This window comes from Streptomyces sp. NPDC007205 (genome assembly GCF_040634095.1).
Taxonomy (GTDB): Bacteria; Actinomycetota; Actinomycetes; order Streptomycetales; family Streptomycetaceae; genus Streptomyces.
In genome coordinates this window covers 111,850-168,905 of record NZ_JBEYEW010000015.1, presented here as the reverse complement: position 1 = coordinate 168,905, position 57,056 = coordinate 111,850, and the positions used below count along the sequence as shown (strand labels likewise).

The 57,056-nt window shown below is 69.7% G+C and carries 48 protein-coding genes and 4 pseudogenes (1 of these 52 running past the window's edge); 29 read left to right on the top strand and 23 right to left on the bottom strand.

Annotated features, from left to right (window positions below):
- Positions 1 to 434: 434 nt before the first annotated feature.
- The 3 genes from ABZ624_RS24770 to ABZ624_RS24760 all read left to right on the top strand — a co-directional run bounded on the left by ABZ624_RS24770 (position 435) and on the right by ABZ624_RS24760 (position 5,616).
- Positions 435 to 602, top strand: a complete 168-nt coding sequence (locus tag ABZ624_RS24770; protein ID WP_360092958.1) for a hypothetical protein — start codon at positions 435 to 437, stop codon at positions 600 to 602.
- A gap of 109 nt (positions 603 to 711) precedes the next feature.
- Positions 712 to 1,173, top strand: coding sequence for a pyridoxamine 5'-phosphate oxidase family protein (locus ABZ624_RS24765; RefSeq protein ID WP_360092865.1), 462 nt, complete (start codon positions 712 to 714; stop codon positions 1,171 to 1,173).
- A 177-nt stretch (positions 1,174 to 1,350) separates the two neighbouring features.
- Positions 1,351 to 5,616, top strand: a complete 4,266-nt coding sequence (locus tag ABZ624_RS24760) for a CHAT domain-containing protein (protein WP_360092862.1) — start codon at positions 1,351 to 1,353, stop codon at positions 5,614 to 5,616.
- A gap of 22 nt (positions 5,617 to 5,638) precedes the next feature.
- Here ABZ624_RS24760 and ABZ624_RS24755 read toward each other — a convergent pair whose 3' ends face one another.
- The 3 genes from ABZ624_RS24755 to ABZ624_RS24745 are packed head-to-tail and all read right to left on the bottom strand — an operon-like array spanning position 5,639 to position 7,881.
- Complete coding sequence (locus tag ABZ624_RS24755) at positions 5,639 to 6,484, bottom strand: CHAT domain-containing protein (protein ID WP_360092859.1); 846 nt, start codon at positions 6,482 to 6,484, stop codon at positions 5,639 to 5,641.
- 22 nt (positions 6,485 to 6,506) lie between these two features.
- Entirely contained in the window at positions 6,507 to 7,448 is a 942-nt protein-coding gene (locus ABZ624_RS24750) for a hypothetical protein (RefSeq protein ID WP_360092856.1), read from the bottom strand.
- A gap of 13 nt (positions 7,449 to 7,461) precedes the next feature.
- Positions 7,462 to 7,881, bottom strand: a complete 420-nt coding sequence (locus ABZ624_RS24745) for a hypothetical protein (RefSeq protein ID WP_360092853.1) — start codon at positions 7,879 to 7,881, stop codon at positions 7,462 to 7,464.
- 217 nt (positions 7,882 to 8,098) lie between these two features.
- Here ABZ624_RS24745 and ABZ624_RS24740 point away from each other — a divergent pair, with 217 nt between their 5' ends.
- On the top strand, positions 8,099 to 8,974 hold the full coding sequence (locus ABZ624_RS24740; RefSeq protein WP_360092850.1) for a PhzF family phenazine biosynthesis isomerase: 876 nt from the start codon (positions 8,099 to 8,101) through the stop codon (positions 8,972 to 8,974).
- A gap of 24 nt (positions 8,975 to 8,998) precedes the next feature.
- On the opposite strand, the pseudogene ABZ624_RS24735 reads toward ABZ624_RS24740, so the two are convergent.
- A pseudogene (locus tag ABZ624_RS24735) lies at positions 8,999 to 9,385 on the bottom strand (IS5/IS1182 family transposase); the annotation flags it as partial.
- Between the two features lie 123 nt (positions 9,386 to 9,508).
- On the opposite strand from ABZ624_RS24735, the gene ABZ624_RS24730 reads away from it, so the two are divergent.
- From ABZ624_RS24730 to ABZ624_RS24720, 3 genes are all read left to right on the top strand, one after another.
- Positions 9,509 to 10,330, top strand: a complete 822-nt coding sequence (locus ABZ624_RS24730) for an intradiol ring-cleavage dioxygenase (RefSeq protein WP_360092847.1) — start codon at positions 9,509 to 9,511, stop codon at positions 10,328 to 10,330.
- Between the two features lie 207 nt (positions 10,331 to 10,537).
- Positions 10,538 to 12,952, top strand: a complete 2,415-nt coding sequence (locus ABZ624_RS24725) for a LuxR C-terminal-related transcriptional regulator (protein ID WP_360092845.1) — start codon at positions 10,538 to 10,540, stop codon at positions 12,950 to 12,952.
- A 95-nt stretch (positions 12,953 to 13,047) separates the two neighbouring features.
- Complete coding sequence (locus tag ABZ624_RS24720; protein ID WP_360092842.1) at positions 13,048 to 13,425, top strand: nuclear transport factor 2 family protein; 378 nt, start codon at positions 13,048 to 13,050, stop codon at positions 13,423 to 13,425.
- On the opposite strand, the gene ABZ624_RS24715 is transcribed toward ABZ624_RS24720, so the two are convergent.
- The 3 genes from ABZ624_RS24715 to ABZ624_RS24705 all read right to left on the bottom strand — a co-directional run bounded on the left by ABZ624_RS24715 (position 13,334) and on the right by ABZ624_RS24705 (position 15,619).
- Complete coding sequence (locus tag ABZ624_RS24715) at positions 13,334 to 13,723, bottom strand: transposase (RefSeq protein ID WP_360092955.1); 390 nt, start codon at positions 13,721 to 13,723, stop codon at positions 13,334 to 13,336. The two genes, ABZ624_RS24720 and ABZ624_RS24715, sit on opposite strands and share 92 nt — an antisense overlap.
- Before the next feature lie 535 nt (positions 13,724 to 14,258).
- Positions 14,259 to 15,080 carry a hypothetical protein gene (locus tag ABZ624_RS24710; protein WP_360092839.1) on the bottom strand — a complete coding sequence of 274 codons (822 nt, stop codon included), beginning with the start codon at positions 15,078 to 15,080 and terminating at the stop codon, positions 14,259 to 14,261.
- A gap of 35 nt (positions 15,081 to 15,115) precedes the next feature.
- Entirely contained in the window at positions 15,116 to 15,619 is a 504-nt protein-coding gene (locus ABZ624_RS24705; protein ID WP_360092836.1) for an alpha/beta fold hydrolase, read from the bottom strand.
- A gap of 342 nt (positions 15,620 to 15,961) precedes the next feature.
- On the opposite strand from ABZ624_RS24705, the gene ABZ624_RS24700 reads away from it, so the two are divergent.
- From ABZ624_RS24700 to ABZ624_RS24690, 3 genes are all read left to right on the top strand, one after another.
- Entirely contained in the window at positions 15,962 to 16,084 is a 123-nt protein-coding gene (locus ABZ624_RS24700) for a hypothetical protein (protein WP_360092833.1), read from the top strand.
- Positions 16,085 to 16,210: 126 nt separating this feature from the next.
- Positions 16,211 to 16,492, top strand: coding sequence for a hypothetical protein (locus ABZ624_RS24695; protein ID WP_360092830.1), 282 nt, complete (start codon positions 16,211 to 16,213; stop codon positions 16,490 to 16,492).
- Positions 16,493 to 16,818: 326 nt separating this feature from the next.
- Positions 16,819 to 19,239: a SpoIIE family protein phosphatase gene (locus ABZ624_RS24690; protein WP_360092952.1), complete on the top strand. Its 2,421-nt coding sequence runs from the start codon at positions 16,819 to 16,821 to the stop codon at positions 19,237 to 19,239.
- A 34-nt stretch (positions 19,240 to 19,273) separates the two neighbouring features.
- Here ABZ624_RS24690 and ABZ624_RS24685 read toward each other — a convergent pair whose 3' ends face one another.
- From ABZ624_RS24685 to ABZ624_RS24675, 3 genes are all read right to left on the bottom strand, one after another.
- Positions 19,274 to 20,890 carry a cation acetate symporter gene (locus tag ABZ624_RS24685; protein WP_360092827.1) on the bottom strand — a complete coding sequence of 539 codons (1,617 nt, stop codon included), beginning with the start codon at positions 20,888 to 20,890 and terminating at the stop codon, positions 19,274 to 19,276.
- Positions 20,887 to 21,285, bottom strand: coding sequence for a DUF485 domain-containing protein (locus ABZ624_RS24680; RefSeq protein ID WP_360092824.1), 399 nt, complete (start codon positions 21,283 to 21,285; stop codon positions 20,887 to 20,889). Before ABZ624_RS24680 ends, ABZ624_RS24685 begins: the two co-directional genes overlap by 4 nt.
- 168 nt (positions 21,286 to 21,453) lie before the next feature.
- Positions 21,454 to 22,506 (bottom strand): alcohol dehydrogenase catalytic domain-containing protein, encoded by a 1,053-nt coding sequence (locus ABZ624_RS24675; protein WP_360092821.1) that lies wholly within the window; start codon positions 22,504 to 22,506, stop codon positions 21,454 to 21,456.
- 90 nt (positions 22,507 to 22,596) lie between these two features.
- On the opposite strand from ABZ624_RS24675, the gene ABZ624_RS24670 reads away from it, so the two are divergent.
- Both ABZ624_RS24670 and ABZ624_RS24665 read left to right on the top strand, forming a co-directional pair.
- Positions 22,597 to 23,301: a helix-turn-helix domain-containing protein gene (locus ABZ624_RS24670; protein WP_360092818.1), complete on the top strand. Its 705-nt coding sequence runs from the start codon at positions 22,597 to 22,599 to the stop codon at positions 23,299 to 23,301.
- A gap of 129 nt (positions 23,302 to 23,430) precedes the next feature.
- Positions 23,431 to 24,438 carry an NADP-dependent oxidoreductase gene (locus ABZ624_RS24665; protein WP_360092815.1) on the top strand — a complete coding sequence of 336 codons (1,008 nt, stop codon included), beginning with the start codon at positions 23,431 to 23,433 and terminating at the stop codon, positions 24,436 to 24,438.
- A 258-nt stretch (positions 24,439 to 24,696) separates the two neighbouring features.
- Here the strand turns inward: ABZ624_RS24665 and ABZ624_RS24660 are convergent, their stop codons facing one another.
- Genes ABZ624_RS24660 through ABZ624_RS24640 form a run of 5 tightly spaced genes read right to left on the bottom strand, consistent with a single transcriptional unit; the run spans position 24,697 to position 30,134 of the window.
- On the bottom strand, positions 24,697 to 25,716 hold the full coding sequence (locus ABZ624_RS24660) for a histidinol-phosphate transaminase (RefSeq protein WP_360092812.1): 1,020 nt from the start codon (positions 25,714 to 25,716) through the stop codon (positions 24,697 to 24,699).
- A gap of 3 nt (positions 25,717 to 25,719) precedes the next feature.
- Entirely contained in the window at positions 25,720 to 26,739 is a 1,020-nt protein-coding gene (locus tag ABZ624_RS24655) for a 3-oxoacyl-[acyl-carrier-protein] synthase III C-terminal domain-containing protein (RefSeq protein ID WP_360092809.1), read from the bottom strand.
- Positions 26,736 to 27,389, bottom strand: a complete 654-nt coding sequence (locus ABZ624_RS24650) for an SRPBCC family protein (protein ID WP_360092806.1) — start codon at positions 27,387 to 27,389, stop codon at positions 26,736 to 26,738. Before ABZ624_RS24650 ends, ABZ624_RS24655 begins: the two co-directional genes overlap by 4 nt.
- A complete protein-coding gene (locus tag ABZ624_RS24645; RefSeq protein ID WP_360092803.1) occupies positions 27,361 to 29,121 on the bottom strand; it encodes a thiamine pyrophosphate-binding protein in 1,761 nt (586 codons plus the stop codon). The genes ABZ624_RS24650 and ABZ624_RS24645 overlap by 29 nt, the downstream gene beginning before the upstream one ends.
- Entirely contained in the window at positions 29,118 to 30,134 is a 1,017-nt protein-coding gene (locus tag ABZ624_RS24640) for a GlxA family transcriptional regulator (protein WP_360092800.1), read from the bottom strand. Before ABZ624_RS24640 ends, ABZ624_RS24645 begins: the two co-directional genes overlap by 4 nt.
- 1,736 nt (positions 30,135 to 31,870) lie before the next feature.
- Between ABZ624_RS24640 and ABZ624_RS24635 the strand changes: the two genes are divergently transcribed.
- From ABZ624_RS24635 to ABZ624_RS24590, 10 genes and pseudogenes are all read left to right on the top strand, one after another.
- Positions 31,871 to 33,169, top strand: coding sequence for a glycoside hydrolase family 15 protein (locus ABZ624_RS24635; RefSeq protein ID WP_360092949.1), 1,299 nt, complete (start codon positions 31,871 to 31,873; stop codon positions 33,167 to 33,169).
- 76 nt (positions 33,170 to 33,245) lie between these two features.
- Positions 33,246 to 35,171 carry a GMC family oxidoreductase gene (locus tag ABZ624_RS24630; protein ID WP_360092797.1) on the top strand — a complete coding sequence of 642 codons (1,926 nt, stop codon included), beginning with the start codon at positions 33,246 to 33,248 and terminating at the stop codon, positions 35,169 to 35,171.
- The gene (locus ABZ624_RS24625) at positions 35,168 to 36,274 is read left to right on the top strand and encodes a ferritin-like protein (protein ID WP_360092794.1); all 1,107 of its coding nucleotides are present in this window, start codon (positions 35,168 to 35,170) and stop codon (positions 36,272 to 36,274) included. The genes ABZ624_RS24630 and ABZ624_RS24625 overlap by 4 nt, the downstream gene beginning before the upstream one ends.
- Positions 36,271 to 36,780: a hypothetical protein gene (locus ABZ624_RS24620; protein ID WP_360092791.1), complete on the top strand. Its 510-nt coding sequence runs from the start codon at positions 36,271 to 36,273 to the stop codon at positions 36,778 to 36,780. Before ABZ624_RS24625 ends, ABZ624_RS24620 begins: the two co-directional genes overlap by 4 nt.
- Entirely contained in the window at positions 36,777 to 37,691 is a 915-nt protein-coding gene (gene iolE / locus ABZ624_RS24615) for a myo-inosose-2 dehydratase (protein WP_360092788.1), read from the top strand. The genes ABZ624_RS24620 and iolE overlap by 4 nt, the downstream gene beginning before the upstream one ends.
- Positions 37,692 to 37,710: 19 nt before the next feature.
- On the top strand, positions 37,711 to 38,745 hold the full coding sequence (locus ABZ624_RS24610; protein ID WP_360092785.1) for a sugar phosphate isomerase/epimerase family protein: 1,035 nt from the start codon (positions 37,711 to 37,713) through the stop codon (positions 38,743 to 38,745).
- Between the two features lie 5 nt (positions 38,746 to 38,750).
- Positions 38,751 to 39,566, top strand: a complete 816-nt coding sequence (locus tag ABZ624_RS24605) for an MBL fold metallo-hydrolase (protein WP_360092782.1) — start codon at positions 38,751 to 38,753, stop codon at positions 39,564 to 39,566.
- 19 nt (positions 39,567 to 39,585) lie between these two features.
- Positions 39,586 to 41,241 carry a thiamine pyrophosphate-dependent enzyme gene (locus ABZ624_RS24600; RefSeq protein WP_360092779.1) on the top strand — a complete coding sequence of 552 codons (1,656 nt, stop codon included), beginning with the start codon at positions 39,586 to 39,588 and terminating at the stop codon, positions 41,239 to 41,241.
- Between the two features lie 24 nt (positions 41,242 to 41,265).
- A complete protein-coding gene (locus tag ABZ624_RS24595; protein ID WP_360092776.1) occupies positions 41,266 to 41,574 on the top strand; it encodes an EthD family reductase in 309 nt (102 codons plus the stop codon).
- Between the two features lie 215 nt (positions 41,575 to 41,789).
- A pseudogene (locus tag ABZ624_RS24590) lies at positions 41,790 to 42,596 on the top strand (M4 family metallopeptidase); the annotation flags it as partial.
- 57 nt (positions 42,597 to 42,653) lie between these two features.
- On the opposite strand, the gene ABZ624_RS24585 reads toward ABZ624_RS24590, so the two are convergent.
- The 3 genes from ABZ624_RS24585 to ABZ624_RS24575 are packed head-to-tail and all read right to left on the bottom strand — an operon-like array spanning position 42,654 to position 47,406.
- Entirely contained in the window at positions 42,654 to 44,015 is a 1,362-nt protein-coding gene (locus ABZ624_RS24585) for an MFS transporter (protein ID WP_360092773.1), read from the bottom strand.
- An 8-nt stretch (positions 44,016 to 44,023) separates the two neighbouring features.
- Positions 44,024 to 46,036, bottom strand: coding sequence for a PEP/pyruvate-binding domain-containing protein (locus tag ABZ624_RS24580; RefSeq protein ID WP_360092770.1), 2,013 nt, complete (start codon positions 46,034 to 46,036; stop codon positions 44,024 to 44,026).
- A complete protein-coding gene (locus tag ABZ624_RS24575; RefSeq protein WP_360092767.1) occupies positions 46,033 to 47,406 on the bottom strand; it encodes an ATP-grasp domain-containing protein in 1,374 nt (457 codons plus the stop codon). The genes ABZ624_RS24580 and ABZ624_RS24575 overlap by 4 nt, the downstream gene beginning before the upstream one ends.
- Positions 47,407 to 47,965: 559 nt before the next feature.
- On the opposite strand from ABZ624_RS24575, the pseudogene ABZ624_RS24570 reads away from it, so the two are divergent.
- A pseudogene (locus tag ABZ624_RS24570) lies at positions 47,966 to 48,196 on the top strand (helix-turn-helix transcriptional regulator); the annotation flags it as partial.
- Positions 48,197 to 48,520: 324 nt separating this feature from the next.
- On the opposite strand, the gene ABZ624_RS24565 reads toward ABZ624_RS24570, so the two are convergent.
- Positions 48,521 to 48,931, bottom strand: coding sequence for a cupin domain-containing protein (locus tag ABZ624_RS24565; RefSeq protein WP_360092764.1), 411 nt, complete (start codon positions 48,929 to 48,931; stop codon positions 48,521 to 48,523).
- 71 nt (positions 48,932 to 49,002) lie between these two features.
- Positions 49,003 to 50,019: a zinc-dependent alcohol dehydrogenase family protein gene (locus ABZ624_RS24560; protein ID WP_360092761.1), complete on the bottom strand. Its 1,017-nt coding sequence runs from the start codon at positions 50,017 to 50,019 to the stop codon at positions 49,003 to 49,005.
- A 180-nt stretch (positions 50,020 to 50,199) separates the two neighbouring features.
- Here ABZ624_RS24560 and ABZ624_RS24555 point away from each other — a divergent pair, with 180 nt between their 5' ends.
- A complete protein-coding gene (locus tag ABZ624_RS24555; RefSeq protein WP_360092758.1) occupies positions 50,200 to 51,087 on the top strand; it encodes a helix-turn-helix transcriptional regulator in 888 nt (295 codons plus the stop codon).
- A gap of 266 nt (positions 51,088 to 51,353) precedes the next feature.
- On the opposite strand, the gene ABZ624_RS24550 is transcribed toward ABZ624_RS24555, so the two are convergent.
- Positions 51,354 to 51,650 (bottom strand): helix-turn-helix domain-containing protein, encoded by a 297-nt coding sequence (locus tag ABZ624_RS24550; protein WP_360092755.1) that lies wholly within the window; start codon positions 51,648 to 51,650, stop codon positions 51,354 to 51,356.
- An 83-nt stretch (positions 51,651 to 51,733) separates the two neighbouring features.
- Here ABZ624_RS24550 and ABZ624_RS24545 point away from each other — a divergent pair, with 83 nt between their 5' ends.
- The 3 genes and pseudogenes from ABZ624_RS24545 to ABZ624_RS24535 form a co-directional block, all read left to right on the top strand.
- Entirely contained in the window at positions 51,734 to 52,099 is a 366-nt protein-coding gene (locus tag ABZ624_RS24545; protein WP_360092752.1) for a hypothetical protein, read from the top strand.
- Positions 52,100 to 52,519: 420 nt separating this feature from the next.
- Positions 52,520 to 53,176, top strand: coding sequence for a hypothetical protein (locus ABZ624_RS24540; protein ID WP_360092749.1), 657 nt, complete (start codon positions 52,520 to 52,522; stop codon positions 53,174 to 53,176).
- Positions 53,125 to 53,808 (top strand): annotated as a pseudogene (locus ABZ624_RS24535) (cytochrome P450); the annotation flags it as partial. The gene ABZ624_RS24540 and the pseudogene ABZ624_RS24535, both read left to right, overlap by 52 nt.
- A 169-nt stretch (positions 53,809 to 53,977) precedes the next feature.
- Here ABZ624_RS24535 and ABZ624_RS24530 read toward each other — a convergent pair.
- Positions 53,978 to 54,646, bottom strand: coding sequence for a TetR/AcrR family transcriptional regulator (locus tag ABZ624_RS24530; RefSeq protein ID WP_360092746.1), 669 nt, complete (start codon positions 54,644 to 54,646; stop codon positions 53,978 to 53,980).
- Between the two features lie 101 nt (positions 54,647 to 54,747).
- On the opposite strand from ABZ624_RS24530, the gene ABZ624_RS24525 reads away from it, so the two are divergent.
- Together ABZ624_RS24525 and ABZ624_RS24520 are read left to right on the top strand one after the other, a co-directional pair.
- The gene (locus ABZ624_RS24525; protein WP_360092743.1) at positions 54,748 to 55,332 is read left to right on the top strand and encodes a cysteine hydrolase family protein; all 585 of its coding nucleotides are present in this window, start codon (positions 54,748 to 54,750) and stop codon (positions 55,330 to 55,332) included.
- 193 nt (positions 55,333 to 55,525) lie between these two features.
- On the top strand, positions 55,526 to 55,804 hold the full coding sequence (locus tag ABZ624_RS24520) for a hypothetical protein (RefSeq protein WP_360092740.1): 279 nt from the start codon (positions 55,526 to 55,528) through the stop codon (positions 55,802 to 55,804).
- A gap of 86 nt (positions 55,805 to 55,890) precedes the next feature.
- Here the strand turns inward: ABZ624_RS24520 and ABZ624_RS24515 are convergent, their stop codons facing one another.
- Positions 55,891 to 57,056: the 3' portion of a WD40 repeat domain-containing protein gene (locus tag ABZ624_RS24515; protein WP_360092738.1), read on the bottom strand. It continues 94 nt past the right edge of the window; 1,166 of the gene's 1,260 nt are visible here — the last part of the coding sequence; its start codon lies off the right edge, out of view; it ends in the stop codon at positions 55,891 to 55,893.

The window sequence follows — 57,056 nt, the reverse complement described above, 5'->3', positions numbered from 1 at the left end:
GTTCCTGCTTTTGCCCGTCATAAGAAGTGCCTTCGTCATAAGAAGTACCTTCATTCGTCACGGAACGCGTCGAAGTTTCTGCCCACTCGGCATCCGGAATGTGAGGGTTGAACGGGAGTGCGGGTGGTACGCGTTCCGGTCATCGCGGTCGCTGACGCGCGCCGCGTGGACGGCGCCCGGCAGGCCGTCACCGGCCGTCTCGATACCGACGGCGTCTTTGCCCGCCGCAACCGCTACGTCACCGACTGGGACGACTCCGGACAGGCCCGGTGGGTCAAGTCCATCGGCGCCGACCTCTTCCGTGGCCACGGCCGCCTCGACGGCCCTCGACGCGTCACCGGCACCCGTGATGACGGCACACGCCAGACCCTCACCGCCCGGCATGCGGTGGCCATCGCCACCGGCATCGGCCGAATCTCCCCGGCGTCCCGGGCATCCAGGAGACCCGGCACTGGACCAACCGGCACGGCACCGACTCCAGCACCGTGCCCACCCGGCTCGCCGTCATCGGGGGCGGCGGGGCCGGCGTCGAGATGGCCAGCCTGGTGAGCGAGTCGTGCCCACCCCAAGAGCGGTCAGAACCCTTCCGCTGGCCGCTCTGAGCACCGAAGTTGGTCGCCCCGAGCCAAAAGCTGAGGGGTTGATCGGTCGCTGGGAGTAGGTCCTGCGCCTCAGGCGCGCTTCGCGCCTGCTTGGCTAGGGTCGGTCCTCATGGAGACCACAGGAACCGTTCGTCGCCAGACGGCGGAGCGTATGCGCGACGCTCTGGCGCGGCTCGTTTCCGAGCGGGATGTATGGGTGTCGACGGCTCACCCTGATCACGGGCCGCACCAGGTGCCGCTGTGGTTCTTGTGGGACGGGCGAGCCGTGTGGATGTGCACCAGCGCGACTTCCGTGACTGCGCGAAACGTCCGCAAAGAGCCGCGCGTTCGCCTGTCGCTGCCGGACACCTTCGACGTGGTGCTCCTCCAGGGTGAGGCGGAGTGCTTCCCGGACCAGAAGGTGCCCGGAGGCGCAGCGGAGGCGTTCGCCGACAAGTTCGGCTGGGATCCACGCGCGGAACAGGGTTCCTTTCTGTATGTACGCGTGGTCCCGAGGACTGTGCACGCTTGGCGCGGCGAGCCAGAACTACGCGGGAGAGTCATCATGCGCGACGGGATGTGGCTGGAATAATGGCCGTCCCTCGCCGACGCGCCTCCCTTGGATCACGATCTACAGCTGGAGTACTGGAAGCGGGGAGAGGGATGGGTGTGGGCCGACCGCTTAGGGCCTTTGCTTCGACCTCCAACCCCCGACACTGAGTAACGCAAAGCCCTCAACGCTGAGCGACGGCACCTGTACGGTGAGTGGATGCCTCTTCGTCGCCGTCCCGAGGCCGCACGCAGCGGGAAACCGGTCGATTCAGCCCGGGACGAGCTGGGCGACGCGGTGTGGAAACTGACGTTCGCCCGAGGCTGGGAAGACGTCCGGCGCGCGCTCGACGAACACCCGGAGCTGCTGAGTGACACGGGTGTGGAGCTCTTCGAGTATCTGGCCGAACGGCTGCGGGAGGACGGAGAACCCACCGGGAGCCGTCTCTACAACCAGTACCTCGACCTTCTGGTGCTGGCCCGCCACATCGGCGTCGAGGCCGCGATCGCAGAGATGAGCGGCGACGACCTCTCGCCCGAACTGCGGGCCGCCCTTGCCTCCTTGTCCCAGGCGCCGACGGCCGCCTGCGACCCGCCGGGGCATGTCGCGCGCATCCGGCGTGCCCTGGAGTCGGCCTCCCCGGACAGCGCGCCGAACGTGTGGCGCTCGCTGCAGGGAATGCTCGGCGACGCCCTGCTCGGCGACCGGACGGGCGATCGCGCCCAGAACGTCGAGGACGCGCTCGACGCGCTCGGGGCATCCCTGTCCCGGCAGTCGAGGACCGCCCGGCCGATCCTGTGGGCCTTCACGATGAACGACCTGGCGAGGGCGCACATGGAGCGGGTGCGGGGCAACGCGGAGGAGAACGCCTCGCACGCGCGCGCCGCCTTCCGGCAGGCCGTCGAGATCTTCACCGACGACGCGGGGCCGCGGATCATCGCGGTGGAGACGGAGCGGACCCTCCTGCTGCTGGCGACCGGCACGCACGCCGAGCTGCGCCGCGCGATCGACATCCTCCGCAGCCTGCTCAACCATCTGCACGGCATCTTCCCGGTCGACAGCGTGGTCGACCTTCCCCGGCTGGCGCGATGCGTCCACGAGGTACGTCTGTCGCAGGCAGACGAGGCAGACGAGGCAGACGAGGCAGACGAGGCAGACGAGGCAGACGAGGCAGACGAGGCAGACGAGGCAGACGAAGCAGACGAAGCAGACGAGGCAAACGAGGACGTCAAGGACGTCAAGGACGTCAAGGACGTCAAGGACGTCAAGGACGTCAAGGACGTCAAGGAGGACACGGCACGGTCCACCGACGTGTCCTCGCCTCAGCGGGGAGAGGCCCTCGCCCTGCTCGGCAGCGCCTTGTGGAGCTACCACGACCGCGTCCGGGATCCGCGAGCCCGGGCCCGGGCCATGGACGCGCTTCGGCAGGCCGCCGCTGTGCTCCCGCCCGACTCCCCCCTTCTCGCCGACTGTCTGACCACGCTCGCCGAGGGCCTCTACCAGCAACACGTGGAGAGCGGTGACCGAGGAGACCTGGACGAGGCGATCGCACTGGCCGACCGGGCCACATCACTCCTCCCGAGCGACTCACCGCTACGCCCGGCGTTCCTCCTGCGGCTGAGCAACTACCAGCGGGCTCGGTACGTCGCCGACGACGACCCGCGTGACCTGGAGGCCGGCCTGGAGGCACTGCGGTCGGCCGAGGAGCTGACCCCGCCCGACGCCGCCGGCCGGCTCACGGTGCTGTGCAAACTGTCCGCGGCGCTGTCCGTACGGTACGAACGACTGCGCGACCTCGCCGACCTGGACGGCGCGATCGCCCGTGGCCGCGAGGCGCTCGGGTACACACCGGACCCGTCCCCGGTCCGCGCCGCCGTGCTCCGAGACCTGTCCTCCGCGTTGCAGAGGCGTCACGTGCACACCAGTCGGCCGGCCGATCTCGACCACGCCATCGAGGCCGCCCGGCAGGCCCTGGCCCTCACCCCCGCCACGGCACCGGATCGCGCGGTGTCCCTGTTGGGGTTGGGTCACGCGCTGAACGCCCGCTACGACCTGACACAGCGGCCTGACGACCTCACCGACAGCGTCACGCTCATCGAGCAGGCCGTGGCGCTCTGCCCGCCCGGGACGGCCTTCCGGGAGGCCGCGTTGAGCACGCTCAGCATGGTCCTGCGCGACCGCTATTTCCGCGACGGCGACCTTGCCGACCTCGCCCGGTCCGTGGAACTGGCCCGCGCCGCACTCGCCCTGTCACCACCCGGCGCTACTGGCCGATGGGTGCACCTGACGGGTCTCGGTGTCGCGCTGCGCCACCTGTACACCCGTAGCGGTGCGCTGTCCGACCTGGACGAGGCGATCGCGCAGTGGAGGGAGGCGCTCGAGGACGACTTGCCCGACGAGTCTCTCCTGCCAGTGGCTCTCGGCGGTCTCGCCGTCGCGCTCTTCGACCGTCATCGGCACACCGGTGACGGTGCACACCTCCAGGAAGCGATCGTGATGGCGCGCAAGGCACTGGACCTCGTCCCACCGTCGTCGGCGTCCTACCCCAATGCCACCAACCTCCTGGCTCACGCGCTGCTGGACAGCTTCCTGAGCGGGGGCGACCCCACCGATCTCGACGAGGCCGAGACACTGTTGCGCGGCGGCATCGAGGCGGACCAGGGCAGCGTGCACAGCCGGGTGTTCCTGCCCAGCTGTCTGGCGAGTGTGCTGACCTGCCGTTACGAGATCGACGCGGTGGGCCACGCGGCCGACCTGGACGAGGCGCGAGCGCTGTTCCGCCGGGCCGTGACCGCCGGGCTGGTCATCTGCCCGGACCTCGCCCGCGCCGACAGCGTGTCGTGGGGTGGGTGGGCCGTACGGCGGGAGTCCTGGAGCGAGGCGGCGGAAGCGTACGGCTACGGCTTGCGGGCGATGGAGCAGTTGTTCCGGGCGCAGCTCACCCGCACGACGAAGGAGTCACGGCTGCGTGACGCGCAAGGACTGGCTGTGGCCGCCGCGCACGCGCTGGCGAGGTCCGGCGACGCGACCGGGGCGGCGGTGGCGCTCGAACGCGGCCGGGCCCTGCTCCTCTCCGAGGCGCTCGAACGTGGCCGGGCCAGTTTGGAACAGCTCAGCGCCGCCGGTCGAGCGGACCTCGTCGAGCGCTACCGGCGTGGCAGCGCGGCCCTGGCAGCACTCGAACACCAGGCGCTCGATTCGGCGGCCGGGTCCGGCCCGGTGCCGGGACACCCGGTGCCGGCTCACGACCCCGGTCTCACCGACGCACTGCGGGCCGCCCGGGCCGACCTGGAGGCCGTCATCACCGCGATCCGGCGGGTCGACGGCTACGAGAGGTTCCTCGACCCGCCGCGCTTCGACGACATCCGGGCGGCCGCGACGACCCCGCTCGTCTACCTGGCGGCGGCGGAACGGACCGGATTCGCCCTGCTCGTCACCGGTGACCACGTCCAGGTGTGCTGGTTGCCGTCGCTGACCGAGAAGTCGCTGCGCGCGCGGGTGGAGACGTATCTGAGGGCGTACGGTGCGCGATCGAGCTGTCCCACCGGTTGGGAGAGCTGTGTGGACGAGGTCACGCGATGGCTCTGGGACGCGGTCATGGAACCCGTCGTCGCGGCCCTGGCGCCCGCCGGCCGAGCGGCGCTGGTGCCTGCGGGCCTGCTCGGCGTGCTCCCGCTGCACGCCGCCTGGCGCGAGGACGCCTCGGCACCGACCGGGCGCCGGTACGCACTCGACGATCTGCTGCTGACCTGCGTTCCCAACGCGCGCACCCGTATCGCCGCGGCGCAGCGGGCCACCACTGCCGGCCAGGAGGGACTGCTCGCGGTGGACGACCCCCATCCGGTGTCCGCGCGGCCCCTGCCGGCCGCCGGCCGCGAGGTGCGGGAGGCCCTGGGTCACTTCACCCGTACCTGCCGTCTTGGCGGTGGCTGGGCCACCCTGGCGGCGGTCCGGGACGCGCTCGGCGACTACCCGGTACTCCACTTCGCCTGCCACGGTTTCGCCGAGATCGACCAGCCCCTGGCCAGTGGGCTCCTGCTCGCCGGCGACGAGCCGCTGACCCTTCGCGACCTGCTGAAGGGCAGACCGCTCGACGCCCGGCTGGCCGTCCTGTCGGCCTGCGAGACGGCCGTGCCCGGCACTGATCTGCCCGACGAGGTCGTCAGCTTGCCCACCGGGCTGCTCCAGGCCGGTGCGGCGGGTGTCGTCGGCTCGCTGTGGGCGGTCTCCGACGCCAGCACGATGGCACTGATGGCCCGCTTCTACGCCTTGTGGCGCTCGGACGGGCTGGATCCGCCGGAAGCGCTGCGGCGGGCGCAGCAGTGGGTCCGCGACACGCCGAACGGCGCCAAGCGCGACCTCTGCTCCGGCATCGGGGAACTGAGCGGCGGTCATGTGCCGGCTACGGCCAAGCCCCTGTGGGAGCGGGCACGGGCGCATCGTTCCCCGTCCTGCTGGGCCGCGTTCGTGTACGTGGGCGAGTGAGCCGGGCCGCGGCGCACACTGTTCACATGCCGGTGTAGGTGAAGGCGGCCCAGTGGGCGGGGCCGGTGTGGGGCTGGGCCTTCTGCCACAAGCGGCGGTGCAGTGCGGGCATCCCCGGCCTCGTCACCTCCGGGATGTCCGGGAAGCGTTGCGCCTTGTCGCCGTTCGTGCTGTCGCGCACCCAGATCTGCGCCCGACGCAGCGCCTGGGCGGGCTGCAGTCCCTCCTGGCGCCAGTTCTGGTAGAAGCAGGCCACGAGGAGGGTGGTGGTGATGTCGGGTACGCGCCACAGGCTGCCGACCACCCCCGCCGCACCGGCCTCGCTCAGACCGGCCGGCAGTCCGACGGCCTGCCGCCACAGCGCCACCACCTCGTCGAGCGCGAGTCCTTCCGGGTCGGTGTCCGTCACCAGACGGGAGAACAGCAGACGGGCCAGTCCGTCCAGGGCAGCGGTGCGCGCCTGCGGGGAGACGCGGTCGGCTTCGTAGGGCACCAGCTCCAGGACGCGCCGCCATGCCTCCTCGGCATGTGCCCGTTCGGTCCCGCCACCGCCGCCCTCGAAGGCAGCGGTGGCGGCGAGGGCGATCTCCCAGGTGTCGGTGACTCCCACGGGGTGCCCCCGGATTTCCCCGAAGGTCTCGGCCACGCCGACGACACGGCAGCGGTACAGCAGCCGCGCGTGGAAGGAGAAGACGTCGGCGGTCTGCCGGTCCTGGGCGTCGGCCGCCCGCTCCTCCCGCTCCCGCAGCAGGTCCATGCTCGCGTCGCCGGTCAACTCGCCGTGTCGGCGGATCAGTTGCGCCACCTCGTCGAGGGTGTCCGCGCCGATGAGGGCGGCGAGCCGGTCGGCCGGGCCGTGCTCCGTCATCGTCCTGGGGTCCTCCTGACCTCTAGTGTGTCGGCGGGTTCGGGGGCTCGGTACCGGTGAACGTCGGACTCGTCCCGTCGAGTCCACGCAGGAGGTACGCCGTGATCCTGCGTCCCGTGACGCGCTCCTCGGCGGGATTGGCCGGCAGTGGCCAGCGCAACTGGGCGTACAGCGCGCCCCGGTGCAGGTCGAAGGAGGCTTCCAGCAGGTCGGCGAAGACCTCGGCCCTGGCGGGAACCCATACGAACGCCGCGGAGAGGGCGACGACGAGCCCGGCGGGCAGGGCCCACGGCGTCCACGGGGTGAAGGCCAGGAAGAGCAGTCCCCACACACAGGCGCCGACTGAGGTGTCCAAGGACCGGCGGGCGGCGGTCAGTTCTGCCCGTGCGATGTCTGGGAGCAGCAGCCACAGACAGGGCCAGACCACCACCGCGTCCAGACCGTACTTGTCGATGGGGCGGGTCTCGGCGGCCCGCAGGACGTTGCCGACCCGCGTGGGCAGCATGCGCGGCCCGGTCGGCAGGCGCCGCAGGCGTTTGTCGACGGACGCGTGGCGTTCCCGCTGTTCGCGTGTCGCGCTGCCGTCGTGGACCGCCCCGGCGAGGGCCTGGAACTCGTCCCCCGCAGCGCGCGCCCCGCGCGACGCTCGCTGGACCAGCCGTCGGCGGACCGGCCGCAGCGGCGCGGGCCAATAGCCCTCCAGCAGGGCGAGGACGGGCCCCGTCAGCCGGTCGACGACGACTCCGGAGGCGCCGACGGCGCAGAGCAGGGCGAGCAGCACCACCGCCTGCCCACCGGCGGGTTGCCGTCCGAGCCAGTGTGCGGGTGCCTCCCACGCGTGGGGCCCGCCTCGGGCGAGTGTCCAGGCGAGCAGCCCGCCCAGCCAGAACACCAGGGCCGGCAACGCGACCGCGGCCCATCGCTCGGCGAGCTTGCCGCCCACCCCCGACCAGAACGCCCCCATGCTCAGTGCGCCTTCAACTCGCCACCAGCCTGACTCCCGGATGATCGGGACACCCGGGAATCTCCTGCCCTACCGACGTGCGCCACCACGCGTAGGCGCCGTCCTCGGGACAGAGGTACCGCTGGGCGTCCACGGGATCGCCGCCGTGCGGATTGGCCAGCGGGGAATATCCCCTCTTGTCCCCCGAGCGCACCGCTCTGTGCTGAAGGTCCGGAGGCAGATGCCGCTCGTCCTCCAGCACGGACGCCGCCCATGCGAGCGTCGCCGGCGATTCGCCGAGCAGTTCCAGGACGGCCTCGTCGACGTCCACGCCGTCCCGTGCACGGTCGAGCAGCGCGACGATCCGCTGGTCGAACCGCGACGCGTCCTCTCCGACCAGGCCCGGAAGATATGGCCGGATGGCCCGTGCCACGTCGAGGACTACGTCATCCATCCTTGCCCCCCGCTCTCCTCGTGATGCCTTCGTCGACAGGCTGCCAGAGGGGCACCGGCATGTCGTACCGAACACGACAATGCCGCCGGATCGGGTGGGACCGCCGGCTTGCCACCCGCTTCGCATCAGCGGCCGGATCGTGGGCGACGAACTGCTGCAGCTCCTGTGGTCCGGCTGCCCTGCGAAATACCGGCGGGCCGGCCCTTGTTGCCGCAGCATGACGACGAATGCGCCGCGGCCCGGGGTGCTGCGATACACCGCCTTCTCCAGCGTCCCCGACGGCGGAAACCCCGCCGGCGTTGTTCTGGACGCCACAGCCCTGGACGACAGCGACATGCTGGCCATCGCCGCCGACCTCGGATACTCGGAGTCCGCGTTCCTGACCGCGCCCCCGGAGGGCCTCGGCGGCCAGGAGGGGCGGGCGTACAGCATCCGCTACTTCAGCCCCAAGGCGGAGGTGCCGTTCTGCGGGCACGCCACCATCGCGACCGCCGTCGCGCTCGCCGAGCGGACGGGCCCAGGGAAGCTGGTGTTCGCGACGCGCGTCGGCACCGTGCCGGTGGAGGTGGCCGAGGAGGGCGGGACGGTCAGGGCCACACTCACCAGTGTCGAGCCGCACATCGCGGAGATCGCCGACGCCGACCTCACGGAGGCGCTCGCCGCGCTCGGCTGGCCGGCCGCCGATCTCGACCCGGGCTTCCCGCCCCGGGTCGCGTTCGCCGGCGCCCGCCATCTCGTTCTCGCGGCTGCGACGCGCGAGCGTCTCGCGGATCTCGCGTACGACTTCGCGCGCCTCGAAGCCCTGATGCACCGGTTGGACCTGACCACGCTCCAGCTGGTGTGGCGGGAGTCGGCCACCGTCTTCCACGTCCGTGACCCGTTCCCCGTCGGCGGCGTCGTCGAGGACCCGGCGACCGGCGCCGCGGCCGCCGCGTTCGGGGCGTACGCCCGTGAACTCGGCCTGGTCCCCGAGGACGCCGTCCTCACCCTGCACCAGGGCGAGGACCTGGGCCGCCCTGGCGAGCTCACGGTCACGCTGCGCACGGGTGACCCGCGCGTCCGTGTCAGCGGCACAGGAACGCGCATCAGCTGAGAGCCCGCGTAGGTAAGCAGGCGCTCAGGGGCGTCGCTCCGAGTGGTCGTCCCAGCCGTGGGTGGCCCAGGCCCTTCGGATCAAGCTGCGGCCGCTGATGACCGTGTCGGCGAAGTCAAGAAGGCGTTGACGACGCTCGCGCGGCGCTCGTGGCAGCGGGTGAGGCGGTGGCACACGTTCTGCCAGGCGTGCGAGCGCTCGACATGCCGCTGCCGGCTCGCCTGGATCTGCGCCTTCATGCCCTTGTACGCGAGGCGACCGCGCTGGTTGCGGGCGGTGAGTTCGGTGCGGCGTCCTGTCCGAGTCGTAGCCGGCGTCCAAGTGCACAGTGATGTCGTCGGGCAGCGACCCGAGGTCGTCCAGCAGGTCCAGGGTGGGTGCGAGCAGCGGCGATTCGTGGTGGTTCGCGCCGCCAGGACCGTATGCGGCGACCGTACCGCGCGCACGCGGCGCCGGTGGAGGGTTTCGTAACGCGGTTGCCTGGTGGGTCGTCCGTGCGATCCCGCATGACGGCACGGGCGCCATGCTCACACCATGACTGACACCCCCCACCACAACGCCACGGAGCCGCAGCGCGGCTCCGAGCCGTCCGACGTTCCCGCAGGCGCCACCCGCAGGTCCGTCATAGCCACCCTGGGCGGCGCCACCCTCGGCGTGGCCGCCCTGGGTGTCGCCGCCACGCAGGCGACCGCCGCCGAGCCCCGATCCGCCGCCACCCGGCCCCGGCCCGCCGCCCCGCCGGCCGTCGCCTGCGTCCTCACGCCCGAGCAGACCGAGGGGCCGTACTACCTGGACCTGGAGACGGTCCGCAAGAACATCACCGAGGGCAAGGCCGGCGTCCCGCTGACCCTCCGCGTGACGGTGGTCGACGCAGCGACCTGCGCCCCGCTGCCCCAGACGGCGGTCGACATCTGGCACTGCGACGCGCTCGGGGTCTACTCCGGTTATGTCGCCGGAGGTTCCACCCCGGACACCACCTTCCTGCGCGGCGTGCAGCTGACCGACTCCGCCGGTGTCGCGGAGTTCACCACGATCTACCCCGGCTGGTACGTCGGCCGGGCCCTCCACATCCACGTCAAGACGCATGAGGGAGGCACCGTGTCCAGCGGGACCTACCACGGCGGTCACGTGTCCCACACGGGGCAGCTCTACTTCCCGGAGGCGTACAACACCAGGGTCGCCGCTCTGTCCCCATACCGGAACAACACGGCCACCCGCACGCTCAACGCGCGTGACGGCATCTACCGCAACGGCGGCTCCTCGACCCTGCTGACCCTCGCCCAGACAGGCAGTGACCTCGGCAAGGGCGTGACCGCAACCGTCGTACTCGGCATCGATCCCGCCGCCACACCCTGACGTACCCGGATGCCTGCGGTGGCCGGCCCCGCAACGGTGTCGGCCACACGCGCGTGCCGACGGCCGCTCCGCTCCTGCCGAAGCCGACCGGCGCGGTCTTCGTGGAGACACATGGCTGAAGGCGATCGTTTCGCCCCGGGGCGGTGCGGCGAGGAATCGGGGATGAGCCGGAGTCGAACATGTGAAGTGTGCGGCGCAGCGCTGATCGTGAGGCGGCACGGGGGCCGGCCGGCTCGATACTGTTCCAACGCCTGCCGGCAGCGGGCGCTGCGGCGACGGGCGGCTTCGAACCTCACGGCGCCGGTCCCGACGGCCGGTGGGAGTGGCCTGCCGCCGGCGCTCGACTCCTTCGTCGGCCGGCAGCATGAACTGTCGTGCCTGCGCACCCTGCTGAGGAGTTCGCGCCTCCTCACGCTGACCGGTGCGGGCGGGGTGGGCAAGACCCGCCTGGCGCTGGAGTTCGCCAAGGGACTACCGAAGCGCTTCGCGCGAGTCGACCTCCTGGAACTCGCCTCCCTCCAGGACGGTGCGCTGCTGACGCAGTCCCTGGCCGCCGCGCTGGGGATGGGCGAACGAGCGGGCCGGACCGGCGTCGACGTTCTGGTCAGGGCGATCGGTGGCACCTGTCGGGTGCTGATTCTGGACAACTGCGAGCATCTGGCCGAGCCGTGCGCCCGGCTGGCGGCGACCCTGCTGGGCCGCTGCCCCGGCCTGCGGATCCTGGCCACCAGCCGGGAGGCCTTGAGGGTCCCCGGAGAGACCGTGTTCCGGGTCGGCGAGCTGTCCCTGCCACCGGCCGACGCCGGAGACGATGTGACCGCCCTCCTGCAGTCCGATGCCGTACGGCTCTTCGTGGACCGCGCCGCGAGCAACTCCCCGGGGTTCACGCTCCATCGAGGCAACGGCCATCAGGTGGCCGAGATCTGTCGGCGCCTGGACGGTCTGACGCTCGCCGTCGAGCTCGCGGCCCGTCACGTCGGTGCCTTCTCGCTGAGCGACATCCTGGCAGGGCTGGACGACCAGTTCTCCCAGCTGGACCTGCTGTCCGGGGGAAGCAGAACCGGACCTCCACGCCACAGCGGGCTCGCCGCAGCGGTCGACTGGAGCCTTCGGTTGCTGGACCCGGCCGAGCAGGCGGTCTTCCGGCGTCTTTCGGTCCTCGTCGGCGGGTTCGACGTGGCCGCCGCACAGACGGTCTGCGCCGGTGACGGCATAGGCCGGCGGCAGGTCTTCCGCATCCTGTGCGCCCTGGAGGCGAAGTCACTCGTCGTACGTCTGCCGGGGGAGACGGCGCCCACACGCTTCAGGCAGTTGAGTGCCATCCGTGTCTGCGCCCTGGACCGTCTGCGCGTATCCGGCGAGCTGCACGCCACCCTGCGCCGGGCCCTCGCGTGGCTGACCGAGCTGGCCGACCGGGGCCTCGGGGACGTGTTCGCCGACCAGGCCGGCAGCCCGCTGGCGGCGGAACGGGACAATCTCGCCTCGCTGCTGGCCTGCAGCGCCGGCCACGGCGACGCCGTACGGGCGCGGCTGACACTGGAGCTGGCGCGTGTGCACTACCAGCAGGAGCAGCCGTCGGCCGCCCGTGCGCTGCTCACCGGACTGCTGCGGGAGCCCGGCGACCTGGCGCTGGCTGGGCAGGTGGCAGCGCTCGCCGCACGTGTGGCCTGCCAGCAGGCCGATCTCGATGAGGCGCTGCGCCTGGGTGAGCAGGCGGTGCGGAGCGAACGGATGCGCCGTGACGCCGCCGGACTGGCCAACGCCCTGGACGCCCGGGCGGCGGCGCGGCTGTGCCGTGGCGAGTTCGCCGAGGCCGTGGCGGATCTACGGGAGTGCCTGGAGGTCGTCGCTTCCCCTGGCAGGTCGCAGGACGCCGCCTGGTGCACCCATCACCTGGCCTGGGCGTTGCTCCAGGCCGGCGCGGAGCTGGAGGCCGACGAGCTGATGACACGGTGTCTGCCCGTTCTGCGGGAACAAGCGCCGTGGCCTCGGACCGCGGCCGCGCTGCACACCGCGGGGGCCGTACGGCTGGCCTTGGGGCAACTGCGCAGCGCGGAGAGCTTGTTCGCCGAGGTATTGCGGATCGTTCCGGGGGCCAGTTTCCACGCCCTCTACCCTGTGGAGGGCCTCGCGCTCGTGGCCGCGGAGAGCGGCGACATGCAGCGTGCGCTGCGGCTGTACGAGGCGAGCGTGCAGGCGCGGCGCCGTCTGGACACCGAGCCCGAGGCTCCCTGGCGGCACAGGATGGAACAAGCGGCGGCGCGTGCCCGGACACGGCTGTCGGCAGCGGCGCGGGAGGCTGCCGTCGCAGGTGCCCGCGGGTTGTGTGGAGAGCGGCTGGTCGCGTACGCGCTCGGGGCAGGGAGCGGCGACCACCGAACGAGGCGTGATGTGCGGGCCGGCGCCGGGCGGTTGCAGCTGACCGCAAGGGAGTCCGCGGTGGCCGAACTCGTCGCCGAAGGGATGACCAACCGACAGATCGCGGACCAGCTCGGCCTTTCGATCCATACGGTCGCCACGCACCTGGACAAGATCCGCGACAAGCTCGGCCTGCGCTCCCGCACGCAGATCGCCCTGTGGGCAGTCGCACGGACCGAGGGTGGGTACGCAGCCCGGCGGTGAGCACCGGGCCTGGCCAAGGCGTTGCCGGTGCGCACCGCTGTGAGGAACCGGCGCCGGCCGAGTGGGCCGTCCCGGTCCCGGGGCATAATGCGCCCATGGATCACGCGACCGCGCGGCAGTTCGTCGACTCCTGGGTGACGGCGTGGAACGCGCACCGACTGGACGCCGTGCTGTCGCACTACGCCGAGGACGTTTTGTTCCGGTCTCCAGTGGCCGCGCAACTGCTCGGTGGTGACGGGGTCATCCGTGGCAAGGACGCACTGCGCGCCTACTGGACGGAGGGCCTGCGGCGTATTCCTGACCTGCGGTTCGAGGTACTGGGCAGCTACGTCGGCGTGAACTGCCTGGTCATCAACTACCGCAACCAGAAGGGCGGCCTGGTCAACGAGGTGCTGATCTTCGACGGCCCGCTGGTTGTCGAGGGATACGGCACCTACCTTGGCGAGGACACCAACCCGGCCGGAGCCCGCTGACCTGGGGTGAAACCCTCCTTGAGCAGGCGCGCACCGGACGATTTCCACGTCGATGCCGGGCCGTGCGGCATACGTGGTATCGAGGCTGGGGCCGGCATCCGATGGGTCCGTTGCAGGGCGGGGCCACGGGCTGTTTCTGGAGCGGGCGGGCGGTCACCTTCGCCCGGACGGCCAGCACGTAGCCGATTTTGCGGTCGGAGAGCGCGGACCGCAGGTGTGCATTGGTGCCGTAGGCGGCGCCGGCCACGACGACCGGCGGCCTCATGCCCCGGTCGGCCGGCGTCGAGCGATAGCTCATCGAGCCCGCGGGGACGGCCGCACCGCGGCTGACTTGGTGGGTGCGCCGCCGCCGGATGGTCTCAAGGAGGGGCCGGGTCAGCAGCGCTTCGAGAGCCCTGTGCCGGGTGGACGCCGGCATGGTCCTCTCCCTGTCCCACGAACACTGTTTGACTCAATGCTCCGTGGGGCGGGGGCCGTTCGGCGGTGCCAACAGTTGCCCGCGGTGGGCCGGACGGGATTGGCGTGGCCAGGGGGTAAGTGCCGGCCGAGGCCGGCGCGTTCGTGCCGGAGCCGTTCGCGTTCGGCGACGACGGGCTTCCACGCGGAGCCGCAGCTCGCTGCCGGCCCGCGGCGAGGCCTTCGCTGCCGTCGTCGCCACCGTGTTGATCCCGAAGGGCAGATGGTGCCGGCAGATCCGCTCCGCCAGTTCGGGAGCGCCGAGTTCGTGGCACGGTGGGCTGAGGAGACGGGTGCGTCCTGCGCACGCCGGCGCCGAGCGCCGTGCCCCTGGATCCGACGCTCTCGCTCGAGCTGCGGCGCAGGTGGGAAACGGGTCAGCCGAACTGGAGAAGGCCGGCTTCGACGACGGCGCGGCCGAAGGGGCGCGCGAGTTCGGCGAGACGCTCGCAGTCGGCGTCACCCAGGGCGGCGTAGGCGGGAAGGGCCAGGCGGTCGGTGCGGTCCTCGATGTGCCGGCGCAGCCGTACCCCCTCCGGGCTGAGGGCATCGCCGTCGAGGAGACCCCGCTTGCGCAGGTGTTCCTCGGTCCCGGCCCACTCCTCGTCGGGCCAAGCGCGGCTCGCCTTGAGGAAGTCGACGGGAATCTCACCGGTGGCGGCGTGCAGAACCAGCGCCTCCAGGCCTCCGACGCCCTCGCTCAGCAGGCACGCGACATGGCCGTCCCCACGGAACTCCCGGAGCAGCGTCTGCGCGTGCCACAGCTGCAGCACCGGCTCCTCCGGCCAGGGGAGTGCGGCATGGGCGGCGAACAGCGGACGGCCCTGCGCTTGTGCGCAGGCCGCCTCGGCGGCCCGGCGGGTCAGAGCCAGCACCTCTTCCAAGGCGGGCAGTTCGTGGATTCCCGCCCGCCGCAGGGCTTCGCCAGCCGCGGCGTACCGCGCGTCCAGCACCTGCTGCGGCGTCGCCGCGTCCCAGGCCCCGTCGACCGCCTCCCGTACGAAAGCGGGGTTGAAGTTGTAGAAGGTCGAGATGACCAGCTCGGCGGATGCTCTGCCGAAAGCGGCGCTCCGGGAGGCGAAGTACCCGGTGCGTCCGCTCAGTCCGAGGTCCGCGTATCGTCGCCTTCCCTCGGGGACGAAGTAGATCATGGCGTGTACGGGTTCGAGGCGGCGCCAGGCCGCGCGCGCTGTCTTCACGGGTCACCTCTTCGGAGAGTCGACGAACGGGGTATTCACTTGGGGCTCAGGACTCGCGGCGCTGAACTGGTACCGGGCCGGCCGCCCCGACGGCGCCTGTAGTGGGAGCATTCGCGCTGATCCTGGTCGGTGCGCAGGGTGGTGGCCAGAGCGCCGGGGTGAGGGGTCGAGACAACGGTCAGGGTGCGTAGTCGGCCGAGGTGGGCGTGAGCGGTCCACCAGGCCACCGCGCCTGCCCAGTCATGGCCGACCAGGTCGAACGCCGCCCAGCCCAGTTTCTCGGTGATCGCGACCACGTCGTCGACGAGGAGGCCGATGCGATAGTCCTCGGGCCGCTGGGGGCGGGCGCCCGGCGAGTACCCACGCTGGTTCGGTGCGACCACCCGGTAGCCGTGCGCGGCCGGCGCCACGATCTGCCGTTGCCACACCAGCCCCGTCTGCGGGAAGCCGTGCAGCAGCAGCACCGGGCGACCCATGGGCGGAGCCGACACCAGCGCGTCGAACACGCCCGCGACGGTGGAGATGCTCAGCGCGGTCACCCCCGGCCTCCTCATACCGACTGGTCGGTAGCCTTCAGGTGGCAGGGCGGGGTGTCAAGAGTGCGAGCGCGTGGCGTGCGTCTATGTGAACTTGACGTCGGATTCAACTATGCCGGACAGGGGTGCAGCCGGCCTGTTCGAGGTGGCCTGAACTCGGCATACCAGCCAGGTAACAGGGACGACCGCGAGAGAGAGGCAGGCGGCATTGTCGATCGACGAGAACATGCTCGTGCTGCTCGGCGATCTACGGGCCGCCGGCCGTCCAGTTGCGCTGGTGTCCAACACCGGCGCATTTACGCGATCGCCTGTGAACGCCTCGGTCTCGATCCCGAGGAAGCAGTCATGATCGACGATCTGCAGCAGAACCTCGACGGAGCGGCCAGGATCGGAATCGGGGGCGTACTGCACACCAGTGCCGCCGGCACCCGCCGCCAACTTGGCGAGCGCTTCGGAATCACCGCCTGACCGTGTAGGAGGCACCGCCCGTGGCGCCCCTCTCGCGCCTTCGCGAGCCGCCCACGACGAAGCGAGGAGCGCGTGCGCGGGCCGCTCTGGTGAAGGCCGCGCGCAAGGTGTGAGCAGGTCGCACAGGTGGTGCCGGAGTTCCGTGAATTCCGGAGCCGGCGCGCTGACGCCTTCGTCCGCCGCAATGCCCGCGGCATCGCGGACCTGCAGGCGCGGGGTGTCGCCGACCGTGAGGTCGATCCGATGATGGCCTCCCGTGCGCTGTCGGGCATGGTCAGCGTGATGGCCTACAACGCCTTCGTGCTCGGCCAACGGCAAGAGCAAGGCGATGCGGTGGGCTTCGAGGAACTCGTGTCCACGGTCACCCGGCTCTGGGCGAACGCCCTGCGGTTCCCCGGCCACCGCTGACCGGGCGGCTCGACCCGGGCGAATCCTGCCGGCCTGGTGTACTGCGCGGACGTCGTCGGGCCGACGCCGGGCGTGAGCCGTTGTCCCCGCCATGGGTGGGGCGTCTCAGCGGGGCGTCCACGCGGACCGTGAGCGCCCCTCTCCTTTCGGCGTCATGAGCAGGCCGTCGCGTCTGTGGTCACTCCCCGCCGGCCACGCCGCGCCACGCGACGGGTGAGACCGCGGCCCACCGGGCTCTATGGGCTTACATGGCATCAGCAGGCCAGCGTGCATGGGGGAGCGCCGAGCGACCGAGTGCAAGGTGGTGTACAGCGGTGGAGAAGCGCATGCAGGAGTTCAGCAAGAGCCACGACGATCCGTTCGCCCCGCACCTCGCCGCCCTGGCGGTGTTCGACGACCGGGGAACCGTGGTCGGATGGAACCGGCGGGCTCAGGAGCTGCTCGGCCATCCGGCGGCAGCCGTGATCGGTCGTCCGGCATCCGAGGTCCTCGTCGATCCTTGTGATCTGCCGGCTGTCAGGGAGGCCGTGGCGAGCTGCCGGAGAGCCGACGGCTGGTTCGGGGTGCTGAACGTGCGGCACCGCGACGGGCGGCTCGTGGAGATGGGGCTCAGGGCCCATCCGCTCTCACGCGGCGACGGGATCCGCGAGTGGCTCCTTGCCGGGGCACCCACGGCTGACGTCCTGGAGTGGCAGAGGGACCGCGCCGTACTCGACGGGTTGTACCGCCGGTGCCCCATCGGCCTGGTCGTCCACGGCCCCGACCTGAGGCTTCTCCGGGTCAACCGGGCCATCGAACGCTTCACCGGCGTTCGGGAAGCGGAGTTTCGGGGGCTGCCCACCGGCTGTTTCCTCCTCCCCGACGACGCACGCAGGGCCGTGGACCGTGTGCGCCAGGTGATGGAGACCGGAAGGCCGATGGTCTACTCCGAGCAGTTCGTTCGCCTGGAGTGGGATCCGGCACGAGAGCGGGTCGCGATGGTCTCGTCCTTCCCGATGGAGGATCCCTCCGGCCGCATCCTGGGGGTGGCCGAGATGATCGAGGACATCACCGAACGCCGTCGGGCCCAGCGTCGGCTGGCGCTCCTCGACCAGGCCGGCAGCCGTATCGGAACCACCCTCGACGTGGCAGAGACTGCCCGGGAACTCGCCGAGGTGATGGTCCCACACCTCGCCGACCATGCGTCGGTGGACCTGCTGCAGCCGGTGACGCGCGGTGAGGAGCCGGCGCAGGGCCTGACAGGGCCGGTGGTGCGTGTGGGGGCCTGCAGCGTCGGTGCCCAGCAAGCCGGCCCTCCCCACCCCCAGGGCGAGCCGGTGGAGTTCGCGCCCGACACACCCCAGGGCAGATGCCTGACCGAAGGGCGGCCCGTCCTGGAACCGGTTCTCCCGCCCGACTGGTTCTCGATGGACACCCGCCAGGGGACCCACGCTCCGGACCTGAGCGCCCACTCGCTGATCGTGGTACCTGTTGCCGCGCGTGGCCTCGTGCTGGGCGTGATGACCCTGTGGCGTTCGCGTCGCCCGGATCCGTTCGAGGCGGACGATCTCACTCTCGCCCAGGAACTCGCCTCGCGTGCCGCCGTGTCCATCGACTACGCCAGGCGCTTCACCCAGCAGCAACAGACCGCGTTCACCCTGCAGAGCAGCCTTCTGCCCAGGGCGGTTCCGGACCAGTCGGCCGTCGAGGTGGCCCTGCGGTACCTGCCGGCCAGCGCGGCCCCAGGCCTGGGCGGCGACTGGTTCGACATCATTCCGTTGTCCGGGGCGCGCGTCGCCCTCGTCGTCGGTGACGTGGTGGGACGCGGTATCCACGCAGCCGCCACCATGGGCCGGCTGCGTACCGCCGTTCACACGCTCGCGAGCCTCGATCTGGAACCGGACGAAGTACTCTCCCGCCTCGACGACCTGGTCAACCTCCTGGCGGCTGAACAGGAAGCAGCCGGCGAACGGCCCGTGGGCGAGCAGGTCGTCGGTGCCACCTGCCTGTACGCCGTGTACGACCCGGTCTCCGGGCGGTGCTCCGGGGCCCGGGCCGGCCACCCGCTGCCGGTGGTGACCGCTCCGGACGGACAGGTGGCTCTGCTCGACCTGCCGGCCGGCCCACCACTCGGCCTGGGCGGCCTGCCCTTCGAGGCCCGGGACGTCGAACTGGCCCAGGGCAGCCTGCTGTGCCTGTACACCAACGGACTCATCGGCGAACGGCACATCGATACCGACCTCGGCCTGGCCAAGCTGTGCGCAGCGCTCGCTCGTCCCGCGGACGCGCTGGAACGGACGTGCCAAGCGGTGGTCGACTCACTCGTGCCCGCGCGCCCCACCGACGACGTCGCGTTGCTGATCGCCCGCACCCGCATGCTGCCACCGGACGACGTCGCCTCCTGGAGTCTTCCCCCGGAGCCTGCCAGCGCCGCCCGGGCCCGCGCACTGACCTCGGCCAAGCTGAACGAATGGGGTCTGGAACACCTGGCGTTCACGACCGAGTTGATCGCCAGCGAGCTGGTCACCAACGTCTACCGCTACGCCAGTGGCCCAGCGACCCTGCGGCTGATCCGGGAACGGTGTCTGGTGTGCGAGGTCAGTGACTCCAGCCACACCTCACCCCACCTGCGCCGCGCCCGTACCACCGACGAGGGCGGGCGCGGCCTGTTCCTGGTGGCCCAGATGACCGAGCGCTGGGGCACCCGCTACACCCGCGAGGGCAAGACCGTGTGGACCGAACAATCACTGACCGGCACGCTCGCCTGACCGTCTCAGCCGTCCCGGGCCCCCGCCGCCGCGGTCATTCGGCTGCGGCGAGCAGGCGCGCCTCGCTCTCCTCGTACAGCCGTCGGTGCTCCCGGCCGGCGGCGGCGCGGCGCCGGTGATCGAGACGGCTGCCCAGCCAGCCCGCCAGATAGCCGAACGGGACGGACACCAGTCCGGTGGACTGCATGGGGAACAGGTCGAAGTCGGCGTTCGGGAAGACGGCGGAAGGTGTGCCCGACACGGCCCTGGAGAAGACCATCAGCAGCAGCGCGCAGGCCGCTCCGCCGTAGAGGGTGGCGAGCAGGCCGGTGCGCGTGAATCCGCGCCAGAACAGGGAGTAGGTGAGCGCGGGTGCCACTGCCGAAGCCCCTATGCAGATGGCCAGCGTGGTCAGCACCCCGACGTTCCAGTTCTGGACCAGGACGGAGAGCCCGACGGCAACGGTTCCCACGGCCACGCTCGTCCACCCCGCCACCGTCATCTCCGTACGCGGCTGCGCGAGCCCCCGCCGCGCCGCATGGGCGAACACGTCGTGGGCGAGCGACGAGGCCGCGGCCAGGGTCATCCCCGCGACCGACGACAGCAAGGTGATGAAGACCATGCCCGCCACGGCCGAGTAGAGAATCGTCGTGCCCACGGAGCCGGGTGCCCCACCGAGCACCTGCGACAGCATGAGTACCGACGTCCTGCCCTGCGGGTCGGCCGCGGTGACGTACCGCGATCCCACCAGCGCCGCCGCGCCCGTTCCCATGATGATCACGAGCAGGCAGAACGTGGTGACCGTGCCCACCGCCCACGACATGGAGCGACGCACCGCCGGCACGTCCTGCGCGGAGTACAGGCGCATCGTGATGTGGGGCAGGCAGGCCACACCGAGGACCACGGTGATCTGGAGACCGATGAAGTCCAGCCGCTCAGCGGCCGAGGTGCCCAGTTGAAGGCCCTGCTGGAGGAAGGCGGGGCCCGCGCCGCTGCCGTGCTGGGCGGCCCTGAGCAGGTCGTCCGGGCTCCAGGCGAAGCGGTTCAGGACCAGGACGGCGACGACGGCGCTGGTGCCGAGCAGGAGCACGATCTTGATCATCTGAATGAGCGCGGTGCCTCTCATGCCGCCGAGCGCCGCGTAGATGATCATCAGGCTGCCTACGATGACGATGCACGCCGTCCTGGCACCGGTCACGTGCGGCAGGTCCAGGATGAAGGTGAGCAGCGACCCGGCCCCGGAGAGCTGGACGACGAGGAAGGGCAGGGTCGCCGCAAGCGTCACCACGCAGGCGGCGACACGCACCGCCCGCCCGGGCATGTTGCGGGCCAGGACGTCGCCCATGGTGAACCTGCCGGTGTTGCGCAGGGGTTCGGCGAGCAGGAACATCAGCAGCACCAGGGACAAGGCCGTGCTGACCGCGAGGACGTAGCCGTCGTATCCGGCGAGCGCGACGATGCCGGTGGTGCTCAGCACCGTGGCCGCGGAGATGTAGTCACCCGCGATGGCAAGGCCGTTCTTGAGCGGGGTGAGCGAGCGGTACCCGGTGTAGAAGTCCGTCAGGTCGTCGCGGTCCGGTCCCGCCATCACGCACATCAGCAGTGTGAGCGTGCCCAGGGCGGTGAACAGGATGAGGACGGTGGTCCGCGTCCCGGAACCGAAGTCGTTCATCTCGCCACTCCCGTGTTCCGGTCCGTGGGGACCGCCCGTTCCCTGACGGCGCGGGCCAGCGGATCCACCGTGCGTTGTGCGCTGCGTCCGTACCAGAAGACCGCCGCGAAGGTGACCACGAGTTGGAGGACTCCCAGGGCCATTCCCAGGCTCAGCTCTCCGGCGATCCTGGACCCCATCAGGCCCGGCGCCCAGCAGGACAGCACCACGTACACCACGAAGGAGCCGAGCGCGGTCAGTGTGGAGATCCGGCGGAGCAGGCGGTAGGCCGAGCGGAGGGCGGTCAGGCCGTCATCGTGAGGATGAGCCTGGTGCGCATACGGCTCGTCCCATGTGGCTTGCCCGTACCAGTCGGGTCCTGACGGCGGGTACCGGTTCTCGTCGGCATATGTCATGGCCTGGCCTGCCTTCCATCACGGCTCGGATCCGTGGAGGTCAACGGGGGAGGAATACGTCGGGCCGGCGCACCATACCGACTGGTTGGGATGCCTGTCAGTCTGCTGTGGGTCACGTTTCAGGGACGATGCGGTTCCGCCGGGCGGAGATCGGCCGACGGCGGCGGATCAACGGGAGGGGTCGAGAAGGATCTTGCGGACACCGGCGGTGCGGCTGTTGAACAGTTCGTAGGCCGCGGGGCCGTCGGAGAGGGCGAAGTGGTGGGAGACCACGGCCTCCGGCGTGATCCGGCCGGCCTGGGTGAGGGGGATCAGGGCGGGGAGTTCGTAATGGATCGAGCACAGCCCGATGGCGAACTCCAGCTCCTTGATCTGGGCCAGTCCCATGTGGAAGGGAAAGGCCTTGCTCTGGCTGACACCGATGACGCTGACCCGTCCTGCCTGCCGGACGGCTTTGAGGGCCAGCCCGATGGTGGCGTCCGAGCCCACGGCCTCCACCACGGCGTCCGGTCCGCGCCCTGCCGTCATCTCCCGTACGGCCGTTCGCGCGTCCTCACCTTCGACGGGCTCGACGCCCAGGGTTTCGGCGAAGGCCCGGCGCTCCGCGACCAGGTCCACGCCCAGCACGCGGGCTGCACCCATCATGAAGGCAGACTGCGCGGCCATGAGGCCGACCGGGCCCAGGCCGATGACAAGAACGGTTTCGCCGGGCTGAATGCGGGCTCGGCGGCAGCCGTACCAGGCCGTCGGGGCGTTGTCCGTCAGGACGATGGCGGCCTCGTCCGAGATGCCTTCGGGCAGGTGGACGAGGTTGACATCGGCATGGGGGACGGCCAGGAACTGGGCCTGACTTCCCGGAAGGTGCGGGCTCACGCCGTAACAGAGGTCCGTCGGCGCATGGGCTCGCTCGCACCTGGCGGTGAGTCCCTTCGCGCAGGTTCCGCACAGCGTGCAGCCGACCGAGGCGGGAACCAGGACGCGGTCGCCCGGCTTGAAGCGGGTGACCCGGTCGCCGGTGTCGAGGACCACGCCGACGCACTCGTGTCCCGGGGTGTAACCGGTCTCCGGGCTGAACCCGTTGCCGCCGTAGATATGCAGGTCGCTGCCGCAGATGCCGGCCGTGGTGACCTGGATGACCGCGTCGGTGGGGCTGGTGACGGCCGGGTCGGGGACATCCTCGAAGCGGATGTCGTGGGGGCCGTGGTAGGTCAGTGCCTTCACTGGATTGACTCCCGCAGCGCGTCAAGGCGCCTTTATCAGCTATTAATGCACGCGTATTACTTCGGCGCGGCGACGCTAGCATGGACATCCGTGACAGCACACGAGACCCAGGCCACGTCGCCTCGGAGCCGGAAGGCGGGTGACACGCGCGCCACCCTCCTCCGAGCCGCCGAGCGGTTGTTCGCGGCGAAGGGCGTCGACGGTGCGTCGCTCAACGAGATCAAGCGTGCCGCCGGCCAGCGCAACGCGATGGCCCTGCAGTACCACTTCGGCGACCGGGCGGGTCTGCTGCGCGCCGTACTCGACAAGCACCTCCCCGCGGTGGACGCCCGCCGGGAGGTGCTGTTGCAGCAGTACGAGGACAGCGGCGCCGCGGATCTCCGCTCTCTCGCCGCCGCACTGGTGCTGCCGGCCGCCGCGAAACTCGCCGATCCCGACGGCGGCCGCGAGTTCCTGCAGATCGTGGCCGAACTGCTCAACCGCCCCGAACCCCTGGTCGAGGCCGTCGTCACGGAGGGGTCGAGCATCTACCCCTGGCGGCGCCTGGTGGAGCCGCTGCTGGCTCCCGAGTCCACCGCGGTGTTCCATACCCGCTTCACCGCCATGCGGTTCTGCCACGCCGAACTCGCCGCCCGGGCCGCCGGACGCCCCCGCAGGGACGACCGGTTGTTCACCAGCCGACTGGTCGACCTGGTCACGGCGCTGCTGGCCGCGCCGGTGTCCGCACAGACCGCGCGACTGCTGCAGGACCGAAGCCGCAAGGGCCGGTTCGAGCGGAATGTCTCGACGCGCTGACCGGTCCGGCCGTGCAGACTGGGGTGGACGGCACCGGGTGCGGCTCGTGGTGAACATCACACAGCTCGACATACCTACTGGTCGGTACCCTGCGCAAAGCCCTGAATGACCTGAACCACAGGAGGCGCGATGTCCGTGACCAACCGACAGATCCGTCTGGCAGCCCGCCCCGTGGGCGAAGTGAAGCCCGAGGACTGGGAGCACTGCTCCGGGCCCGTCGAAGAGCCGGGCCCCGGCCATTTCGCCGGCCGGACGCGCGTCATCTCCCTGGACCCGGCCATGCGGGGCTGGCTGGACGACCGCCCTTCCTACCTGCCCCCGGTCGGCATCGGCGAGGTGATGCGCGCCGGATCGGTCATCGAGGTCACCGCATCCAACCACCCCGACTTCCAGCCGGGCGATCATGTGGTCGGCCTGTTCGGCGTCCAGGAGTACGTGGTCTCTGACGGCAGCGGCGCCATGAAGATCGACACCTCCCTCGCCCCGCCCTCGACGTATCTCGGCGCGCTGGGCATGCCCGGCATGACCGCCTACTTCGGCCTGCTGGACGTCGGGGCACTGAAGGACGGCGAGACCGTCGTGGTGTCAGGGGCGGCGGGAGCGGTCGGCACCATCGCGGGACAGATCGCGAAGGCCAGGGGCTGCCGGGTCGTGGGCATCGCCGGAGGGCCGGAGAAGTGCGCCATGCTCACCGACGAACTGGGATTCGACGCGGCGATCGACTACCGCACCGAAGACGTCAGGAAAGCGCTGCGCCGCCACGCCCCCGACGGCATCGACGTCTACTTCGATAACGTGGGAGGGGACATCCTCGACGCCGCCCTGACGCGGCTGGCGATGCACGCCCGCGTCGTGATCTGCGGTGCGATCAGCCAGTACAACAACGCCACACCGGTCAAGGGCCCCTCCAACTACCTCTCGCTGCTGGTGCGCCGCGCCCGCATGGAAGGCTTCGTCGTCTTCGACTATGCCAAGCGCTACGCGCAGGCAGCGCAGGAGATCTCCGCCTGGATCGGTGCCGGCCGCATCAAGGTCAAGGAACATGTGGTGCGGGGGAGCGTGGACGACTTCCCCGAGACGTTGCAGATGCTCTTCCGCGGGCAGAACGTCGGCAAGCTCGTCCTGGAGCTGGCGTGACCGCCGTCGCGAGGGGCCGCCGCACGCGCGCGCCTCGTTGATCCGCTCGGGGCACCGCCGAGCCCCGACCGCCGAGCCCCGACCGCCGGGCCGGCGCTCGGGGCAACGGCGACAGGTGGAACCTCCGCAGCCGACGGGCTCGGTCCTGCCCGGGCCTGCCTCGGTCCGGTCGAGCCGGAGCTGTTGGCCGGGGTACGGGCGACCTCCACGTCGTTCGGCTCCGCTCATGACCTCGCCGTCGGCGTCCCACCGACACGTTCACATCCGCGACGCACCCTCGTGCGCGGGCAGTTCCGCCAGCGCGGTCAGCACCGTGTCGTTGGCATTCCGGTCGCCGACGGTGAGCCGGAGTCCTTCGCCGGGGTAGTGGCGCGCCGTGACGCCGGCTTCGGTGAGTGCTGCGGCGCCCTCATCGACCGGATCGGGCGTGGCGAGCCAGACGGAATTGGCGTGGCTGGGGCCAACGCGCCAGCCGAGGGACACGAGTTCACGCCGGAGCCGTTCGCGTTCGGCGACGACGGTGTCCACGCGCAGGCGCAGCTCGCTTTCGGCCCGCAGTGATGCCTTCACCGCCGCCGTTGCCACCGCGTTGATCCCGAAGGGCAGCTGCTGCCGACGGATCCGCTCCACCAGACCGGGGGCGCCGAGTCCGTAGCCGACGCGCAGGGCGGCGAGGCCGTAGGCCTTGGAGAAGGTGCGCAGGACCAGCAGGTTGGGGTGTGCGTCCAGGAGCGCGGGTGTGCCCGGCAGGTCGGTGTGGCGGGCGAACTCCACGTACGCCTCGTCGAGGAGCACGGTGACGTGTCGGGGGACCTGACGCAGGAATGCCGACAGTGCGTCGGCGGTGACGAGGCTTCCGGTGGGATTGTGGGGATTGCACAGCACCACGACGCGGGTGCGGTGGTCGAGCGCCGCGAGCAGGGCGCCCAGATCCTGGTGTCCCTCCGGCGTCAGGGGGACGGGGACAGGTTGAGCGCCGACCATGGTGGCCAGGAGGGGATAGGCGTCGAACGTGCGCCAGGCGTAGGCCACTGTGTCGCCGGGCCGGACCACTGCCCGGAGCAGCTGCAGGGCCACGCCGACCGATCCGCTGCCGACCGCGACGCGGTCGGGGGTCACCTGGCACCACGCCGCGATCCGCTCGGTCAGGTCGTCGGGGTGGAACTGTGGATAGCGGTGGGCCTGTGCGACGGCCCGGTGCATCGCCTCGCGCACCGAGGGCAACGGGGGATACGGGCTCTCGTTCAGGGCAAGTCGGTGCAGCACGGGGATGTCCATGGCTCAGTCCCGTCCGCCGTGCCAGCGAACGGCGACGGCACCGGCGAAGTCGCCCGCGTGGGCGAATCCCCCGAGCACCATCAGATCACCGTCCTCCACCTGCCCGGAGCTGATCGCGCGGTCCAGGGTGACCGGGATCGCCGCTCCGAACAGGTTCCCGTAGTCGTCGAAGGTGTTCAGGTGGCGCTCGGCCGGCAGTTGCAGCGCCTCTCGCCAGTTCCGCAGGAAGGTGCGGTTGGGCTGGTTGGTGATGAGTACGTCGATGTCGGTGCTCGCCACGCCGAGTCGCCGGCACAGGTCCGTGACCACCTCGGGGACGAGGCGGTTCCCGCGTGCCAGGACCTTGGCGACGCTCGCGTCGGTGAACCCGATCCGCAGCTGGGACTCTCCCGGCTCCCAGTACTTGCGACCGTCGTCGAGCGCCACGGTCATGTCACCGGCGTACTCGCCGATGTGCCGGGTCTCCACGTCGAGGACCGGCGACTTCGCCGACGTCGTCACGTACCCCACACCACAGCCGTCGCCCGGGATCGCCGCCTGGGCGAGTTTGCGCACCTCGGACTGGGTGAAGCACTGCCCCGCGGCGCTCTGCGCGTTGCAGATCAGCGCCGTCTTCGCGTCGGTGGAGGTGAGGATCTGCCGGGCCAGCTTCACCATGTACACGAAGGACGCGCAGCCCGCGTTGGCCACGTCGACGAGCCACTCCGGGTTCAGGCCCAGTCGACGCGCCACCTCGGTTCCGGCGCCCACGAACGGCAGGTCCGGCAACTGGCTGTGCACCAAGAGCACGTCGACACCTCGGATCTCCGCCCGGCCGTGCCGTTCGATCAGGGGCTGTACGGCGCGCTCGACCAGGTCCGCGTTGGTCTCGCCCCTGGCCACGTGATGCCGTAACGGCGGGACCCTGAACATGGGGTGGTTGCGGAGCTTGTCCTCGGCTCCGGGGAAGTCCGTGTAGAACTCCGCGGGGACCGGCTCGCCGGGCAGGTAGCTCGCGACGTCGGTGAGGCTGACCGTGGTCACCGCGCCACCGCCCTCGCCGGAGCCGAACCGACCGGCAGGCCGTTCCGGTGCCGGTGCTCCAGGATGGCCTTGAGGTTGCGCATCTCCACGGTGTGGCCCGCGTAGAAGAGATCCCAGTAGTCGCCCACCCAGGGCCGGTCCGGGCGGGGAGCCAGGTCGGGGCGCGGGTTGTCGTCGTAGTAGGGGTGCCGGCAGTTGGTCCAGGTGATCACCGAACCCGGCTTGTCCAGCACCAGCGGGGCCGGTACGACCCGCATCAGGTAGATCATCCACAGCTTCTCGCCCTGGTCCCAGGAGCAGTGGTAGTCCACGGTCATGGCCTCGGGGTTAGCGAGCACCTTGCAGTAGATCCTGGTGTCGTCCTCGAGCCGGTCGTGACCGACCCACAGCCCCGGGGTGCCGGTGGGCGCGAAGTCCCGCAGGCTGCAGGTCCACTCCTCCAGGTGGTGCCCCTGGCGCAGATAGTCGTAGGCCTGCTCCGGGGGGCAGTCGACGTACTCGTGGATGGTGCAGTACTGCCCGTAGACCTGATGGTGGGGGTAGACCGCGTGGGTGAGCTCCATGCAGTGGGCGGTCAGTTCCTCCTTGCCGGCGTTCTCGATCCGGACCAGACCGGGGATGTCAGCCAACGTGGACGACTCCTCGCTCATCTGAACTCTCCTTGTTCTGGGTGTTGTTGGTGATGTCGGTGAAGGACTGGAAGGGAAGGAACGGGGGGATCTCCCGTGGGTCACAGTCCACTGCGACGAACGCCGGGCCGTCGCCCGCGTTGCTGCGCAGCAGTGCTGTGCGCAGGTGCGCCGCGTCGGCGGCTCCCGTGGCATCGAGGGAGGGGAAGGCGGCGGTCACTCCGGCGGCGAGGTCGGTCCGGGCGAACAGGTCGTCGCTGCGGACGCCGCCCTGGAGGAACTCCTCCCGCATCGCGCACATGGCGTGGGCGTTGTTGTTGAAGATCACGAACGTCACGGGCGCGTCGTACTCCACAGCGGTGTGCACTTCCATCCCGTGCATGAAGAAGGCCCCGTCCCCGGCGAGGACGTAGGTACGCCGGCCCGTGGCGAGCGCGGCGCCGATGCCGGCGCCGAAGGTGTAGCCCATGCCGCCCATGCCGACCGCCACCACGAAGCGGCCGTGGCGCGGCGCCGGAAGGAGATGGACCGCGCTGGCCCCCGCGTTGCCGGCGTCCACGAAGACGTGCGCGTCCTGGGGAAGCGCCGCCTCCACCGCGGCGACCGCCTGGGCGTGGGGGACGGTTCGCTCCCCGGCTCGCAGGAGCGGACCCGGCATGGGTGCGGGAACGGGGCCGGCGTGCGGCGGGCAGGGACGTGGGTGTGACGGCAGCCGGGCGGTCACCGCGCGCAGCGCGTCCCGCAGGTTCCCGCCCAGTGCGGTGCCTGGCACGAACGGCGTTTCCGGGCCGAGGCAGACCACGTCGGTGTCGGCCAGGGCCCGGTCGAGGCCGCCGCGGGCCAGGAGCGGCAGCCGGGTGCCGACCAGCAGGCACAGGTCTGCCCGGCGCAGACAGTCCTCCACGTTGGCGTGGCCCATCACCCCGGCCACGCCTGCGAACCGGGGGTCACGGTTGTCGAAGACGTCCTTGGCGTCCGGGGTGACCGCCACCCACGCCCCGAGGCGCCGGGCCAGTTCGGCCAGATCCCCACGCGCGTCGGCGGCGGCGACCTCCTCACCGGCGATGACGAGGACGTCACCGGCCCGGCGAAGGGCGTCCGACACGGTGCTGACGGCAGTTGTGTCGAGCCGCGCCGCGGATGCCGTCGCGGGGCCGCCCGGTGCCGGGGCCGCGTCGCGGGCGGGCACCTGGATCCGCGCCTGCTGCACGTCCTTGGGCAGCAACAGCACGGCCGGCCCGCGCGGATCGGACTGTGCCGCCGCGACGGCCCGGGGCAGCAACTCCGTGAGCGAGTCCGCGTCATCCACCCGGGCGCAGAACCGGGAGACGGGTGCGAAGACCTCCCGGGCGTCGAAGGAGCCCGCCTTGCCGCTGGAGTCCTGGAACGCCCCGTGCCCTTCCTGGCCGGTCGGCGGCTGGCCCACCAGGGCCAGCACGGGCACCCGGGAGGCGTACGCTTCCGCCAGACCCGGTACGAGGTTCATCGCCCCACCGCCGGAGGTGGCGGCGACAACTCCGAGGCGCCTGGTGGTCCGTGCGTATCCGTCGGCCATGGTGACGGCGGAGAACTCGTGTTTGGCGACGACGCAGCGGACGGCGCCGCCGCGGTGCACCGCGTCATACAGGTCCTCGATGTTCGCGCCGCCGACGCCGAACATGTGGCTGACGCCGGCCCGGGCGAGTTCCGCGGCGAGATGGTCGGCCAGGCGTACGGTTTCCGTCTCGCGTAACTCCGAGGTCGTGGTGGTCATGCGGGGCTGCCTTCCCTCTCGTGGTGCTGGTCGATGAGGCCGGACGGCGAGATCACCTGAAAGCGGTGCCGGTATTCCTTGGGGGTGAGTCCCAGGGTTCGTCCGAAGGAGCGGAAGAACGTCTCGGTGGCGCCGAATCCGCAGCGGCCGGCTATCTGGCTGATCGACAGGTCCGTGGTTTCCAGCAGTTCGCGTGCGCGGGCGATGCGCGTCCGCTCGACGTACTGGCCGGGTGTCGTGCCCACCTCACGCCGGAAGACCCGGGCGAAGTTGCGCTGACTCATGTTGGCCTGCCGCGCGATCTCGGCCACGGGCAGCGGGTTTTCCAGGTGGTCAAGAATCCACTCCTGCGCCGCGCGGATCGGCGGATGGTCGGCCAACTGGGCGTCGAGGACGGCGCTGTACTGGGACTGTCCTCCGTGCCGCTTGAGGAACAGCACCAGAAACCGTGCCGTCTCCAGCGCGAGCGCCGATCCGTGATCGGCCTCCACCAGAGCGAGCGCCATGTCGATGCCCGTCGACACGCCCGCGGAGGTCACGAAGGGGCCGTCCCAGACGAAGATCGGCTCGGCGTCCACCGTCACATCCGGATAGCGGCACGCCATCGCCTCGCTGTACGCCCAGTGCGTGGTGGCGCGTCTGCCGTCGAGGAGCCCTGCCTCGGCCAGCAGAAAGGATCCGCCGCATACGGAGGCGACTCTGCGCGACCGGGTCGCTGCCCTGCCGATCCAGGACACGAGCGCCCGGTCCCTGAGCGCGTTGTCGAGACTCCATCCGCCCGGCACGAGGAGCGTGTCGATCGGGCCCTGCCCTGCCTCCAGCGGTGAGGCCTCCACCACCACCCCCGAACTCATGCGCACCAGTGGCGCGTCGGCGGAGACGAAGTCGGTCCGGTAGGGGGTGCCCGAGGGACCCAGGAGCCGATTCGCGGTATCGAACACTTCAATCGGTCCGGTGATGTCCAGGGCCATTGCGCCCGCGTACACCACCACAACAACACGTCGCTCCAACACGGTCACAGCCTGTATCGGATGTCGCACTGGCTGCAATGACAGATTACTGACGTATCCGGCCAGCGTGCGGCTCCAGGGCGGTCAGGAAGGGCGCTGGTCAGGCAGTTCGCGCGCGGAGCAGGCAGCGAGGGGTGAGACAGCTCACAGGACGGCTGGTGTTGGTTGATCGAATGGCCACAGGCTCAGGCGGCGTCCATCAGGTCCCGTCGGGACGGTTCGGTGCGGTCGGGTGCATGGCATGAAGAACGCTAAGGATCCGGGTCGTTGCGGAGGCCCTTTCGCACCTGTGGGGCGACAGGGCGACGCAGGCTGAAGAGGCGGGACGGTCGGTGCGGTCCTCGACGCACCGGCCCAGGGGCGCTGTTGGGTAAGCCGATGGCCGGCGCACGGAGTTCGGCCCGCTGACGCGTGAGCCGGCGGGGGCGGTCCCGGTCGATGCTCCATCCCCTGGAGGCCGCCCCCCCGCGGAGCCGACAGGCGCCACGTGCTCAGACGGCGTTCAACCCTCCGCGCGGATCGCGCGGTCCGGCACCTGGCCCTGGCCCTGACTGGCGCCGGGGAAACGTCGAGGCCACAGACGCAGTCATTGGGAAACGGGACGGGGGAGATGCTCCGGTGCACCATCAGGATTCGATGCACAGTTATGCAACGGTGAACTACAACCGTTTATCTCAACCTCATACGTAACATTGGAATTTCCTCTTGCGGGGCGTCCCCGGCTAACTGTAGCCTGCGGTACGCAAAGATAAGGGTACGTCAAGTGGCATACCCGTCGCGTGGAACGGTCGCGTCTCAGGCTGCTTCAAAATTTCTCTGTGCCGTTCAGTGAAAAGCTGCCATGGGATCCGCCACCGGAATGTCTCTGCATCGCGCGCTTTCTGAGAAAACGGGGGGACGAAGGGATGCATTCCCTATTAACGCGGTTATGGGAATGGTGTCGACTCAGGCATCTGATTCAGATGGTTCAGAGTGTCAGCGCAAGCCTGACGGCGTTTTCGTGCACCACTCTCCTCGCCCCGTCCCCAGGGCGAAAACACGATTCCGGGGCGATCGGTTTGCCTGCCCTGCCCGGCAGGCGTGTGACACCGCCGGAGTCCCGCGGGGCTGCGCGCCGCCTGGGAAGGTGCACACAGGCACGGGTTCTGATGCTCATTCAGGTCAAGGCAACTCGTCCCGCCAAGGGAAGTCCCGTGACTGTTGCCCGCGCATCCTGCCGGCCGTCCACGCGCGTGCCTCCCGAGAGGCCTGCCGCACCCGTGCGGCCGCCAGGGTGCGGCGATGGGCAGGTCGTGCCCCAGGCCGACCGGGTCGACCGGAACGCGCCCGCGGCCCACTCGGTGGTCTCGATGGTTCCCGCGCATCGTTGGTGACCCGGCAGTGATCTGCGCGCCAGACGTTTCCAGCAACGATACCGACGCGCAGTCCGACCATCGAAGTCCCCATGAACAATCCGCACCCTCTTGCGCCGTCCATCCGGCTTGCTCGCGCCGGAAGCCCACGCACTCCGTGAAGGCAACCCATGGACGCACCCGAATCCAAGCCTTTCGATCCACGCGACCAGAGCGCGCCGACCGGCTCCGATAGTTCCGCTCGAAAGATGACGGGGGAGTTCAGTAATGTCCGAGTCCACCACGCCCGCCCGCACGAACCGGCCAGCCGACACTTCCCGGGAGCGGGCGAACGCCCATATCTCCTTTGCTGCGCAAGCGGTCGATCTACCGTCGCTCGTGCCGATCATGTATACCTTCATGTTCCGGAACATCGCCAGTGACGGCTTCGTCTTCAGCGATCCGCAGTCGCCGGGCGACATTTCCCGGGACTCGAAGCCGGGTTGCATCATCGCCGCTCCGTCCTTCCCGGCCGACACCCCCGGCATCGACGAGGACTACGTCTTCAACTGGGTGCGCGACGGGGCCATCACGGCCATGGAGGTGGCCAAGGCCGACATGCCCACCCGCCCGGGCGGGACGGTGCAGACGCTCAACGACTACGTGCAGTTCGCCGACCTCTGCCACTCCAACGTCCAGCCGCCGCTGACCAAGGGTCACGCCTGCTTCAACATCGCCGGCGACCCCCGGCCGTGGACCGAGCAGAACGACGGTCCGGCCTTGCAGACGATCACCGTCCTGGCCGCCTACGACCAACTGGATCTCGGCACCCAGAAGCGGGCGGTCGACCTGGTGAACTCGAACGTGGCCTACCTCCTCGGCGTCTACCAGGGCCCCACCACGAACCTGTGGGAGGAGCACAGCGGGTACAGCTTCTTCGCCCGCTCCGTCCAGCTGCGCTGCTTCGAGGAGATCCAGGCCTCGGCCATCGTCGGCATCGACAAGCCGACCAAGCTGCGGCCCGCCATCAAGTGGCTGCGCCAGGCCCTCGCGGGCCACTGGGACGGGAGCAAGTACGTGAGCATGCTGGCCGACCCCGGTGACGGGGCCCAGCCATCGCCCCAGAATCCGGTCGTCAGCGGTTACGACCCGAACATCGACATCGTCCAGTCGGCCGTCTACGGCGCCGTTCCCGTCACCGACACCAAGCTGCTGGCCACAACGGCCCAACTGCGCTCGCAGTGGGAGGAGGGCGGCATCGCCTTCTACCCGATCAACAAGGCCGACAAGGAAGCGTTCGGCATCGGGCCGCTGTTCGGCCGCTACCCGGGCGACGTCTACGACGGTGACACCGCGCACCCGGTGCTCGGCGGCCATCCCTGGGCCCTCTCCACGTGCAACGTCGCCGAGCTGCACTACAAGCTGGCCGCCGAGATCAAGGCGAGCGGCAAGGTGCCCGTGGACGACCTGTCCGCACCCTTCTTCGCCCAGTCCGGCATCGACACGTCGACGGCCCCGGCGGCAGCCGCCGCCGCCCTGGCGGCGACCGGTGACGCCATGGTGCGGGCCGTCATCTACCACAGCGACAACCTGGAGCTCTCCGAGCAGTTCGACGGCACCACCGGCTTCGAGCGCAGCGTGCACAACCTGACGTGGAGCTATGCCGCCTACCTGTCCGCCATGCGGGCCCGGGCCGAGGCCGTGTGACCCGTGGCCGACCGACTCGAATCCCCACCACCACACCGGTCCCGGCCGCGCCTGGCAGCGGAGGAGTGACTGCCCCATGTACGCGAAGTTCCCCGAGGGGGCGGCGAAGCGCACCGACCCCGCGGCGGCGGCCGAGATTCTCTACGACGCCGTCATCGTCGGCGGCGGGATCGCCGGCGCCCTCATCGCCTCGCGGCTGAGCGACGCCGGCAAGAGGGTACTGATACTCGAAGCGGGCCCGGCCGAGGACCTCACCCTGAGGGGCTACGAGAGCTACCTCGACCGCTTCTACTCGGCCACCACCAAGGACAACCAGTCGCCCTACCCGGTCGTCGCCAACGCCCCGATGCCCCGCGGCACCGACGCACGGCGGATCCTTCCGGGCGCGCCCGACGCCTCGGCCTACATCGTCCAGAGCGGGCCCTTCGCCACCGACACCACCTATACGCGGGTCCTCGGCGGCACCACCATGCACTGGGAGGCCAAGACGCTGCGGATGCTCCCGGAGGACTTCCGGATGCGTACGCTCTACGGCGAGGGGGCCGACTGGCCACTCACCTACGAGGACCTCGCCCCGTACTACAACGAGGCCGAACGCGAGATCGGCGTCTCCGCCGACGTGGAGGACCAGGCCTACCTCGGAATCACCTTCGACGAGGGCTATGTGTTCCCCATGAAGGGGCTGCCCCTGTCGTACCTGGACCGGATGGTCGCCAAGGACCTCAACGGGATGCCGGTCGAGCTCGACGGGGAGCGGTGCGAGCTGCGGGTCCGGCCCTTCCCGCAGGGGCGGAACGGGATACCGAACCCGGCTTTCGACGGTGGGAAGGGCTATGTGCCGCGAGGGGCGGTGAGCACGTACCAGGTCGAGGTCGGCGGGCGGTGCCAGGGCAACAACAACTGCGTGCCCATCTGCCCGGTGCAGGCCAAGTACCACGCCGGCAAGACCCTCGCCGTGGCCCTCCAGAGCGGCCGGGTCGACCTGGTGGCCCAGGCGGTGGCCTACAAGGTGCACGTCGACGAGCAGACCCGCCGGGTGACCGAGATCGAATACCGCCGCTACGACCGGCCCGACAGCTCCGGCTTCACCACCATGAGAGCCCGGGGCCGGCTGTTCATCCTGGCCGCCAACGCGGTGGAGAACCCCCGGCTGATGCTGGCCTCCGGCCTGCGCAGCTCGAGCGGCCTGATGGGGCGGAACTTCATGGACCACGCCTACCTGCTGGCGTGGGCCCTGCTGCCAGAAGTGGCCGGCACCTTCCGGGGCACGAACTGCACGGGCGGCATCACCGACCTGCGCGGGGGCCGCTTCCGCCGCCGCCAGGCGGCATTCAGCGTCGACATCCACAACGACGGCTGGGGCTGGGCGCGGGGGGCGCCGATGACCGACCTGATCGACCTGGTGGACGCCGGTGGCCGCTACGGCGAGTCCCTCCGCCAGGGCCTGGTGGACCGGGTGTCCCGCCAGCTGCAGCTGGCGTTCATGGTCGAGGTCCCCGCCAACCCGAGCAACCGGATCACCGTGGACCCGGCCTACACCGACCACCTGGGGAACATGCGGCCCATCCTCACCTACGACATCCCCGACTACACGATGCGGGGGGTGGCGTACGCCCGGCAGCTGTCGAGGCGGATCTTCGCCCGGCTCGGCGCCGAGGACCACACCGCGTACGACCCGAACTTCTGGGGCTACGCCGTCCACGCCGGCGAGGGGTACGAGATCCGAGGGGGCAACCATCTCGCCGGCACCCACACGATGGGCCGCGACCCGTCGACCTCGGTGGTCGACCCGGATCAGCGGTGCTGGGATCACGAGAACCTCTACCTGGTCGGCGGGGGAAGCATGCCCACCGTGGGCACGTCGAACGTGACGCTCACCGTCGCCGCCCTGTGCCTGCGCAGCGTCCGGGCCATGCTGGCCCAGCTCGACGCCGAGACCGCACCGATCGACGTCACCTCGAACGCCGCCACCCGGCGCCAGCCTCAGGAGGTGGCCCAGTGACCGCGTCGACCATCGAAAAGCGTGACGACCTGATCAGCTACCTGCACGCGGCGATGGCGCTGGAGCACGCGACCATCCCTCCTTACCTGACCGCGTACTACTCCATACACTCCACCACCAACTCCGACGCCGCCCACATCATCAGGGTGGCCGCGGTGGAGGAGATGCTGCACCTGACCCTGGTCGCCAACGTCCTGAACGCCATCGGCGGGAAACCCGACCTGACCCGCCCCGGCTTCGTGCCGTCCTACCCGGCCTACCTGCCCGACGGGGAGGACGACTTCACCGTCGACCTGCGGCCCTTCTCCCCCGAGGCGGTGGAGACGTTCTGCAAGATCGAGCGGCCGGGCAAGGCCCCCGGCGCACGGCTGCTGCGCACAACGGACACCGGGAGGCCGCTCCTGGCCTCCAGCCCGACGGTCGAGGGGATGCGCTTCTACAGCATCGGCGAGTTCTACGCGGAGATCATCGAAGGGCTCGAGAAGGTGGCGGCCGACGACCCCGGGCTCTTCTGCGGGAATCCGGCCCTGCAGGTGGGGCCCGAGTACTACTACTCCGGCGGCGGGGTGGTGACCGTCGTCTCCGATCTGGACTCGGCCCGGCAGGCGCTCCGATTCATCGCCGCTCAGGGCGAGGGCCTCGACTCGGGCATCTACGACGCGGACGGGGAGCTGGCCCACTACTACCGGTTCCGGCAGCTGCAGCTCGGCCGCTACTACCAGGTGGGCGACGACCCCGACGCGCCTTCGGGGCCGCCGCTCAGCATCAGCTGGGACGATGTGTACAAGGTGAAGGTGAGCGCCCGGCTGGCCGACTTCCCGGCGGATTCCGAACTCGCCCGTGTCGCCCGGGACTTCAACGCCGACTACGGGGCCTTCCTCGCCCTGCTCACCAGAGCGTTCAACGGGCAGCCAGACCTCTTGCAGGACGCCGTCTGCGACATGTTCCGCCTGCGCGACGGGTTCAACCGGCTGGTACGCAACCCCCTGCCGGGCAGCGACGGCCTGCACGCCGCTCCTACCTTCGAGATCCCGACCGCGGCCGGGTGCGATCCGGAGGCCTCTCGGTCCGCCGGTGAGACAGCGCAGGCGGTGACCCGGTGACCGCCCCGTCGTTCGAGGAGTTCCTCCGCCTGTCGGTCGACCTCACCGCCTTCGAGGAGACCGAACTGCTCGGCACCGGTCTGGCCCGCCGGTACCTGGCCAAGGTACGGGCCGCCTGCGGCGACGAGATCGTCACCGCCCTCCTGGACGCCCACCGGGCGGCCCGGGCCGACGCGGCCGGTGAGGCCGGAAGCCTTGACCGGATCCTGCTCGACCGGGCCCTGCGCCACCGGGTCTTCAGCGACGAGCGCCTCGGCCCGGTGGCCCGCAACGTGATCAAACTCTGGTACGCCGGGATGTGGTGCGCGCTGCCACCCGAGTGGACCGACCGCTACGGGGCCCAAGCTGCGGGCGAAGCGTCCACGGTCACCGCCGCCTCCTACCAGGAGGGGCTGCTGTGGCGGGCCATCGGGGCCAATCCTCCGGGTGCCAAGGGGCCCGGCTACGGCTCCTGGGCTCAGCCACCCCGGATCGAGGACCGCTACCTGAAAGGGGCGACGAAATGACAGGATTGGCTGACCGCCTCGGCCCGGACAAGGTGAAGCTCGGCATCTGCTGCACCCTGTGGTGGAACGACGACTTCCCCGCCATCGACGCCGACATCTCCTTCGGCCAGGCCGTGAGCGAGATGGCGCTCGCCGGCTTCCAGGGCTGCAGCATCGGGCACAAGTACCCCTCGGACGCCACCGAGCTCAAGGCCGCCCTCGATCTCCGCGGCCTGCAGGTGTCCGAGCCCTGGACGAGCACGTACTTCACGATCGGCAAGATGCGGCAGAAGACGATCGCCGCCTTCGAGGAGACGCTGGCCCATGTCAAGGCGCTGGGCGGGACCGAGCTGGTCGTGGCCGAGTTCGGAGCTTCGTCGCACCTGCTCCCCGTCGACGTGTTCGCCAACCGTCCGATCTTCACCGACGCCCAGTGGGACGCCCTGACGTCGGGTCTGGACGAGCTCGGCAAGATCGCCAACTCGGCCGGGATGAAGCTCAGTTATCACCACCACATGGGTACCGGCGTCATGACCCGGGCCGACGTCGACCGGCTGATGGCCTCCACCGATCCGGCCCTGGTTCACCTGCTGCTCGACACCGCCCACATCGCCTTCGCCGGCGACGATCCACTGGACATGGCCCAGGCCTACGCCGACCGCATCGGCCACGTCCATCTGAAGAGCATCCGGCCCGAGGTCGTGAGCCGGGTGCGGGAAGAAGGCCTGTCGTTCCAGGAGGGCGTCGAGCTCGGCGTCTTCACCGTGCCCGGTGACGGCGCGATCGACTTCCGGCCCCTCCTCGAGGTGCTGGCCGACGCCGACTACCGGGGGTGGCTGGTCGTGGAAGCCGAGCAGGACCCGAACAAGGCCGTCCCGCTGGAGTACGCCAAGAAGGCCCGCGCCTACCTCGCCGAGATCTTGGGCTGGTAGCGAACGGAGGACACCGGGAATGAACGCGACATTCAAACGGGACGTGTTCTTCAGCTTCTTCATGTTCACGGCCGATTTGAGGCCGCAGGACTCACGTTACACCGCAGTCCTGATCAACCATCTGAAGGCCCTCACCGACATGGGCTACGACGGCTTCGACCTGCACATCGCCTCCCAGCCCGCGACCGTCGACCACAAGCTCGAGACCGACAGCTACGTCGCCCTCAAGAAGGCATTCGACCAGGCAGGGCTGAAGGAGGTGAAGTTCACGACCAATGTCGGGACCACGCGGACCTTCGACCCGACTTCACCTTACGAGGAGCAGCGCCGACAGGCCCTGTCCTACCTCAAGTCACGCGTCGACATCACGCGGGTCCTGGGCGGCGACTCGATCATGTCAGGGCCGTTCCTCTACCCCTACGGCGTCTTTCCGGTCACGGACGCTGGTGAGCCGATATGGAGCGACGCCCTCCAGGACTGGATGGAGTCGCGCTATCAGGCGGCGCGTTCCGTCTTCGAGGATCTGGCGGAGTACGCCGCGGCACGAGAGGTGAAGCTCGCCCTCGAACCCGTCAAGAGCTGGGAGACGCCCCCACCCAACATGGTCTCGGAGGCACTGGACTTCCTCGATGGCCTCGAGCACTCGCAGGCTGGCGTGACGATCGACACCGCGCAAGCCGTGATGGAGAGCCAGGGCCCGTCGGTCTTCAAGGGCAATGTCGCGAAAGCCGCCCGGCAGGATCGGCTTCACTACGTTCATATATCGGCGCCCGACCGGGGTGCGGTGAAAGACAGCTGGATCCCGTGGGACATCATCCTGAACGAGGTCGATCCGGTGTACCGCGGGCCGTACCTGATCGAGGTGTTCAACGCGATCCCGCCGTTCGTCAGCTCTATGCGCATGGCACGCCGGCGCTTCTGGCGGCCCGGCGAGGACGACCCGGTGCCCGACGTCGAAAGCGCCTACGACGTCGCGCGGGCCGCATTGGAGGAACTGCGAGAGCAGATCATCATTCCTTCCGCCCGAGTGCCTCGGAAAGGTCCCGAATGCTAGCCCAGGTGTCAGATCCCGTCATCATGGTCGTGAAGCAGACAGACGATGTGCGTATTCACACCTTCGTCTCGTCTTTCGCGTACAGCAATATCGCGAACGCCACGCATATCATCGAGACCAGGAACCAGCTGGTTCTTGTCGACGGGCAGTTTCTCGTCCCTTATGCAAGGGCGTTCAGGGACTACGCGGACAGCCTTGGCAAGCCGATCGAGAGGCTGTACCTTTCCCACCGGCACCCCGACCACTGGTTCGGTTTGGGGACAGCGTTCAACGACATCGCGATCTACGCGCTGCCGGAGACCATGAGCTTCATCCAAGAGCACGGAGAAGCCTCGAGAAGTGACCACTGGAAACTCGGCGACCTCGCTCCGGACCAGATAGTCGTGCCCAAGCAAGCCGTCAGCCCCGGCACCGAGACGATCGACGGCGTCAGGTACGTCTTCGACCGGGTGACAGAAACCGAAATCGACTTCCACCTGACCATCAGGCTTCCTGATCTGGGAGTGTATTTCGCTCAGGACCTGATCTACAGCGGCACCCATCTGTACCTGACGACGCATATGGGCCACTGGATCCGGGTGCTCCAGGAAATGCTGCTGTCGGACTGCGATCTGTTCATGCCGGGCCACGGCCTGCCGGCCGACAAAAATGAAGTCGCCCGCAACATCGAGTACCTCTCGGCCGCTCGGCAGGCAATCGGCAACGGCTTGGCAGGCGACGCCTTCAAGGATTTCATGCTCCAGCGGTATCCCGAACGCAAGTGCCCGGGGATATTCGACATTTACATGCCCCGGCTGTTCAGCGGCGCGAGCGACTACTGACCGCGGAGGTATTCAGCCCATGAACGAGACCTGCACTGTAGGACAGTACCTGGTAGACCGGCTCCGTCAACTGGGCCTGGAGCATCTGTTCTCCATCGCGGGCGACTACTCGATAGACTGGTTGAACCGCTACGTCACGCCGAGCAGCATTGAAATCATAGAAGAAGTCAACGAGGTGAACGCCGGTTATGCGGCGGACGGATACGCGAGGCTGAAGGGCATCGGGGCCCTCTGTGTCACCTACTCCGCGGGCGCCCTGTGTGCCGTGAACGCTGTCGCCGGCGCTTACGTCGAGAAGGTTCCGCTCGTGCTGATCAATGGCACTCCGAGCATAAAGAAGACCATCACCTTCGAGCAGACGGGCTTCAGCGCGCATCACTTCATCAGCGGACGCGAAACGGATATGCAGTCGTTCGAGCATATTACGGCCGCCACCGTACGCGTCGACAACCCGGACCTTGCGCCGATGCTGATAGATTATGCACTCACCCAGTGCATAACCGAACGGCGCCCGGTTTACATCGAGCTTCTCCAGGACATGGTCGACTTGGAATGCGAGCCGCCGAGGGGCGCTCTGAAGCCGGCCAGGACCTTGTCGGACGAGACCAGCCTGGAGCAGTCGGTCGCACAGATCTGCGCAAAGCTTGAAAGCGCCGAGAACCCGCTCATCTGGGTGGGCGTGGAGATCGACCGGCTCGGCCTGCAGGACAAGGCCATGAGCCTGATACAGCAACTGAACGTCCCATTCGTCACGGAACTCCTCAGCAAGTCCGTCCTGTCCGAGGATGATGCGCTGTTTGCCGGCGTACTCGACGGCCAGGCATCAGCGACAGCCGTTACGGATCTGGTCAGGACGGCTGATTTTGTGCTGGCCCTCGGCGTGTGGCTGACAGACATCAACTCGTTGGGTTGGGACCCGGACTACGACAAGACCGCATTTGCGTCGTTCGACGCGGTCAAGTTCGGAACCTACTTCGGGTCTCAGGTCGCGTTGGAGCATCTGCTGGACGGCATACTGGCGGAAAAGCTTACGCCCAAGGTGCGGAAAATGCCGGAGAAGCCGGCACGCAGCGCGCCGGTCGTGCGCCCGTCCGACGTGATCACGTATCAGGGGTTCTACAACTTCATCCAGCAGTACATCGACAGGAACACTATCGTCGGTGCCGATGCGAGCATGAACTACTTCGGGAGCCTGCTGCTCGATGTGCCAGGACCGGGCGGGTTCGTCGTTCAGTCGTCGTACTCATCGATAGGCTATAGCGCGGCGGCTGCGACGGGTATCTGCCTGGCGAAGCGGCCCGACCAAAGGGTCATGGTCTTCACGGGTGACGGCGGTTTCCAGATGACCGCCCAATGTCTCTCGACGCAGACTCGCTTCAAGCTCAATCCGATCATCTTCGTCATCGACAACGGCGTCTACGCCGTGGAACAGTGGCTCGCTGATTCATCGGTCTTCCATGCCGACAAGCCGTTCTACAGACCGTGCATCCTGCACCGGTGGAATTACAGCCTCCTGTCGGAGGTGTTCGGTTGCCGGGGGTGGGAAGTCGGTACGTATGGAGAGCTGAGGGATGCCGTGACGAGTGCTCTGAAGAACTCGAACAGCCCATCCATCATCCAGGTCCGAGTGCCGGACAAATCGATTCCCGACAATGCGAAGTGGAAAGCGCAGTAGCGCCTGCGACGCGAGGAGAGAATGATGCCGACTAAGATCACTGCAATCTACGAGAACCCGAAATCCCCCGAGGCCTTCGAGGCCGGTCACCACGAGCAGATCGATCTGGCGCAGAAGATCCCCGGAGTCCAGCGGATCGAGAGCGCGAAGGTCTGGCCGAAGGAGGACGGCAGCGCGACGCCGGCCTATCGCGTACTCGACCTGTACTTCACCGACTACGACGCGGCCAGCAGGGCCGTAACGACCGAAGAGGCATCGGCGTTCGTCGCCAAGGCTTTCGAGCTGGCGACTGGTGGTGTGCGGCTCCTCTTCGTAGATGTCGAGGAGGTCTGACCTCGATTCTTCCGAGTCGTGGCGTCCTCGCAGTGAGCGGCTGACGGCCCGATATGTCCCATGCCGTGGCGGACGGGCCGTCCCGGTTCAAGCGCGGCCGACGACGCAACAGGTCTGTGCCTGAAGGCGAGCATCACCCTGATGCTCGCCGAACAGCCTGACACACCCACGCGCCTCGGACCCCGTTCCCGGATTGACGCTTTGTCGTCAACGCCACCAGAGCGACGACGGAGAAGCTGAAGCTCGCGTCGCTCAAGCCGCAGATCGCCGCCGCCAAGGCAGAGAAGCAGGCCCCGGGCCTGGCCAAGGCGGCGGGATCGGCGAAGACCGCCGCGGACCAGGCTCCGCGCAAGGTCGTATGGGCGGTGAGCGGCAAGCCCGTTCTCGCCTATGAGACGGTCGTCGGGGGCCTGCAGGACGACGGCACCCCGAACCAGCTGCACGTCATCACCGACGCCGCCACCGGCAAGAAGCTCTTCCAACCTCGACCACGGAACCTCCGGTACCGGCACGCTGTTCTCCCAGTCCGGCGACACCTGGGGCGACGGAACGGTGTCGAACGCGGCAACCGCCGCCGCGGACGCCGCTTACGGGGCCCAGGAGACCTGGGACTTCTACAAGAAGACCTTCGGCCGCTGCGGCATCAAGAACGACGGTGTGGGCGCGTACTCCCGCGTGCACTACGGCGACTCGTACGTGAACGCCTTCTGGGACGACGGCTGCTTCTTCATGACGTACGGCGACGGCGAGGGCAACAACGACCCGCTGACGTCCCTGGCGCGAAGACGGTCAACGGCGTGAGCTACGACTCGCCCACTCAGGACGGCTCCAAGGTCACCGGCATCGGCCGGGACAAGGCGCTGCAGATCTGGTACAAGGCGCTGACCACGTACTTCACTTCGACGACGGACTACAAGTGCGGCCGCGCCGGCACCCTCAAGGCGGCATCCGACCTCTACGGTGCCTCAAGCACCGAGTACAAGACGGTCGAGGCAGCCTGGACCGCGGTCAACGTGAGCTGATTCCCCACAGGCCAGGGGCGGCAGCCGGGACACACCCGGGTGCCGCCTCGGGCCGGGTCAGGGGTGCGGGGCCGCGCCCTCGTCGACGGGCAGCGCAACGGGCTCCTCCACCGGCTGTGCGACTTCCTCGGCGGAGGCCGCGTCGGCACCGTGTGCTCCACGCGTCCCACGCGCGGCCGACGCCGGACTCACACGGCGCAGCGCCAGATGGAGCACCGGCATCAGCACGCAGGTGACCGTGGCGGACTGCCACAGAAGCGCGTCGAGCCGGCCCGCCGCCAGATACGCGCCCGCGGCCACCGCGGCCACCGCACACACGCCGCGGTCCACGATGCTCTCCACCGACAGCAGCGTGGCACGCGGAACCCCCTTCGGGATGGCGTCGTTGACGAGCTTGCGCTGCACCGGATAGCCGAACCCCGTGATCGCAGCGAACGCGCACAGCAGCCCGACCACGGCCCAGGGGCCGCCGACAGTGGTGCCGGCGAGTGCGGCGGCGAGCGCGACGCTCAGCAGGGACACCCAGGCCGCGGGCGACAGCCGCCGGCTCAGCCACTGGGGCCGGGCGGAGGCCACCGCCTCGGCGACCGTCATCGCCGCGAGGACACTGCCGTGGCTGCTCTCCGCGATGCCGTGCTCGAACAGCACCGGCTGGAACAGATTGACCTGGCAGATCCGCGACAGCGTGAAGACCGCCACGCCCTGCACCATGAGCAGGGCCAGCCACGGTGACGAGCGAAGGGTGCGCAGGGCGGCGCCCGTGTCCCGCAGCAGGGTCCCCCTCCGCCGCCCACGAGTGCCCGCCCCCGCGCCCGTGTCACCGGCGGCGATCCGGGGCAGGGCGAGGGCGCAGCCGAGAGAGCCCGCCGCGCTCGCCGCGCTGAGCACGTAGGGGGACTGGTGGGCCAGAGACATCAGCGGTCCGACGAGCGGCCAGCAGACGACCTTGGCGGCGAGCCCGAGGGCACGCGCCGTGCCCTCCGCCCTGAGGTAGTGGGCGTCCGCTCCCTCGGCGCGCAAGCCGTCGTACAGGCAGGCGCTCGCCGCGCCCGAGGTCAGGGAGCGCCCGGCGGCGATCGCGAGGAAGTGCACGAGGAAGCCCGTGTACGAGGGCGCCAGCACCGGCACGATGTTCGCCGCCGTCATGACCACCGCGCCCGCGCGCAGGCAGTTGCGGGCACCGACGCGGTCGGCGACGGCTCCCGTGGGTATCTCGAACAGGCAGAAGGCGACGTAGTAGATGCTCTGGATGCCGAAGATCTGGCCGTCCGACAGACCCGCGGCACGCTGGTAGGCGTAGAACACGGGCATCCACCACAACAGGTTGAACAACAGCTGGAACCCGTTGTTGAGGCGGATGATGCGGCGGGCGGCCGGGGTCATGGCCGGATCCGCGGAGCGGCGCCGCACAGACGCCATGGAGCGCCTCACCGGGCGTACGGGCGTACCTGGACCAGATGGAACGCCCCCTCGGCAGTCATGAGCCACTCGATGTCCAGAGCGTCGTCGGGGTCGCCCTCACTGAAGTGGGACTGCAGCAGACGCCCCACGAAGGCCAGTTCGCCCAGGGACGTGCGCGTGTCAGACGGGAGGTCCTCCCCCGAGGAGCCGACGTCCACGGTGCGCCCGCCGCCCTCGACCGTGTTGAACAGGTACTGGTGGGGCAGGACCCTGCCGTCGACCACCCGCTCCGGCGAACCGGCCGTGCAGTTGACGTACACGTTGCGGAAGTCCTCACGCCGGGTCGGATTGCAGGTCACCAGCACACCCCCGAGGCCGGCGGGGACATACCGCTGGATGATCACTCCCATGTAGGTGTCGTCCAGCACGATGCCGGCCTCGTGCCGCAGACGTACGCTCCGTGGCGACAGCAGCGACGTCCACACCTGCCGCACCGCGTCCAGCAACTGCTCCTCACCGCGCACGGTGGTCACCGAGTCGTAGATCCCGGCCGCCGAGAAGCCCGGCAGGTCCTCGGCGTTGGAGGACGAGCGCACCACGAGACGACGTCCGCCGGCCAGCAGACCCGGCACCGCACCGGTGACGGCCCGTGCCACCTCGTCGGGGATCGGCGTGCCGTGCATCAGGCGCTGCAGGTCCAGACAGAGGGAGTCGATCACGTCGAGCGCTTCGAGTTCGAGCGCCATCTTCAGCTTGCCGATGCCCTGTTGCACAGCGGGCGAGGAGGTCAGGAAGAGATGGTGCAGGCGGAACGGGAGCGCCACTCCCTCGGGTGCCCGGATGGTGGCGGCCACGTGTTCGGCCGCCACCACCTGCAGCCGATCCACGGGCGCTTCCGGCTCGCCGAGCCGCAGGGCCAGGTGGCTGAGCAGATCGGGCCGCGGCGGGCGCGGGCGTGCGTAGAAAGCGGTCAGGTCCGCCGTGCGGCTGTCCAGGACATGGTGCAGTTCGCCGAGGTTGGCGGCCTTGGTGCCGTAGCTGTCGCGGTCGGCGCGCCGCAGCCGGTGCAGAGCCATGACCGGCGCCTCGTCCAGCAGCGGCGCGTCGACGCGGATGCGCTGCTGGTGCCAGGCCGGCCTTTCCAGGACCGGGGCGTCGGACAGCCGCTCCAGGGTGATGGCGTCCTCGGACACCCGGTAGCGGACCCATGCGCCGTCCAGTCCGTGTCGCCGCACCAGAGCGTCCAGGTCGCGGACGATCGCGTTCGGGATGCCCCAGCCCGACGCCAGGACGTTGGTGTGCGAAAGCGGCGTCGTGGGCTCCGTGTTGACGAACCCCGCCACCCGGGGCACGTCGTCGGGCAGGCAGGCCATCGCGACGATGTCCGCCCAGCCGAGCTGTGGGGCGGCGTCGCGGTACTCCGCCAGATGGCGGAAGTAGCGCAGCCGGCCTTCGGCCACGCCCGGGTTGAGGCAGGTCCGGGTCCGGTTGCCGAACAGCTCCTGGCTGAGGATGCGCGGTACGCGTGCCTCGCTGACCGAGGCGAGTTCGTGCTCCTGCCCGTGGTTCGCCGGTTTCAGCAGCAGGGGGAGCCGTCCGTCCACCCTTGCGCGCACATACTGGTAGAACTCCTCCAGCAGCGCGGCGTGCATGGTGTCCGACTCGGTCGTCTCCAGGACCAGGAAGGGCCGCTCGGAGCCCTCGGCGTCCTCGTCGCTGTGCAGGGACAACACCCCGAGCAGGAAGCGGCGGTCGGGCGCCATGTACACGGATGCGTTGAACGCGTCCAGGCCCGTGTCGAGTTCGTCCATCCCCATGCCGAGGATGCGCGTGGCGACGTAGTCGACGTGGAAGGGGTGCACCCGGGTGTCGAGCAGGTGCCAGGTGTCCTCGGACCTGTCCACCACGATCTTCAGGTACGGGTGTCCGGCGAGCACGCCGGACAGCGCGCGGAACAACGGCAGCGAGAGGTTGGCGCCGACGACGGTACGATCGCCCGCCGTGTCGGGGGTGTCGGCCTTGTGCGGTGCGCGGGTCATGGCCGGGCCCCCTCGGTGGCGTCCGTGGGCAGGATGCGCGGCAGCGCCTCGACCAGGGCGGTGAAGTCACGGACGACGGACTGCGGCCGGTCCGCCGACAACAGGCACAGGCCCGCCATGGTGTTGGCCCCGGCGGCAGGCTCGTAGACCGGCACGGGAGCTCCGTCCGGCAGAGAGCTCTCGCGGACGACGGACAGGGTGCTGCCGGCGCCGACCGGCGCCGAACGGACGACCGCCGAGGAGTCCCATCGATGACGGCGGGGCCAAGGGGTGCCGTCGCCCTGCACGGCGAGGACCACCAGCGATCCGGCGGCGCCCGTGGCATCCTCGGGCGTCAACGCCCGTGCGGGCCAGACGGGTGAGCCGCCGAGCAGCTGGTCGGTGAACATGCCGACCAGGTCCAGGCCGAAGACCTCCTCGATCTGCGGCACCGTCATCGCCCCGCCGAACCGCGCGGCCGTCTCGATGACCCACATACGGCCTTCCCTGCCCAGCTTGATCTCTGTGTGGGTGCCGCAGTTCTCCAGCCCCAGGGCGTCCACGGCGCGCCGGGCGAGGTCCACGATGAGGTGCTGGGCCTCGCTTCCCACGGCGGCCGGGGTGATACCGGCGCGCTCGGTGAAGGGCGCCACCGTCGGCATCCGCCCGCTCAGGCAGACCGGACGGAACTGTCCGTGGACGACCACGCCCTCGACGCTGACGTAGTCACCCCAGCCGGGGCCGTCGAACCACTCCTCGGCACAGCCGCTGACGATCTCCTCGACGATGAAGTCCTCCGAGGCGCCGGGAACGTGCAGTTCCGCGAATCCGAGCAGCGCGGACTCGGCCATCACCGCGCGCGACCGCTGCCAGGCGTCCGGCGCGTCCGCGGGCCGCTCGATGATCTGGTGTGCGGTCGAACCGGCGCTCCAGGCCGCCTTTAAAAGAAGTGGGCATGACAACTCGATGGTTGCGCGCTCCAGTTCGGCCGCGCTGGTGACGGCGCGGAACCGCGGCTGCGGTATACCCCGGCGCTCCCACGCGGCACGCATCAGGCGTTTGTCGCGCGCCAGGGCGGCGGCGGGCCCCGCACCCCTCAGCCCGAGCCGCCGGGACGCCTCGGCGACCGCGACCACCGCGTACTCCGAGAAGGTGAGAACGGCGTCCGCCCCCACCTCGCGGGCTCGGGCGGTGATGAGCTCGACCAGGTCGCCACCGCGGGCGTCCAGGGGGGTGACGACCGACGCGCACAGCCGCGCCGCGTCATCGGCCACGGGCGCGGGCAGTTCACTGAGGGCCAGTAGGTGCACCACGGACCTCGCGGCCACCCGCGTCAGGGCATGGCCCACCGGAGGGCCGCCCTTGGCATGCACGTACAGCACCTTGCTCACGGAACTCCAACTCCTTTGCGCCGGTACATCGACCACTGTCACGCCATCTCCTTCAAGCGAACCAGCACCCGCCCGCGTCCGAGGTGCCGGGATTCCCCAGGCACTCAGGCAAACGCCCTACTGCTGCCGCCGATCCGCGCCAGGTGAGGGTGCGTCATGCGCTGGCGCCGCCGACGCCACAGCACCGAGCGTCTGCCCCGCTCGCATGCCCCATCCCTTACGGGATACGCATGAGGAATCACCCAAAGTGATGTGGTGCAGGGTTGAAGGAGTGGGACGTGGACGAAGCTGATTTCAAGGCGGACTGCTCTGCGTCCGCCTGACCCCGGATGGGCGGATCAGCGAGGCCGGCACCGCGGTCGCCGACGTCCTGCGTATCCGGCTCTCCGATCTGACGGGCCTGCCGGCCGACACGTTGCTTGCCAGGACACCCGAACGGAGCGCCCTGCACCGGATCTGGGACGACCTGATCAGCGGTCGGCGCCGAAGCGCCCGCACCTGTGCCGTACTCGTCGACCGGGACGGCTGGCGGCGCCGGACCCGGATCCATCTGAGCATCGTGTGCGGCAGGGCTCCCGGTGTGTCCGGCGTCTGGGCCGTCGGCACTCACCTCGGCCTGCGCCATCAGCCCCGCCCGGACCTGACGGCCGCCCAGGTCCGCATACTGGCCCTGCTGGCGGCCGGGCACACCAACGCGGACATCGCAGAGACGCTGCGCCTGTCCCGGCAGACGCTGGACTACCACCTGAGCCGCCTGCGTGCCCTGCTCGACGCCGCGACCCGCCCGGCGTTGGTCGCCCGAGCCCATGTGCTCGGCATCCTCTCATCACAGACATGGCCGCCCCGGTCCTCGACGGCGGCGAACCCCGCAAGCCCGGTCTGGACGCTCCGCCCAGGACATGACGGAGGGACCAGGTCCGTCGGTGTCGGCGTCTTCTGCCTCGAAGACGAAGACGAAGACGAAGACGAAGCCGGAGGCGACCTGGCAGTCGGCCCGCACAGGGACGACGTGGGTGGATCTCCAGGTAGGGCCGGCCGCCTGGGCGGCGTAGGCCTTGACGCGCATGGGGACGTTTTCCTCGGTGAGCGGTCCAGGGGTGGGTCGGGACAGGTGTCAGTCGACGGCCGGGGCGGCGGCGTACTCCTCGTCGGTGACGGGAGTCAGCCAGTGCACGACGTCATGGTCGGCGTCGCTCTCGTTGATGGCCAGGTGGACCATCAGCCGGTTCGGCGCGGCGCCGTGCCAGTGCTCCTCGTCGGCCTCGAACAGGACGCGGTCGCCGGGACGGATGACCTCGATCGGTCCGCCCCGGCGCTGACACAGGCCGACCCCCTCGGTGACGAAGACGGTCTGGCTCAACGGGTGGCGGTGCCAGTGGGTGCGCGCGCCGGGCATGAAGTGCACCAGGTTGGCGCTGACCCGGGACGGCGCCGGTGCGGCGGCCACGGCGTCGATGTAGACGTCGCCGGTGAACCAGTCGGCGGGGCCCCTGAGGGTGGTGATCGAGCTTCGGGTGATCCGCAAGGTCGTACCTTCTCTGTGAGTGATGCGGGTGGCAGGCACGTCGAGCCGCTCTCCCGGGGGCGCGGCCTGGATCAGGGCTTGAGGAGTGCCTTGACGGCGCGGCGCTCGTCCATGGCCCGGTAGCCCTCGGCGACCTGCTCCAGCGGCAGGGTGAGGTCGAAGACCTTGCCCGGATCTATGCGGCCCGACAGGACGCGGTCGATCAGGTCGGGCAGGTAGCGGCGCACGGGAGCGGGGCCGCCGCGCAGGCCGACGTGGGAGAAGAACAGCTCCTGGCCGTCGATCCGCACCTCGTGGGGGACACCGACGAAGCCGACGTTGCCGCCCGGCCGCGCCGCGTGCAGGGCCTGCTGCATGGCCTGGGCGGTACCGACGCACTCCAGCACCGCGTCGGCCCCGATCCCGCCGGTGAGGTCCTTGAGCCGGGCGACGCCTTCCTCGCCGCGCTCCGTGACGATCTCGGTCGCGCCGAACTCCCGGGCGAGCTTCTGACGGCTCTCGTGGCGGCTCATCGCGATGATCCGCTCCGCGCCCATCTCCTTCGCCGCGATCACCGCGCACAGCCCGACCGCTCCGTCGCCGACCACCACGGTGGTGGCGCCGGGCCCGACCTCGGCGGCGTCGGCAGCCCACCAACCGGTGCCCATCACGTCGGAGACGGCCAGCAGGCCGGGCCGGAACTCCTCGCCCGGGACCTCGTCGGTGGCGACCAGGGTGCCCTGGGCGTGGGGGATGCGCACGTACTCGGCCTGGCAGGTGCTCATGAACTCGCGGTTGAGGCAGTTGGCCTGGAAGCCGTTGCGACAGTTGGCGCAGGTGTTGTCCGAGGTGGCGAACGAGCCGACGACGAACTGACCCGGCCTGACCGCGGTGACCTCGCTGCCGACCTCCTCCACGAAGCCGACGTACTCATGGCCCATCGGATGAGCCTCGCCGGTCGGATCCAGGCCGCGGTAGGGCCACAGGTCGGAGCCGCACACACAGGTGAGGGCCGTACGGATGATCGCATCGGTCGGCTTGAGGATCTTCGGGTCGTCGAGCGTCTCGAAGCGCACATCGCCGGGGGCGTGGATCACTGCTCCGCGCATGGGGGGAGGTCCTTACGTGCTGAGGGCCGGGCCGCTGGTGCGGCCCATGGGGCTTGTTGCGCAGCAGCGCAAAGCGCCACGCCTCCAGGTAACCGGGTTTCCGCGCGGGCAGCGAGTTACCGGTGAAAGGTGTACTGCCAGTACATCCCTGCCGCGGCGTACACGCCGTACGGTCGAGGTGTGGACAACCGTGACGAGGTCCGCGAGTTCCTCACCTCGCGGCGAGCAAACATCACCCCGGAGCAGGCCGGCCTACCCTCCGGAAGCCGGCGGCGCGTCCCTGGCCTGCGCAGAAGCGAGGTCGCGGCCCTGGCCGACATGAGCGTCGAGTACTACGCGAAACTGGAGCGGGGCAATCTCGCCGGCGTCTCTCCGGCCGTCCTGGAGGCCGTCGCCCGCGCCCTGCGACTGGACGATGCCGAACGCGCCCATCTCCATCATCTGGCGCAGGCCGCCGACGGCTCCGACGTCCTCGCCCGGCCTCGGCGCCGTACCGCCCGGCAGTGGACGCCGCACCGCAGCCTGCAGTGGACCCTGGACGCGGTCACGGCCGGACCCGCGTTCGTCCGCAACGGCCGACTGGACATCCTCGCCGCCAACCCGCTCGCCCGTGCCTTCTACAGCGATGTCTACGCCGCCCCCCAGAACCAGGCGAACCTCGCCCGCTTCAACTTCCTCGACCCCGCCTCCCGCCGCTTCTACCCCGACTGGGATCTCTTCGCGGACATGGCGGTGGCCATCCTGCGCACCGAGGCAGGCCGCAGCCCCCACGACAAGGACCTGCACGACCTCGTCGGTGAGCTGTCCACCCGCAGCGAGGAATTCCGCACCCGCTGGGGCGCCCACAACGTCCGCCACCACGGCACCGGCACCAAACGGTTCCGCCACTCGACCGTCGGCGAACTCACCCTCGCCTTCGAGGGGCTGGAGATGGCCGCCGAACCCGGCCTCACCCTCACCATCTACACCGCCGAACCCGGCTCGCCCTCCGAAGAGGCACTGCGTCTGCTCGCCTCCTGGGCCGCCACCGAAGAGGCCGACTCGCCCACGCGACAGTCCACCGGCTGAAGCAGGGCCTGCCGCGCGGACCGCGCCGACTGGCGGGGTCGGAGCGCGGGGTCGTACTCCGGCCGGTCCCACCCGCGGTCCGGGGGCCGACGACCGTCGCGACGACGGCTTCGGCTCCGGACCGTCCCATGCCTTGCAGTCGTTCCGGTTGCCGGGTCTACGTCCGCTTCGCGGCCCGCCTTTGGCGGCGGGACAGCGACCTGGGCCTTCGCGTCCTGCTTCCAGCCCAGGGCAGCCTGGCAGGAAAGATCGCTGTGGGCCGTTGCTCATGGCCTGCCTTCCGCCAATACGGCGGCGAGGAGTCCGGGGAAACGGGCATCGAGTTCGGCGCGACGCAGAGTCATCAGACGGGTCTTTCCAGCGCGCCGGGTCTGCGTGATTCCGGCTTCGCGCAGGATCCGCCAATGATTCGACAGCGTCGACCTGGGCACGTCCACGCCGGCCGGGCTGCACGCACTCTCGCCGTCGTCGGCCATCCGGCGGACCAGTGCCAGCCGGACCGGATCGCCCAGTGCATGGAGCACCACAGCCAGGTCCACATCGGCATGGTCGGGCTGTCCCACTGGCCCTCCTCGGCCTCGTCCGCGTGACACCCGTAGTATGCAGATCACTTCCTCGTTTCGGGAAAATCGAAATGATCTAGGAGATGACCGTGACGGTGCTCGCCATCCTTGCCCGGGTCTACGTCGACGACCTGGACGTGGCCTTGCCGACCTTCGTCGAGCTCACCGGGGAGCAGCCACAAATGCGGTTCACCTACCGGGACTTGGAGCTCGCGAGCATCGGCGGCTATCTGCTTCTGGCAGGTTCGGAGGAAGCCCTTGCTCCCTACCGAGGCACGCACGCCACCACGATCGTCGAGTCCATCGACCGGGTCCTGCGCATGACCGAGCAACACGGGGGAGACATCCTCGACGGCCCCAACGAGGTGCCCACCGGTCGCAACCTGACCGTGCAGCACCCCGGAGGCGCGACCATCGAGTACGTGCAGTTCCACGCAACCGCACGTTAGGCCCTCGCTCGGGCCGGCCCAGTCGCCGCAGTCGGTGGCCTCGCCGGCCGTCTGGACCGGGATCGCAAGGACCATGTCCGGTCCGGGCCGGCCGCGTCCGGGAACATACGGTCCGCGCCCAGTCCGCGCGAGGTCAGCCGCACCCTGCTCAACGGAGAACCGGGCAGGCCGCATCTGTGGGAGGACGAGCAGACCCCCGTCCCGGCCGGCGAGGCCTCGGCGGCCTCGCTGTCTCCGGTGCCTTACAGGCACAAGGCCGACACGGCTGGGATTTCTTCAACTGGTGGTGTAGATAAGTCAGTTGTTGCGGCTTCTGGATCGCAGCAGGCGGTGATCCGGTGACTTTTCTGTCGCACTTGCTGTGATCGCCGACCCCCCTCATGCACAGCGAAAGGCACATGTATGGCGAACAACCGCAGGATGCGCTATGGAGGACGGACGCTGGCGCTCTCAGCGGCTGCCCTGGGCATGGTCGCGGCGGCAGCCGTTCCGGCCTCGGCCGATGACCAGCCCACCCGGGCACAGCTCATAGCCGACTGCAATTCCGGGGAAGGGAAGTGCACCTTCAACGAACCGCAGTTGGGCCAGGCGTATCTCGGAGGCTTCCACCGGGTCTCCGACTCGCTCTACAACTGCAGCACCTCGGCTGCCACCCAGTCGATGACCTGGTCCGACACGGTCGGTTCCACGGACTCGGCGGGCGTATCGGTGACCGCCGGCGGCAAGGTAGCGGACATCATCGACTTCAGCGTGACGGCGACGTACAGCCACACCTGGTCGAGCACCCACTCGGAGACCAGCTCCGTCAACATGACGGTGAAACCCGGTGAGGTCGGCTGGATCTCCCGTGCACAGGTGATGCAGACCGTCTCCGGCACATGGCAGACCCATTACGACGACCGGAAGTGGGGTCACTACTTCTGGTTCGTCCCCGACGCCATCACCGGTCCTGCCCCGAACGGGACGGACGGCCAGAGCAACGCGGTGGTCGTCAAGTCCAGGAAGATGACTGCCGAGGAGAAGGGCTCCTGCTCCAGCCGCTCCGGCAAGGCCAAGACGTTCGTCGTCCACGGCTGATCCACCGATCACGCGCCTGGCTGCCTCGCGGTCCGTATCCCCACGAGGCAGCCGGGGACAGCGGGGGTCTGACGGCGGGTGCCACCGGCTACCACGAACGCCGGTACGCCATGGGCATGTACCGGCGCGCGGCGGCTCCCGTGTGCTTCACGGTCTCCACCCTGGTCGCGAACGCGCTGTGGCTCGGCTCGCCGTTCGACTCCGGCACGCCGAACCGGCACATCCTCCACGAGGCCATGCGGCTGCTGCCGCCGTCGTGGAACGTTCTGCGCAACGCCTGCGCCGAATACCCTGCCGTCGACCGGCGCATCGGCGCGGGCGACGACGTCCTCGTCCTGCCCCTTCTCTCCCATCGTGATCCCACGTTGTGGGAGGACCCGCACGAGTTCCGTCCGGAGCGCTGGGACAGCCTCGACCCCGACACCGCCCCCGGCTACCTTCCCTTCGGACACTCCTCCGAACGCTGCTGGGGCCGGCACACGGTGATGCCGCTGGCCGAGCTGCTCCTGGACCTGATACGCGGCGCCGGCCTGGCGGTCAGTCCGGACCAGTCGACCGCCAGGGTTCCCCTCGTCGGTCTGCTGGGCGTTGAGGACGTACACGTGACCAAGCTGCGCGATGCCGCCGCCTGAGCCGTCGTACGACACCGGGACGACCGAGATCGTCGACGAGTCCTTCGCCTCCCATCCGCACGGCGTCTACCGGCGCTGCGTCGCGCATCACAGCAGGGCAGCGCGCGATGCCGGTGCTGTACGCCGCGGTGCCCCCACGTTCGTCGGCCGGTCCGGCGCCGCCGGTCGGCTATGACCGAAGTGCGCGGGCCAGGCTGTCGATGGTGGCGCTGTCCACGGGCGCCGTTCCGGTGAGGGTGCCGGCCAGTGCGCGGGCCAGGACGGTCGCGGCACTGATCCGGGTGTCCTCCTGCTGGTCGCCGGTGACCTTTCCGATCACGGCGTCGCGCACCGACGTGGAGATGTCCAGCCCCCCGAACTGCTCGGGGAAGGACAGCATCATCAGGCACACCCCCACGTTGGCGGCCAGGATCGACTGGCCTGCCAGCTCGGCGGGCATACGAAGTCGCCCGGCGTCGCCGCAGCGCCGCAGCGCCGCCAGGAGCAGGCCTTGCGCTTCCTTGACCGCCTGCGGCTTGGGGTCCCCCGTCGGCGTGAACATCAGCCGGTACAGGTGCGGGTTGGCCAGGGCGAACGTGACATGGCTGTCCCAGGCCGTACGCAGGTCCGCCACCGGATCAGCGGTGCGCGGATTGCGCCTTTTTCCGGCGAGGAAGCGTTCGAAGCCGACGTCGGCCACCGCGGCGAGCAGCCCTTGCTTGTCTCCGAACTGGCGGTAGATCTCAGGGCCGCCGACCTTGGCTCGTTCGCAGATGGCCCGGGTCGAGATCGCCGGCGCGTCCTTGCCGGCGAGTAGTTCCGCGGTGGCTTCCAGGATGCGCTCTCGTGCCGACGTCATGCGCTCATGTTAACAGCCGAGTTAGCGTTGTTTACGAGTTGTGTTAACGTCGTAAACGTCTGGGCCGCGACAACCAGTCCACAACCTGAAGGTGGTTCCCCATGGGTACGACGACCCTGCGCGAGTTGAACGGCTTCGACGAGACGCCGGCTTCCCTGGCCGACGCCACAGTGATCCTGATCGACTACCAGAACACCTACACCGGCGGCGTCATGGAGCTGGACGGCTACGCCGAGGCCATCGCCGAAGGCAAGAGGCTTCTCGCCGCCGCCCGTGAGGCGGGCGCCCCGGTCATCCACGTTCAGGACGCGGGCTATGACATCGACTCCGAGGGCGGCCGGATCCACCCGGATGTCGCGCCGGTCGAGGGGGAGGCGGTTGTCGTCAAGAGTGTTCCCAACGCTTACCACGACACCGACCTCGGAGAACTGGTCGAGAAGGCCGGCCGCAAGGACGTCGTCCTCGCCGGATTCATGACCAACATGTGTGTCCTGTTCACGGCCCAGGGTGCGTTCCTGCGGGGTGACCGTCCGACCGTCGTCGCCGGCGCCTGCGCGACCCGCTCCCTTTCCACGATGAAGGCGGCCGGTGCCACGCTGACCGCCCGGCAGATCCATGACGGCGCACTCGCGACGATCACGGAACTCTACGGCGTGGTGGTCTCGTCCGTTTCCGACCTGACGTAGGGCACCGGCTCGACATCCACGAATCGGGCGCGTCAGAAAGCCCGTGGGCGGCCCTTCCTCGGCGGCCAAGCGGGCTACGGGTCCGGCGCGTCCGTTCGGCCGTCGGGCGGCCACCGGTGATGATGCGTTCTGCGATCGCCTGGCGATCGGCTCTCGCGGAAAGTCCCGCCGGATTCGCCACACCCTGGGGGTCATGATGTCTTCGCCGGCTTCGTCCAGCGTGGTCAGTGAAAAGGTCGAGAAGACCCGGTCCCTGACAGGGTGTGCCGCTGTACTGGTGGGAGACTTGGCCATCACGGCCGCGGCGGTTCTGGGTATGTGGTGGACGCGTGACACACGGGACTCGGTGGCGATCCTCAGCAGCGCCTTCACCGCGGTGACCAGCATGACCACCGCGTATTTCGGGATCAAGGGCATTTCCAACACGGCCTCGCGGGTCGTGCATGTGGTGCCGTCGCAGGGCGGCGACTGATCAGCGGGAGTCGGCGGTCAGCACCGTGCGACCAGCTCCGCCTTGTCCCTCACGTCGGTTCGTGCAGGTGCGGCCCTCTGTCCCCGTCATCCTCCTTGCAGATACCGGTGGCGTTCCTGCTGTGTGAGGTCCCGGCCGACGGCTCGGCAGATCATGTCGATCGCTCCCGTAGGACCGGGCAGATTCAGTTTCCATCGTTGGACCGTGCCGTCTTCGCCGCTTGCGATCAGCCTGCGTTGGCCGGGGCCGAAGGCGAGTGCGTGCACGGAGGACTGCCGCCCCACGAGAGTGCCGCGGACCGTTCGCGTGGAAAGGTCCCAGAGACGGACCGTGCCGTTGTCGTGGCCGGCGGCGAGAGCGCGGCCATCTGGGCTCAACGCCACCGCTGAGGCCATGTCCGTGAGGATGGTGCCGTCTTTCCCGGTGGCCGGGTCCCACAGCCGCAGTGTTCCATCGGCGGCAGCGGATACGAGCGTGTGCCCATCGCGGCTGAACGCAAGCGCGACAACGACATCCGTGTGCCCCGTAAGAACTGCCCGGCGCCTGCCGGTGGCCACGTCCCACAGCCCCACGGACGTACCGGTGCCCCCCGTGGCGAGTAGCCGGCCGTCGGGGCTGAGAGCCGCCGTCACGCAGGTGTCGGTCCGAGGGCGGCAGCGTACCGTCGTTCGGAGCGTGTGGTCGGTCATGTCCCACACCCGCACGGCCGAACCGTCGGCGCTGGTCACGGTGGACATCACATGGCGGTCCGAGCGAAGGCTGAGCGACGTCACCAGCCCGAAGCCCACGGGGCGTGCGTGGCGCACCTGTTCGGTGACCGCGTCCCACTCCCGCACGACCCCACCGGCATCACCCACTTCCACCGTGCGCGCGTCAGCCGTGAACACCATCGCCGACACGATGGCCGTCTCCACCCTGGCCACCCCGCCCTGCCCCTCGGAGGCGTCCCACAGGCGGACAGCACGGTCACGGCCACCGGAGGCCAGGGTGCTCCCATCGGTGCTGAACGGCACGGACGCCACACTGTCGGAGTGCCCGGTGAAGACGGCCCGGTCCTTGCCGGTGGCCACGTCCCACAGCCGCGCCGTGTCGTCGTCACTGCCGGTGGCTGCCACGCGCCCGTCCGGGCTGAACGCCACGGCACGCACAGGTCCATGATGACCGGCGAGGCGGACCCGCGGCGCTCCTGTCGCGGTGTCCGACAGCTGTGCCAGGCCCCCCAGACCACCGGAGGTTTCCGGGCGGCTCCCAC

What these genes read in the sequence shown, in the direction of transcription:
- ABZ624_RS24525 (WP_360092743.1), top strand. Translation starts at nt 54,748, where the DNA reads ATGGGTACGACGACCCTGCGCGAGTTGAACGGCTTCGACGAGACGCCG.
- ABZ624_RS24560 (WP_360092761.1), bottom strand. Translation starts at nt 50,019, where the DNA reads ATGCGCGGAGCAGTGATCCACGCCCCCGGCGATGTGCGCTTCGAGACG.
- ABZ624_RS24715 (WP_360092955.1), bottom strand. Translation starts at nt 13,723, where the DNA reads ATGAGCTATCGCTCGACGCCGGCCGACCGGGGCATGAGGCCGCCGGTC.
- ABZ624_RS24730 (WP_360092847.1), top strand. Translation starts at nt 9,509, where the DNA reads ATGACTGACACCCCCCACCACAACGCCACGGAGCCGCAGCGCGGCTCC.
- ABZ624_RS24520 (WP_360092740.1), top strand. Translation starts at nt 55,526, where the DNA reads ATGATGTCTTCGCCGGCTTCGTCCAGCGTGGTCAGTGAAAAGGTCGAG.
- ABZ624_RS24665 (WP_360092815.1), top strand. Translation starts at nt 23,431, where the DNA reads ATGTCCGTGACCAACCGACAGATCCGTCTGGCAGCCCGCCCCGTGGGC.
- ABZ624_RS24645 (WP_360092803.1), bottom strand. Translation starts at nt 29,121, where the DNA reads ATGACCACCACGACCTCGGAGTTACGCGAGACGGAAACCGTACGCCTG.
- iolE (WP_360092788.1), top strand. Translation starts at nt 36,777, where the DNA reads ATGACAGGATTGGCTGACCGCCTCGGCCCGGACAAGGTGAAGCTCGGC.
- ABZ624_RS24700 (WP_360092833.1), top strand. Translation starts at nt 15,962, where the DNA reads ATGATCGACGATCTGCAGCAGAACCTCGACGGAGCGGCCAGGATCGGA.
- ABZ624_RS24745 (WP_360092853.1), bottom strand. Translation starts at nt 7,881, where the DNA reads ATGGATGACGTAGTCCTCGACGTGGCACGGGCCATCCGGCCATATCTT.
- ABZ624_RS24760 (WP_360092862.1), top strand. Translation starts at nt 1,351, where the DNA reads ATGCCTCTTCGTCGCCGTCCCGAGGCCGCACGCAGCGGGAAACCGGTC.
- ABZ624_RS24540 (WP_360092749.1), top strand. Translation starts at nt 52,520, where the DNA reads ATGCGCTATGGAGGACGGACGCTGGCGCTCTCAGCGGCTGCCCTGGGC.
- ABZ624_RS24630 (WP_360092797.1), top strand. Translation starts at nt 33,246, where the DNA reads ATGTACGCGAAGTTCCCCGAGGGGGCGGCGAAGCGCACCGACCCCGCG.
- ABZ624_RS24750 (WP_360092856.1), bottom strand. Translation starts at nt 7,448, where the DNA reads ATGGGGGCGTTCTGGTCGGGGGTGGGCGGCAAGCTCGCCGAGCGATGG.
- ABZ624_RS24545 (WP_360092752.1), top strand. Translation starts at nt 51,734, where the DNA reads ATGACCGTGACGGTGCTCGCCATCCTTGCCCGGGTCTACGTCGACGAC.
- ABZ624_RS24650 (WP_360092806.1), bottom strand. Translation starts at nt 27,389, where the DNA reads ATGAGCGAGGAGTCGTCCACGTTGGCTGACATCCCCGGTCTGGTCCGG.
- ABZ624_RS24595 (WP_360092776.1), top strand. Translation starts at nt 41,266, where the DNA reads ATGCCGACTAAGATCACTGCAATCTACGAGAACCCGAAATCCCCCGAG.
- ABZ624_RS24635 (WP_360092949.1), top strand. Translation starts at nt 31,871, where the DNA reads ATGTATACCTTCATGTTCCGGAACATCGCCAGTGACGGCTTCGTCTTC.
- ABZ624_RS24600 (WP_360092779.1), top strand. Translation starts at nt 39,586, where the DNA reads ATGAACGAGACCTGCACTGTAGGACAGTACCTGGTAGACCGGCTCCGT.
- ABZ624_RS24740 (WP_360092850.1), top strand. Translation starts at nt 8,099, where the DNA reads ATGACGACGAATGCGCCGCGGCCCGGGGTGCTGCGATACACCGCCTTC.
- ABZ624_RS24660 (WP_360092812.1), bottom strand. Translation starts at nt 25,716, where the DNA reads ATGGACATCCCCGTGCTGCACCGACTTGCCCTGAACGAGAGCCCGTAT.
- ABZ624_RS24765 (WP_360092865.1), top strand. Translation starts at nt 712, where the DNA reads ATGGAGACCACAGGAACCGTTCGTCGCCAGACGGCGGAGCGTATGCGC.
- ABZ624_RS24755 (WP_360092859.1), bottom strand. Translation starts at nt 6,484, where the DNA reads ATGACGGAGCACGGCCCGGCCGACCGGCTCGCCGCCCTCATCGGCGCG.
- ABZ624_RS24720 (WP_360092842.1), top strand. Translation starts at nt 13,048, where the DNA reads ATGGATCACGCGACCGCGCGGCAGTTCGTCGACTCCTGGGTGACGGCG.
- ABZ624_RS24610 (WP_360092785.1), top strand. Translation starts at nt 37,711, where the DNA reads ATGAACGCGACATTCAAACGGGACGTGTTCTTCAGCTTCTTCATGTTC.
- ABZ624_RS24690 (WP_360092952.1), top strand. Translation starts at nt 16,819, where the DNA reads ATGCAGGAGTTCAGCAAGAGCCACGACGATCCGTTCGCCCCGCACCTC.
- ABZ624_RS24580 (WP_360092770.1), bottom strand. Translation starts at nt 46,036, where the DNA reads ATGACCCGCGCACCGCACAAGGCCGACACCCCCGACACGGCGGGCGAT.
- ABZ624_RS24680 (WP_360092824.1), bottom strand. Translation starts at nt 21,285, where the DNA reads ATGACATATGCCGACGAGAACCGGTACCCGCCGTCAGGACCCGACTGG.
- ABZ624_RS24585 (WP_360092773.1), bottom strand. Translation starts at nt 44,015, where the DNA reads ATGGCGTCTGTGCGGCGCCGCTCCGCGGATCCGGCCATGACCCCGGCC.
- ABZ624_RS24685 (WP_360092827.1), bottom strand. Translation starts at nt 20,890, where the DNA reads ATGAACGACTTCGGTTCCGGGACGCGGACCACCGTCCTCATCCTGTTC.
- ABZ624_RS24530 (WP_360092746.1), bottom strand. Translation starts at nt 54,646, where the DNA reads ATGACGTCGGCACGAGAGCGCATCCTGGAAGCCACCGCGGAACTACTC.